Below are 56,101 nucleotides of genomic sequence, written 5' to 3'. Positions count from 1 at the left end.
AGGCCCATCTGACCGACTGCGCGCCCTGCGCCGACGAGGCCGTCCGGCTGCGCGACGCCGTCGCGCTGCTCCACCCCGAGGACAGCCTCGACCTCGACCCGGGGCTGCGCGCCCGGGTACTGGCCGGGGCGCTCAGCCGCAGACCCGCGCGGATACCGGTCCCCGACTGGGCCGCTCCCTACGACGCGGAGGCGTCCCGGCTCGACGCGCTGCTGCGCGACATCGGCGAGGCGGAATGGCGGGCCCCGGTACGGCTCGAGTGGTTCGACGGACGCTCCGCGGCCACCCGCGAGGTGACGGTGGCGGATGTCATCGGCCATCTCACCGCGGTGGACACGGTCGTAGCGGGCGCGCTCGGCCTGGCGGACCCGCTGCGCGGGGCGTCGCCCGAGGAGCGGACGGAGGCCCGGTGGGCGGCGGACGCGGCCGATCGGACGCCCGCGTCGGTCCGGGCCGCGTGGCGCGACCAGGAGCAGGCGCTGATACGGACGGTGTCCTTCGCGGGCGGCGCCGCCGCGGAGCTGCCCGTGGAGTACGGGCCGTTCGCGCTGCCGCTGCGCGACGCCTTCCTGGACCGGGCCTTCGAGTGCTGGACGCACGCCGGGGACATCGCAGAGGCGGTCGACTACCCCTACGCGCCGCCGTCGCCGACCCACCTCAACGGCATGATCGACCTGGCGGCCCGGCTGCTGCCCGGCGCGATAGCCGCCCGGCGCCGCGCCGGCCTCGCACCGCCGGCGCGCACCCTGGTGGCCGCGGGGGCACCGGGTCGTGCGCTCCATCTGGAGATCGAGGGGCGGGGTGGCGGACACTGGTACATCGCCCTGGACTCCCCCGGGGCGACCGGGACACCCGAGGGGGAGGTGGCACATGTGGCGCTGGACGGGGTCGAGTTCTGCCGGCTGGCCGCGGGCCATGTCCCGCCGGAGGAAGCGGCGGTGGGCTCGCTCGGCGACGCGGAAGCCGTGCGCGACGTCCTGTACGCGACGGCATCGCTGTCACGGCTGTGACACGCCACTGACCCGCTCCTGAACCCTCCCCCGGCTCGAAGCCGGGGGAGGGTTCAGGGACGGAGTCACGCGAAGACGACCGTGCGGGTGCCGTTCAGCAGGACGCGGTGCTCGCTGTGCCACTTCACGGCACGGGCCAGCGCCTGGCACTCGACGTCGCGGCCGACGGCGACGAGCTGCTCCGGGGTGACCTGGTGGCCCACCCGCTCGACCTCCTGCTCGATGATCGGGCCCTCGTCGAGGTCGGCCGTCACATAGTGCGCGGTGGCACCGATCAGCTTCACACCGCGCGCGTGCGCCTGGTGGTACGGCTTCGCGCCCTTGAAGCTCGGCAGGAAGGAGTGGTGGATGTTGATGATCCGGCCGGACAGCGCCTTGCAGAGGTCGTCGGAGAGGACCTGCATATAGCGGGCGAGGACGACCAGCTCGACGTTCTCCGCCTGGACGAGCTCCAGCAGCCGCGCCTCGGCCTCCGCCTTGTTCTCCCTCGTCACCGGAATGTGGTGGAAGGGGATGCCGTAGGAGCCGACGAGCTCGGCGAAGTCCGTGTGGTTGGAGACCACCGCGGCGATCTCCACCGGGAGCGCGCCGATCCGGGAGCGGAAGAGCAGGTCGTTGAGGCAGTGCCCGAACTTGGACACCATCAGGACGATGCGCATCTTCTCGTCGGCCCGGTGGATCTGCCAGTCCATCTGGAAGGAGTCCCCGACCGCCGCGAAGCTGGCCCGCAGCTTCTCCAGCGTCACCGGCGCCTCGGCGCCGAAGTGGACGCGCATGAAGAACAGGCCCGTGTCGCGGTCACCGAACTGCTGGCTGTCCTCGATGTTGCAGCCGGTCATGAAGAGATAGCTGGACACCGCGTGGACGATGCCCTGCTTGTCCGGGCAGGAGAGGGTGAGGACGTACTGCTGGGGCTGTTCGGTGGTCATAGCCCAATAGCGTCGCACACCCGGGACCCTGTCAGTACCTCGTCGCGAGCTCCAGCACCGCCAGCGGGGGCGGCGGGGCGTCCGGGTCGTGGCCGTCGCCCAGCGCCATCCGCACATGCGCCTCACGGGCGGCGCGGACGGCCTCCGGCCAGCCGTGGTGCTCCAGATACGCGGACACCGGTGCGTCCGCCCCGACCTGGTGCATGATCCGCAGCACACGCAGTACGGCGACGTCGACGAGCGCGGCCTCTCCCGAGTCCCGGAAGACCGTGCCGACGTATTTCTCGGCCGACCAGTTGTCCAGCCAGGTGTCCTCGACCAGGCGGTAGACGGCGTCGGTCAGATCCCCGTACCCCTCCCGGCCCGCCACCCAGCACTCCTGCTGGAAGACCGGGTCCGAGAGCATGTGCAGCGCCGAGCGCACGTTCGCTCGCCAGCGCCACCACGGCATGTCATTGAGCGGCATACCGCCCATGGTGGTCGAGCGGCGGCCGCGACGGGAAGACTTCTCTGAACCCTGCACAACAATCGATCGTACGTTCCCGTGTGCCGGGCCGGGGCCCGGCCCCGGCTTTCACGGCACCCCGGCGCTCACCGAGCCCGACGATCACAGAGCCCCGGCACTCACAGCTGGGTCCAGTCGTGCGGCGTCAGGCCGTACTGCCGCGCGATCGGGTTCCACAGGTCGGCCGCCTTCTTCTTCGCGGCCGTCGCGTCGGCGCTGGCCCGGTCGCCGTCGACGCTGTCGCGCGTCGGCCGGGCGTGGTCCTTCACACAGCCCTTCTTGTCCTTGGCCTGGCGGGCCCAGGCCGCGTAGTGGCTGTCCGCCGACGCGGACGACTGCCACGCCTTCGTCAGCTGGGCGGTCAGGGCGGCGCTGTTGGACAGCTTGTCCGTGGGCGTCTGCCCCAGCCGGCCGACGAGGGCGTTGCGGTCGCTCGCGGCGGCGGTGAGATCGGCGGCGGACTTGTCGAGGTCCTTGCAGTTCCGGGTGGCGTCCACGGCCTTGATGACCGCGTCCCGGCTGTTGTTGCTGTCCTTCAGCAGCGCGTCCAGCGCCTTGGCCTGCGCCAACGCCGGGTCGTCGGTCTTGGCCGACGGCGAGGGCGTGGCACTGGGGGTGTCCGCGGGCTTGGGCGGGGCGGAGGCGGAGGGGGCGGTCGTCGCGGGGCTCGCGGCGGCGGCGTTCTGCCGGTCGCCGTCGTCGTCCCCGCCGCTGAGCAGCGCGCCCGCGCCGAGTCCGGCGACGGCACAGCCCGCGACGACGGCCGCGACCACCACGGCCGGGGACTTCTTGCGGCCCCCCGGGCGCGGAGCGTCATGGCCGCGGCCCGGCGCCGCCGGGGCACCGGGCATGCCGGGCCCGCCGGGCATCCCCGGACCGCCCCGGTGACCCTGCGGGTTCGCGGGACCCTGCGGGCTGGGATGGCCCTGCGGGCCCGGGGGGTAGCCGTACCCGCCGCCGGCGCCGTGGGACGCCTGCGGCTGCCCGGGAAACGGCCCGGGCACCTGTCCGGGAACGGGAAAGGGCGCGGGCACGGACCCGCCCGGCGGTACGGGCGGCAACTGCTGCGTGGGCGTGGCGGAGCGGAACAGCGTGTCGAACTCGGCGGGCGGCGGCCGCTCCCCGGGCCGGGCCATCACCGAGAAGGGGGTGGCGGGCGTGGGCGTGGAGGTGGTGGGCGCGGCGGGCGGCGGGACGGACGGGGAGCCCGTGGCGGGTGAGGACGCGGCTCCCGGTATTCCCGGTGCCCCCTGCGCTCCGGGCGCGGCTGCCGGCATCGCCCCGGCCGGAGGGACGGGCGGCATGAGGGTGGTCGCCGCCTCGGCGTTCGCCGCGTGCGCGGGGGCGGACTCGTCGTCGCGCTCGTTGACGACGGGCGGGAGGTACTGCGTCGCGGCGGCGGAGTCCGCGCCGGGGACGGGCGGCAGGTACTGCGTGGCCGCCTCGGCGGCCATGGGGCCCGCGTTGCCCGTGACGGGCGGGAGGTACTGGGTGGCGGCCTCGGCACCGGGCCCGGTCATGGGCGGCAGGAAGGCCGTGGCCTCCGCGTCTCCGTGGGCGCCAAAGGCGGCAGGGGCCGCGTGAGCGCCATGACCACCATGACCACCATGACCGCCGTGGCCGCCGTGGCCGCCGTTGCGGTCGTGGCCGCCGTGGCCGTCGAAAGCCGGTGGGTTGCCCGGGTGCGGCGGCAGCAACTGCGTGGCCTCCGCGGCGGATTCGGGTCCGGAGTGTCCAGGACCCGTGCCGGGTATACCGGATATCTCGCGTATCCCCGGTATCTCCGGTATCGCGGGTGCACCGGCCCCGCCGCCCGGCGGCGGGTTCTCCGGCGGGAGAGGGGCACCGGCCGTGGGCCAGGACGTGCCCCAATCGGGGGCAGGCCGAACTGGCGGCGCGGGCGGGGCCGCAGGGCGCTGCGGCTCGTTTCCCTGTCCGCTCTGCGTCACCGGGACTCCTCAGGCTGTAACGGGACTTACGGGACCGGCGGCTCACGCTACCGGGTCCCGCGGCCGGTCGGCCCATGTGCCGCCCGTTCGCCCCGAAACGCCCCCTTGCGCGGGGCAGGAGGGGAGCCCCAGCCCCCCAGCCCCCAGCCCCCCTAGTCTCCCCAGCCCCCCGGTCCCGCGCTGACGCGCGGAACCGGGGTCCGCGGGCGAAGCCCCCGACTACGCCGCCTGCATCTCCATTCGTGCGCCGAACTCCCGTACCACCGGCTCGTCCCGGTACGGCTCCAGCCGCTGCTGGAAGTCGTCCAGGTACTCCGCGCCCCGGTTGGACCTCAGCGAGCCCAGCAGTTCCAGGGCCCGGCTGCCGGTGGCGACCGCCTCCTCCACCTCCCTCTGCTGCACGTGCGCCGTGGCCAGGAGCAGCAGGTCGATCGCCCGCCGGCGGACCCGGCCCGGCGGGTGCGCGGCGAGCGCCTCCTCGGCGTGGCGCCGCGCCGGTTCGGCCTGGCCCAGGTCACGGTGGCAGTGGGCCAGCTCGTCCGAGAGATACGCCTGGTCGAAGTGGCGGATCCACGGCGGCTCGTCCCCCGTTTCCCGGCCGCTGTCGGCGGCTTCGAGCCGGGAGACGGCCCGGCTCGCGACGACCTGGCAGGAGCGCGCGTCGCCGAGCAGCGCGTGGCCGCGCGCCTCGGCGGCGTAGAACATCGCCTCGGCACGGGGCGGTACGTGCCCCCGCGCCCCCTCCTGCGCGGCCTTCGCCAGCTGCGCGATCTCCCGTGGGTTGCCGAGCGACGCGGCGAGGTGGCTCATGCTGGCGGCCAGCACGTATCCCCCGTAGCCCCGGTCGCCGGCCGCCTGGGCGAGCCGCAGCGCCTGGATGTAGTAGCGCTGGGCGAGCCCGGGCTGGCCCGTGTCGACGGCCATGTAGCCGGCGAGCTCCGTCAGCCGGGCCACGGCCGCGAAGAGCTCGCGCCCGACCGCCTCCCGGTAGGAGCCGGCGAGCAGGCCGGAGACGACGCTGTTGAGGTAGTGGACCACCACCGGGCGGACGTGCCCGCTGCCGTAGCGGTGGTCGAGCTCGACGAGGGCCTCCGTGGTGGCCCGGACGGCCTCGACGTCGGCGATGCCGACCCGCGCCCCCGCACTCCGGGCGACCTGCGCGTCGGCGGCGGTGATCAGCCAGTCGCGGCTGGGCTCGACGAGCGCGGAGGACGCCACCGAGGTGCCGCTGAGGAAGTCGCGCCGGCCGACGTCGCTGCGCCACAGCTCGCAGACCTGCTCGATCGCGCCGAGCACGGTCGGGGAGAACTGGAGCCCGACGCCGGAGGCCAGGTTCTTGCCGTTGGCCATGCCGATCTCGTCGATCGTCACCGTGCGGCCCAGCTTGCGGCCGAGGGCCTCGGCGATGACGGCGGGGGCCCGTCCGCGCGGCTGCTGGCCGCGCAGCCAGCGGGCTACGGACGTCTTGTCGTAACGCAGGTCCAGTCCGTGCTCGGCGCCGCACATGTTGACCCGGCGCGCCAACCCGGCGTTGGAGCAGCCGGCTTCCTGGATGAGCGCCTGCAACCGTTCGTTCGGCTGCCGCGCCACAAGTGGCCTCGCGGCCATGCTTTACCCCCTGAGACTGCTGATACCGCTATGCGTTCGCGATGAGTTCCGCCGGATGCGGAACAGCCGGTTCGGCCGTGAACGCTCTCACCCGTGATCTTTGCCCCCTGGATATCCGGAGAATGCAGGACTTGCCGGTATTCGCGCCAATCGCGGTGATCCACGCCTGTAGCCACCGTCTCGGTGGCCTTCGCCGTCAACCGCCGGACAGGTGGCTACCCCTTCGCGGCGGCGAACCTTCGCCTGCGCCCCCGTACATGCATCCGTGCGCCCCGTGTGCTGTTACCGGCAGTTGCAACTAGCCTGTGCCGCTGCCGTAACCCCTGATGTCAAGGGGAGTTGTGTTGAACGTGGAAGAGACCATCGGAGTAGGAGCCCCGCACATTCCCCAACAGCGCGGCGAGCGCGTGCTCGACGCCGCCGTGAGATACGCGGAGGACCGGCACTGGGACGTTTTTCCGGGCACCTGGCTGGAGGCCGTCGGGGGGCGGGAGCGCTGCTCGTGCGGGGAGTACGAGTGCCCCGCGCCCGGCGCCCACCCGGCCCGGCCCGACTGGGCCTCCCAGGCCACGGGGAGCGCGTCCACGGCCCGCCGGATGTGGACCAAGCAGCCCCGCGCCTCGATCCTGCTGCCCACGGGCCGCACCTTCGACGCGCTCGAGGTCTCCGAGTCCGCGGGCTTCCTGGCGCTGGCCCGCATGGAGCGGATGGAGATCCAGCTGGGCCCGGTCACCTGCACGCCCTTCCGCCGGATGCTCTTCTTCGTCCTGCCCGGCGGCTCCGTGAAGGTCGCCGACCACGCCCGCAGGCTCGGCTGGTCCCCCGCCACGCTGGATCTGGTCGCCCATGGCGAGGGCGGCTACGTCGTCGCGCCCCCCACCCGGATCGGCAACCGGGGCCGGGTCCAGTGGGCCCGGCAGCCCACGCCCGCCAACCGCTGGCTGCCGGACGCGGAGGAGCTGGTCAGCGCCCTGGCCTACGCCTGCGGCCGGGGCACCGCCCCGGCGAGCTGCCGCTGACGGGTGGGCCGCGGCTGACCCACCGGCAGCCCGCGAACTCCTGACAAACCTCATGCCCCGGCCCCTCGACGCGCCTCTAGGCTGGTTCCGGGGGCAGGGCGGTGCCCGTCCCCGGAACAGCACTCGGGGATTTGAGGAACAGCACGTGGGACGGGAAGCGACAACGGAGACCGGCAGGACCGGCATACCGGCGGTCCGCGTCGAAGGACTGTGGAAGCGGTTCGGCGAGCAGGTGGCGGTCGCCGGGATCGATCTGGAGATACCCGCGGGCCGGTTCGTGGGCCTGGTCGGCCCCAACGGCGCCGGGAAGACCACCACCCTCTCCATGGTCACCGGGCTGCTGCGCCCGGACTCCGGCCGGGTGGAGATCGGCGGCGCCGACGTCTGGCAGGACCCGGCCGCCGTCAAGGCCCGCATCGGAGTGCTGCCCGAGGGGCTGAGGATGTTCGAGCGCCTCTCGGGGCGTGAACTCCTCGCCTACACCGGACGGCTGCGCGGCCTGCCCGGTGACGAGGTCGACAAGCGCGCCGCCCAGCTCCTGGACGTCCTCGACCTCGCGGGCGCGCAGAACAAGCTCGTCGTCGACTACTCCACCGGTATGCGCAAGAAGATCGGCCTGGCCGCCGCGCTGCTGCACAACCCCGAAGTCCTCTTCCTCGACGAGCCGTTCGAGGGCGTCGACCCGGTCTCCGCCCAGACGATCCGCAAGGTCCTGGAGCGCTACACCGCCTCGGGCGCCACCGTCGTCTTCTCCAGCCATGTGATGGAACTGGTGGAGTCGCTGTGCTCCTGGGTCGCCGTCCTGGCCGGCGGCCGCATCCGCGCCCAGGGCGCCCTCGCGGACGTCCGCGGCGACGCGCCGACCCTCCAGGACGCGTTCCTGGAGCTCGTCGGCGTGCGCGGGCACTCGGACGGCGACGACCTCGACTGGCTCGGCGGCGGCGCCCGATGAGCACGGCCACCGCCTCCTCCGTCCCCGCCGCCGACGCCACCGCCTCCTCCCCCGCCACGATCAAGGCCTCCACGGCCGTCTTCGTCCGGCTGAAGCTGTCGCTGCTGCGCAACGGACTGCGGCAGTCCGCCGGCCGCAAGGCCGTCTGGATCACCTCCCTCGTCATCGTCTCGCTCTACGCCGCGCTCCAGCTCCTCGGCTTCATCGCGCTGCGCGGCCACGCCCACGTCGGCGCCCTGACCGTGTGCACGGCGGCCCTGCTGGCGTTCGGCTGGGCGGTGATGCCGCTGTTCTTCCCCGGCGGCGACGAGACCATGGACCCCAGCCGGCTGGTGATGCTGCCGCTGCGTCCCACCCCGATGCTGGCGGGCCTGCTGGCCGCGGCCCTGGTGGGCATCGGCCCGGTGTTCACCGTGCTGGTGCTGATCGGAGCGGTGATCGCCAGTGCCCACGGCGCCGCCGCCTTCGCCGTCGGCGTCCTGGCCGTCCCGCTGGCCCTGCTGGTCTGCCTGGCCCTGGCCCGGGCCGTGGCCACGGCCAACGTCCGGCTGCTGACCAGCCGCAAGGGCCGTGACCTGGCCCTGCTGAGCGGTCTGTTCATCGCCGTGGGCGGACAGCTCCTCAACCTCGGCATGCAGAAGCTCAACGGCGCCGGCATGGGCCGGCTGGAGTCCGTGGCCGACGTCCTGCGCTGGATCCCGCCGGGCTCCGCGCTGGACGCCGTCCGGGCCACGAGCGACGGCGCGTACGGACGGGCCGCCACCGGGCTGGCCCTGACCGTCGTCGCGCTCGTCGCGGTGCTGTGGTGGTGGCAGCGCGGCCTGACGAAGGTCATGACCGCGGGCGACGCCTCCACCCTCGGCGCGGCCTCCGTCGCGGGGCCCGAGAAGGCCCGCGCCGACGGCTCCGGCCTCGCCCGGCTGCTGCCCGCCGGACGCACGGGAACCGTCATGCACCGCTCGCTGCGGTACATCTGGCGCGACCCCAAGACCAAGGCCTCCTGGGTCTCCGGGCTCGCGGTGGGCGCGCTGGTGCCGATCGTCAACGCGGCGCAGGGCATGTCCAGCATCTGGTTCGCCATGTTCGCGCCGACCATGCTCGGCCTCCAGATGTACAACCAGTTCGGCCAGGACGGCCCGGCGTTCTGGATGGTGCTCCAGACCATCGGCTCCCGCCGCGACGCCTACGCCGAACTGCGCGCCCGCGCCCTGTCCTTCTCGCTGATCGCCGTCCCGTACGTGGCCCTCGTGGTCACCGGCACGACGTACTTCACCGGCCGGTGGCAGGACTGGGCCGAGGTCCTGGGCATGTCCTTCGCCCTCCTGGGCGCCCTCTTCGCCACCGGCGCCCTGGCCTCCGTCCTGGCCCCGTACTCGATCCCCCAGGACAGCGGCTTCAAGAACGTCGCCCCCGGCCAGGGCGCCCTCGCCTGGTTCGGCATGCTGGGCGCCCTGATCGGCGCCGTCCTGTGCGCCCCGCTGGGCGCGCTGACGATCGGCCTGCACATCGCGGACGCGCACGGCTGGCTGTGGATCGTGCTGCCGCTGGGAGCGGGCTACGGCGTCCTGACGACCTGGGCGGGGCTGCGCCTGGCGGCACCGCGCATGCTGGAACGCCTGCCGGAGATCCTCACGGCGGTGAGCAAGGGGTAGCCGAGAGGGGTTCCGAACGCCGGAGGGGCTGGACGCGCGTCCAGCCCCTCCGGCGTTTCCAGGACCCGGGGCTCAGCCCTTGATGTCCGCGTAGCCGGGGATCTCGCGGGGGTCGCGGGGGCCCGGGCCCACATAGCGGGCCGACGGTCGTACGAGACGCCCCGTGCGCTTCTGCTCCAGGATGTGCGCGCTCCAGCCCGCCGTGCGGGCGCAGGTGAACATCGAGGTGAACATGTGCGCGGGGACCTCCGCGAAGTCCAGCACGATCGCCGCCCAGAACTCGACGTTCGTGGCCAGCACCCGGTCCGGGCGGCGGTTGTGGAGCTCCTCCAGGGCCGCCTTCTCCAGGGCCTCGGCGACCTCGAAGCGCGGGGCCGCCAGCTCCTTCGCCGTACGGCGAAGGACGCGGGCGCGGGGGTCCTCGGCGCGGTAGACGCGGTGGCCGAAGCCCATGAGGCGCTCGCCCTTGTCGAGGGCGCCCTTGACGTAGGAGACGGCGTCGCCGGTGCGCTCGATCTCCTCGATCATGCCGAGGACACGCGAGGGCGCGCCGCCGTGCAGCGGCCCGGACATGGCGCCGACCGCGCCCGACAGGGCCGCCGCGACGTCCGCGCCCGTGGAGGCGATGACGCGGGCGGTGAAGGTGGAGGCGTTCATGCCGTGCTCGGCGGCGGAGGTCCAGTAGGCGTCGACGGCCTTGACGTGCCTGGGGTCGGGCTCGCCCCGCCAGCGCTTCATAAAGCGCTCGACGACCGTCTCCGCCTTGTCGATCTCCCGCTGCGGCACCATCGGCAGTCCCTGGCCGCGGGCCGACTGGGCGACGTACGACAGGGCCATCACGGCGGCCCGGGCGAGGTTGTCACGGGCGGTGGCCTCGTCGATGTCGAGAAGGGGTTTCAGGCCCCAGACGGGCGCGAGCATCGCCAGCGCGGACTGCACGTCGACGCGGATGTCGCCCGAGTGGACGGGGATGGGGAACGGCTCGGCCGGCGGAAGCCCGGGGTTGAAGGCGCCGTCGACCAGCAGCCCCCAGACGTTGCCGAAGGAGACGTTGCCCACCAAGTCCTCGATGTCGACGCCTCGGTAGCGGAGGGAACCGCCTTCCTTGTCGGGTTCGGCGATCTCCGTTTCGAACGCGACGACTCCTTCGAGTCCGGGGACGAAGTCGGACATCAGGCGGCTCCTCATGATGTGTGCGACAAGCGGCTGCCGACCGGCGGACCGTCCGGGGTCTCCGGAGGCCGGCCATGGGTCGGACGAGGTCAAAGGGGTTGGGCTTGCGTCTGTTGCTTTCCGGTGGGGGTGGTGCTTCCGGTGGGGTGGTCCCTCCGGTGGGGGGTGCTGCGCTCCGGTAGGAGGGCCGGCGCGGTTACGCGGCAGCGTGCGCGGCTCGCGGTCCGTTCCGGTCTACCCGGTCATGCCCCGTGCGGATGTACTTCACCCCGGACATCACCCGGCCTCCGCAGAAGTACGGTGCCGGGACCGGGGCCGGACACGATAGCCGGTGCTGCCGGGAAGCCACAGCTGTCCACCGGTGATTTTGGGGGGTTCAGGGCTTGCGGGGAAGGTGATGTCCGGCACACCGAAGTTTCCGCTGGTGACAGGGTTATGGGACGGGAATCCGGGCAGGAGCGACGGTCCACCCGTGGCGTCGGCCGCCCCGTGCTGCAAGATGTGCACGTGTCCCACGCCGACGACTTCACCTCCGACACATCCGACGACGCCTACGACAACGACAGCGATGACGGGCTCGAGTACGGACTCGCGTTCGATCTCCAGCACGACCTGACCGCCATGCGGGCGCACTACCGCTCCGCGGGCCTGTCCGAGACGGAGCTGACGGCCGATCCCTACGAGCAGTTCGCGCACTGGTTCACCGAGGCCGCCGCGAGCGAGCTCCACGAGCCCAACGCCATGGTCGTGTCCACGGCGGACGCCGCCGGACGGCCCAGTTCCAGGACCGTGCTGCTCAAGGCGTACGACCGGCGGGGGTTCGTCTTCTACACCAACTACAACTCCCGCAAGGCCAGGGAGATCGCGGCGAACCCGCGGGTCTCGCTGCTGTTCCCCTGGTATCCGCTGGCCCGTCAAGTCGTCGTCACCGGTACGGCCGAACGGGTGTCGCCCGAGGAGACCGCCGCTTACTTCCGCGCGCGCCCCTACGGTTCGCAGATCGGCGCCTGGGCGAGCGAGCAGTCGACGGTGGTCGCCTCCCGCGCCGAACTCGACGCGGCGTACGAGCGAATGGCCGCCCGCCATCCGGAGGGCGAGCCGGTGCCGGTGCCGCCGCACTGGGGCGGCTTCCGGGTGACGGCGGAGACGGTGGAATTCTGGCAGGGCCGGGAGAACAGGCTCCACGACCGGCTCCGGTACCTCCGCACCGAGGGGAACGGCTGGCAAGTGGAACGCCTCTGCCCATAGGCCTCTGCCCATAGGCCTCTGCCCGTAACAACAGCACGAGAACAACAGCACGAGAACAACAGCCACGGGCGGAAACGCAGACGGCCCGTGGGCTGCTACCGCCCTCCGCCTGATGGCGGAGCGACGACGGTGCCGAGCGGACGACTCGGCGGCCCACGGACCGGGTGACTGCTTGGGATTGGCCGGCACAGCCGGCGCTGCGTAGTAACGCGACGACGGGCGCTAGCCCGCAGTCACCTCACGCGTCCGGAAAGAAATCATGTCCCGAACCACCTCCCTTCTCGTGTGCCCCACAGCCTAGGAACGGCCGCTCGCCCCCGGCAACCGAATTTCCTTGGGCATCGATTTCGGCGAAGACGGTGTGGGGTGCGCCGGGGTCGAGTTGAATGCCGGTCGTGCAGGACTTGCAGGGCACGCGGACACGTCCAGCGGGGGGTATCTCGTGACGGCTCCACACCAGCCCGGCCCCATCGGCCACCGGGCGGCCCCGGAGAGCGAGGACCACGACCTCCTGGCGGCGCTTCTCGACGGCATGGACGCGGCACTGTGCGCGTTCGACGCCGACGGTCACGTCACCCACTGGAACCGCGAGGCCGAGCGGATACTCGGCTGGACGCCCGACGAGGCCGTGGGCCGACGGGGCCTGGGCGGCTGGGCCGCCCGCGAGGCGGACGCCGAGGAGGTCACCGGGCGGCTGCTGGGCGTGATGAAGTCGGCGACCCGCCAGGTGGACGAGTTCGCGCTGCTCACCAAGGACGGCCGGCGGGTGCTCGTCCGCGTCCAGTCCTCCGCCGTGCCCGGCCCGGACGGCAGCCCGGCGGGCGTGTACTGCGCGTTCAGCGAGGTGCACACCCAGATCGACCTGGAACGGTCCGTCGCGCTGAGCGAGGCGCTGTTCGGCGACGCGTCCTGGGGCGTGGTGCTGGTCGACGCCGACCTCCGCCCGGCGCTGGCCAACGCCCATGCCGCCCGCGCCCTGCGGACGAGCCGTACGGCCCTGCTGGGCCGCCCCCTGGGCGAACTGCTCGACCAGGGCGTGGAGGAAGTGGAGGGCGCCCTCCAGCACGTCCTGGCGGCCGGCGCGCCGCCCGCGCCCACCGAGCTGTGGGTGACCGTCCGCGACCACGGCGGCGGCCCCTCGCCCGTACCCGAACGGCGCTGCTGGCGCAGCGGTTTCCTGCGGCTGGCCACCCCGCTGGCCGAGGAACCCGTCCCCCTGGGCGTGGCCTGGCTGTTCCTGGACGTCACCAAGGCCCGGATGGCCGAGCAGGAGAGCGCCCGGCTGCGCTTCCGGGGCAGCCAGCTGCACCGGGCGGGACGGGCGGTCGCGGAGTGCGAGGACCCCATGGAGGCCGCGGCCCTCTACATGGACTTCGCGCTCGCGGGCTTCGCCGACCACGCCCTGATCGATCTGCTGCCCGAGCCCCGGCCCGTCCCGGAGGGCCCGTTCCGCCTGATCCGCGCGGCGGCGACGCCCGCCTGGGCGCCGGGCCAGGGCCCGCCGACCTCGCCCGGCGGCGTCCCGGTGCCGTACCTCGACGGGCATCCGGCGCTCCAGGCCGTCGAGCGCTGCGGCTCGGTACGGGCGGCGGCGGACCGTTCGGAGGACTGGGCCACCGCCCGCAAATGGCCCGAGGGCACCCGCCACGCCCTGTCCACGGCCCTGCGCAGCCGGGGCCGGACGGTGGGCGTGGTCACCTTCCTGCGGGGCGGCTCACGCCGCGCCTTCGACCGCGCGGACGCGATCTACGCGGAGGACATCGCCTCCCGGGTGGCGGCGTCGATCGACCTGGCGATGGCGACGGCCGGGTGACGAAGACGGGGTGACGAAAGCGGGGTGACGAAGGCCGGAAGGGCCGGGGCGGGACGGGCCCTTCCGGGAGCGGGTCAGCGGTTGTCGCCCAGTTCCTGGTGCATCTGGGGCTGGTCGTCCTGGTCGTGGGTGAGTGCGTAGCGCTGGATCTCGTTGTACGCCTTGGAGGCGATGCCGACGATCTCCTTGTAGGGGTTGACGCCGGTGACCTTCTCGGCGCCGCCGCCCAGGAGGCCGCCGCCGATGCCGCTGACCAGGCCGTGTCCGGCGGCGAGCGGCTGGGCGGCGAGGTCGAGGACGCTCTTGGGCAGTCCGGCCATGTCGGCGTACTTGTCGGTGAGCGCGTGGCGGACCATCGCGACGAACGCGTCGTGGACCGGCCCGGGGTAGAACTTCTTGTAGAAGTCGAGGGCCTGCTTGGTCATGAAGACGCCGTCGTCGGTCTTCTTCCACTCGTTGTCGCGCACCTGCTTCCACAGGCGTGTGGTCTCGTCGGCGTCCTTGGACACCAGCCACTTCTCCGGGGTGCCGAGGTAGTGGTTGACGTAGTACCAGGCGCGCATGAATCCGTTGGCGTCGTCCTTGGAGACGTCGATGCCGAGGTTCTTCATGGCTTCGAGGATCTGCACGCTGAACACGCAGATGGCGCCGGTGGTGTATTTCTGCGGGACGGGCTCGCCCCACTTGTCGTAGTCCCAGACGCCGCTCTTCTTGTGGAGCTGGCGTACCGAGGCGTGGACCAGGCGGACCTTGGTGACGTTCGCGGCGAGGGTCCCGTCGCGGGTGGCGTTGTCGTTGCCCATGTCGAGGAACAGCCGTGAGGACTGCGACAGGCGCCGGCCGGGGCCGTCGACGCCGCCGAGGCGGCCGGTGGAGCGCAGGGTGAACGCCCCGGTCGGGGACAGGTAGGTGCCGATCAGGCCGACGGTGCCCTGCAGCATGGACGCCGTGCCGTGGTGGTGGCGGAAGAAGCCCTCCACCGCGGTGGAGTCCGCGTCCGTCCAGTCCGGCGGCGGCGCCTCGGCCTGCTTCAGGAAGTCCGCCAGCCGCGGCGGCAGGTCCGAGTAGTCCTGACCGGGCCTGAGGGTGCCGATGGTGCGGAAGAGGGCGTTGATCCCGTCCACTTCCTTGTTGTCGATCAGGTCGGACACCAGCTGGTCGGCCGGCGGATCACCGGCCTTGTTGGCGAGCTCCAGCTCCTGCTCCACGTTCCGGGTCGTCAGGGGCACAGGGATTGCCTTCTTCCGTTCGAGGGGGCGTCCACTGGTCGCGTGGCGGCGTCCGCGCCGCCGGCGTGGTGCTCGGACAGAGCGGACCGGCGAACAGGAGCATGCTTCCCGGCCCTGCCGACACCACGGGGAGGAAGCGAGAGGAATCGTTTCTTCCTCACCCGAACGGGAGCCCCCGCCCGTCCGGGGCCTATCCGGGGCGACGACTCAGCGCCGGAAGAAGATGACGACTCAGTGCCGGAAGAAGATCCGGTCCCCGTACTCCTCCAGCACCCGCCCGTTCCACTCGTGCCCGCCGTCGACGTTGCCCGAGCGCAGCATCGGCGGGTCGATGCCGCGCGCGGCGAGTTCCCCGGCCGCCGCGGCCATCACGGCCTGCATCACGGCGCTCGCCACGACCGTCGACGCGGGCCCGAAGGGCGCGGCGATGCCCTCGGCGGTCAGTTCCGCGTCCCCGACCGTGATCTTGGTGTCGACGACGACGTCGCAGTGGTCCTTCAGAAACGTTCCGGACGCATGGCGGGAACGGGTCTCCTCGGCATAGGCCACGGACGTGACGCCGATGACCTTGAGACCGATGGCGCGGGCGTTCATGGCCATCTCGACGGGCAGCGAATTGCGCCCGGAGAGGGAGATGACGACGAGGACGTCGCCGGGCCGCGCGGGGCTGGTGTCCAGGACGGCCCCGGCCAGCCCGTCCACGCGCTCCAGCGCGCTGCCCAGCGTGGCGGGCATGACGTCGATGCCGACCACGCCCGGCACGGCCAGCAGGTTCACCAGGGCGAGCCCGCCCGCGCGGTAGACGACGTCCTGGGCGGGGAGCGAGGAGTGCCCGGCGCCGAAGACGAAGACCCGGCCGCCGGCCGCCACGGTGTCGGCGATCATGGCCCCGGCGTCCGCGACGGGCCCCGCCTCCTCGTCGCGCACCCGCCGCAGCAGGCCGATCGCGGCGTCGAAGAACTGCCCGGCCGGCTTGCTCTCGCTCATCGCTGCGGGGCTCCTTGGCGCTCGACTTGGCCGGACTCGGCCCGACATATCCGCTCGGTTCGTGCCCGGGGCGTACTCTCGTGGCGCGGATCACGTTGCGTGCTGGACCGGGGCGCTGTCAATACGGACGGGGCGGGCGGGGGCGTGGGCGGCCCCGTTGTCGGTCCCATGCGTCAGAATTGAGTCCAGGGCCAGCGCACGACTTATCGAGGGGCACGGCATGTCCGGACTGATCGACACCACGGAGATGTACCTCCGCACCATTCTCGAGCTGGAAGAGGAAGGTGTGGTCCCCATGCGCGCCCGCATCGCCGAGCGGCTCGATCAGAGCGGCCCGACGGTCAGCCAGACCGTGGCCCGTATGGAGCGCGACGGACTGGTCACGGTCGCGGGCGACCGGCACCTGGAGCTCACGGAGGAGGGCCGGCAGCTGGCCACCCGCGTGATGCGCAAGCACCGGCTGGCCGAGTGCCTGCTGGTCGACGTGATCGGCCTGGAGTGGGAGCAGGTGCACGCCGAGGCCTGCCGCTGGGAGCACGTGATGAGCGAGGCCGTCGAGCGGCGGGTGCTGGAGCTGCTGCGCCACCCCACGGAGTCGCCGTACGGCAACCCGATCCCGGGCCTGGAGGAGCTGGGCGAGAAGGCCGAGGCCGACCCGTTCCTCAATGACGGCATGGTCAGCCTGATGGATCTGGAGCCGGGCACCGACGGCAAGACCGTCGTCGTGCGCCGCATCGGCGAGCCGATCCAGACGGACGCCCAGCTGATGTACACGCTGCGCCGGGCCGGTGTGCAGCCGGGCGCGGTGGTCAGTGTGACGGAGTCGCCCGGTGGAGTGATGGTGGGCAGCAGTGGCGAGGCCGCCGAGCTGGCCGCGGACATCGCCGCGCATGTCTTCGTCGCCAAGCGCTGACCTGCCTCGACGCCGGGCTCGGACCGGCCGCGCCGGGTACGTATACCGCCTTACGTAAAGCTGCCGAGCCGCGGCGGAATCGGCGCGCCCGGGGCCGAGCCGTGCCAGGCTGGCGCTGAGTGCCGAAACGCATATGCGCGCGCAGCCGACCGGGGGGAGGGGCTGGGATGAGGCCGGCGGACCGGCGCCGACACGAAAACGGGCACGGAGACGGGCACGGAGACGGCCGCGAAGACGGGCGCGGCAACGGCCACGGAAACGGAAAAGGGCCCCGGCGCCCTCACGAGCGGCCGGGGCCCCACCTCCCCGTTCTCCCCCACGGCGCCCCGGAGCCCCGAGCTCCCAGGGTGCGCCGCGCGGACCTTCTTCCCCGAACGGTCCGCGCCCAGATCGATTCCTCCCCTGGGCGCAGACGGTCAATCCTGCCGTCCGGTCACTCGAACGAGGGGTGTTGCGCGCGACAACGGTTCATTCGAATGGAAGTTCCATAGGGTGGAGCTGCTCGGGGGAGACGAGGGGGTGCCAGGGCTCATGGTGCGGCGTATCGAGGTGACGGGGAGCGGCGGGGTGCGGCTCGCCGCCTGGGAGTTCGCCGATCCGCCGAAGGCCGGCGGCCGCGGACGGTACGACGGCGGCCCGGTGCCGGGCCCCGGTTCCCGGGCGGGCGGGGTGCTCCTCCTCCATGGCCTCCTGGGCCGCGCCGCGCACTGGGCGCAGACGGCCCGCTGGCTCTCCACGCGCTATCGCACGATCGCCCTCGACCAGCGCGGCCACGGCCGCAGCGACAAGCCCGTCAGCGGCCCCTATGCCCGGGAGGCATATGTCGCCGACGCGGAGGCCGCCGTCGAGCAGCTCGGCCTCGCGCCCGTCACCCTGATCGGTCACGCCATGGGCGCCCTCACGGCCTGGCAGCTCGCCGCCCGCCGTCCCGATCTCGTCCGCGCCCTGGTCATCTGCGACATGCGTGCCTCGGCCCTCGGCGCGGCCACCCAGCGCGAGTGGATCCAGTGGCTGGGCTCCTGGCCGGTGCCGTTCGCCACCCTCGCGGATGTGCGGAAGTGGTTCGGCGAGGACGATCCGACGCTGGAGCGGCCCGCCCCCAGCCGCGGGGATTTCTACGCGGAGGTGATGGCCGAGCGCGCCGACGGCTGGCGGCCGCTGTTCTTCCGCCGCCAGATGCTCCAGGCCCGCGAGGGCTACGCCCATGACGCGCACTGGGAGGAGCTGGCCCTGGTCGAGTGCCCGACGCTGGTCGTCCGCGGGCTGGACGGCGCGCTGGGCCGCGCCGAGGCCCAGGAGATGGTCCGCGTGCTGCCGCGCGGCCGCTACGCCGAGGTGCCGGACGCCGGTCATCTGATCCACTACGACCAGCCGGACGGCTGGCGGCGCGTGGCCGAGCCCTTTCTGGAGGCGGCCGTTCCGGCGTAGGAGCGGGATCGCTCCCATTAATTCAACAGCCGTTGACATACCCGGGCGGGCGGGTGTGCACTGGTAGTACGAGCCGAGCCCCGGCCGTGCCACAGCGATTCACCGGGAGCCGTCATGACCTCCGCACGCGTCCCATCCGCCTCGTCCGGGTTCACCGCGGACGTCCTGGTCGTAGGGGCCGGTCCGACCGGCCTCCTCCTCGCCGGCGATCTCGCCGCCGCGGGAGTGCGGGTCGTGGTGCTGGAGAAGCGCGCCGAGGAATCCAACCTCACCCGCGCCTTCGCCATCCACGCGCGCACCCTGGAGGTGCTCGACGCCCGCGCGCTCGCCGAGCCGCTGATCGCGACCGGCACGTTCCTGCCCGGAGTGCGGCTCCCCGGCGGCACCCGCGTGGAGATGACCTCCCTCGACAGCCGCTTCCCCGGCATCCTGATCACCCCTCAGTACGAACTGGAAGGGCTGCTGGAGAAGCGCGCGCTCGCGGCCGGCGCCGACATCCGGCGCGGCGCGCGGGTCACCGGGCTGCGGCAGGACGCGGAGGGCGTCGACGTGGACGTCGCGCCCGCCGAGGAGGGCGGGGAGCCCGTCACCTTCCGGGGCCGCTACGCCGTCGGCGCGGACGGGGTGCACAGCGCCGTCCGCGAGGCGATCGGCATGCCCTTCCCGGGGGAGGCCGTCGTGCGTTCGGTCATGCTCGCCGACGTACGGCTGGACGCCGCGCCGGACGAGGTGCCCGCCTTCAAGAGCACGACCGAGTGCTTCGCGCTCGTCGTCCCCTTCGGCGACGGCTGGTACCGCGTCATCGCCTGGGACCGGCACACGGATCTGCCCTCCAGCGCCCCCGTCGACTTCGAGAACCTCAAGGCCGTCACCCGGGCCGCCTTCGGCAAGGACTTCGGCATGCGCGACCCCCGCTGGACCTCGCGCTTCCACAGCGACGAACGCCAGGTGCCGCGCTACCGGGACGGCCGTGTCTTCCTCGCGGGCGACGCCGCGCACGTCCACTCCCCCGCCGGCGGCCTGGGCCTCAACGCGGGCGTCCAGGACGCCGCCAACCTCGGCTGGAAGCTCGCCGCCGTCCTCGCCGGCCGGGGCGGCGAACGCCTCCTCGACAGCTACCACGAGGAGCGGCACCCGGTCGGCGCGATGGTGCTGCGCATCAGCGGCGCCCTCATCCGCGCGGTCCTGGCGTCCACACCGCTCACCAGGGGCGTGCGGGGTGCGGTGGGCACCGTGGCACGGGTCGCGCCGTTCGCGGTGCGGCGTGCGGCGCTGTACGTCTCCGGCATCGGCATCCACTACCCGGCCCCGCCCGGCTCCCACCCGCTGACCGGCCACCGGGCCCCGGACCTGCCGCTGGCTGAGCTGGACGGCCGCCCGTCGCGGCTGTACGAGGCACTGCGGGCGGGGACGTACGTACGGGTGGTGCCGCGCGGGGTGGAGGCGAAGGACGAGCCGGCGGTCCTGACGGTGACCCGCGCGGACGCCTCGCACACGACCCTGCTCGTCCGCCCGGACGGGTACGTGGAGTCCGCGTCGGAGGGGTGAGCCCGGGGGCGCGCGCCGCATGAGCGAAGCGCGGCATGAGCGAAGCGCGCGCGCCCTCTCATCTCCCCCCACCTGCACAGTTGACACATCAACCACACAAAACATAGCTTCACGGTTGACACGTCAACCCATCGGAAGGGGACACCCGTGAACCGCACCCACCGCCGCATCACCCTCGGCCTCGGCATCGGGGCGGCCGCCGCGCTGTCCACCGCGCAGCTGGCACTCACCCCGGTCGCGGCCCAGGCGGACGCCCCGGCGGACGCGGGCCGCGCGCCCGCCCGCGCCGCCGCGACGCACACCGCCACCGCACCGGACTTCGCCGGCAAGACCCTGCGGATCTCCTACGACAACGGCTACAAGTTCGAGCTGCGCTTCGAGGGCGCGGACACCGCCCACTGGAAGGTGCTCGCCGGCCAGGACCCGGCCGAGGGCACGGTGAAGGTCGAGCACCACGAGCAGTCCCCGGGCGTCCACCGGCTGAAGTGGACCGAGGCCGACGGCACGACCGTCGAGCAGGTGCAGAACTGGAACACGGACACGGTGACGGCCCTCATCGAGTTCGAGCAGGACGGCACCAAGCAGCGCCTGGACCTCAAGGGCACCTTCGACGTCGTGTGCTGAAGGGCCCGTGCGCCCGCCCCCGCGCCCCGGTCCGGCCAGGACCGGCCAGGACCGTCCTCCACCGCCGCCCGGCCGACTCACTAAGGTTGGCCGACGTGGACGAACCGAGGTGGCTGGACCGGGACGAGGCTCGCGCCTGGCGCGGCTATGTCGCCATGAGCGAGATGCTGGAGGCGCGGCTGAGCCAAGACCTGCGCAAGGTGGGCCTGTCGACCGCCGACTACACCGTGCTCGTCCTTCTCTCCGAGGCCCCCGGCCACCGGATGGGACTGAGCGAACTCGGCACCGAGGCCCAGTGGTCCAAGAGCCGGGTCTCCCACCAGATCCGCCGCATGCAGGAGCGCGGCCTGGTGGTACGGGCGGAGGACCCGGACGACCCCCGTCGCGCCCACGCCGTCCTCACCGACGCAGGCGCGGACTCACTGCGGGCCGCCGCCCCCGTGCACGTGAGCGGCGTCCGCCGCTATCTGCTGGACCACCTCACACCGCAGCAGCAGGCCAACATGGCCGACATCGCCCTCAGCGTCCTGCCCCACCTGAGCCCGGCCCCGCTGCCCCCGGAGTTGCGGGCCTGATCATGACGCGAAGTACAGGGTCGGGCCACGGGGGCGGCCGTGAACCGGGCCCGGGATTCCTCAGGGCCTGGTCTCATCGGCCGTCGGCACCCCCGCGTTCGCCTGTATCACCCCGAACGCCGCCCCGAAGGGGTCGCGGAACATCGCCACCCGGCCCACGCCCGGTACGTCGATGGGCGGGATGAGCGTCCCGGCCCCGCGCTCCGCGGCCGTCGTCGCCACGCCGTCGCAGTCGCGGGTCGCGAAATACGGGTGCCATTCGGAGCGTGAGCCCGCTGCCACGTTTTCCGGGAGCAGCTGCATGATGGCGCCGTGCTGGGCCTCCCGGCCTGAGGGAGAGGAGGGGGAGACGGAGGGGCAGATGATGGCGAGGACGTGGGTGCCGACCTCGATCTCCCAGCCGGTGTCCCAGGGGAAGACGGCACCGTAGAAGGCCTTGGAGGCGGTCGCGTCCGTGGTGTACAGCTCGGTCCAGCACAGCGCGCCGGCGGTGTTGATCGCGTCCAGGGAGTCGACCTCGCCCGGCTGCCAGACGGCGAAGCGGGCGCCGGTCGGATCGGTGAACCCGGCCGCCCGGCCGGCCATCAGGACGTCGTGGGCCGGGAAGCGGACCGTACCGCCCGCCTGTTCCACGGCCTTGGCCGTGGCGTCGGCGTCCGCGGTGCGGAAGTAGATCTGCCACTCCCCCGCCGCCCCGGGCTCCGCCGACGGGCCGCAGCTCGCCACGATCCTCCCGGCCAGCCGGAACAGCCCGAACCCCCGTTCCTCCGGGCCCACGGGCTCGTACGTCCAGCCGAAAGCGGCCTCGTAGAAGGCGGCGGACGCGGCGGTGTCCGGGGTCGTGAGACCGAGCCAGTTGGGCCCGCCCGGTACATGCGTCGCTGTGAGCATGACGTACTCCTCGTCCTCAGTTCGTCCTCGGTCAGGAGATCCGGCTATCCGGCGACTCCCACAGCATGCCCACGTGGAGCACTCCACGCGCCCGGTTCGGTCCGCTCAGCCCACTCAGTCCGCTCAGTCCGTTCCGGCCGCTCAGTCCGCCGTCGGCCAGTCCCAGCCCAGCTGGAGGAACATGCCGAGGCGGTCGCTCACCGCGCGTATCTCGGAGATCAGGCCGTCCCTCAGCGTGAAGATCCAGATCTGCTCCACCTCGAACGAGCGGTGCGTCGGCTCCGGCATCCGGGGGTGCCGGCCCGTGTGCGTACCGCTGACGATCAGCCGGGCCACCACCGTATTGCCCTCGGCGACGAGCTGTTGGGGAGCCATCCTGCCCGCGCCGAAGGCCTCCAGCTGCCGCCGGAAGCCGTCGAAGGCCGCACCCGGCTCGTCCGGCTCGCCGTAAATGATCTTGTTGTGATCGATGACGTCGGCCGCCATATAGCGCGGGAAGTCGGCGATCCGCCGCTCGTTCACTGCCTGGAAGAAGCCCATCACGACCTCGCGGTTGCCCCGTTCCACACCCATCCCCGTTCACCCATTCTTACGTCGTAAGAGTTCGTCGCCGACCACTCTGCCCTTACGATGTAAGAAAGTCAACGCCGAGCGAAGGCCGATCCATGACGAGCAAGCGCACCCGAGGCGAACGAGCGGGCCTGACCAGGGAAATCGTCCTGGACGCCGCCCTGGGGCTCATCGACCGCGAGGGGCGCGCGGCGCTGACGATGCGCCGGCTGGGCGCCGAGCTCGGTGTCGAGGCCATGACCCTCTACCACCACGTGCCCAACAAGGACGCCCTGCTGGACGGCCTCGTGGAGCGGGTGTTCGCGGAGGCGCTGCCCCTCCCCGAGGGTCCCGGGGACCCCGAGGACCGGGAGGACCCCGAGGACCGGGAGGTGACGGACTGGCGCGCGTTCCTGCGCGCCTACGCCGGCTCCCTGCGCGCGGCCCTGCTCCGCCACCCCGGCGTCCTCCCCCTGGTCACCGGCCGCCCCGCCGTCACCCCGGCGACACTCGACGCCGTCGAGCGCGGGCTGCGCACCCTGACCTCGGCGGGCTTCGCCCTGGGCCCGGCCGTCGACACCCTCAACGCCCTCTCCCTCTTCGTCGTGGGCCACACCGCCGCCGAGGCCGACGCCCACTCCGCGCAGCCTTCCCCCAAGGCCGACACCCCCGCCCCCGGCACCAGCGCCTGGCTCGCCGAACTCGACTGCGAGCGCTACCCGCTGGTCGTCGAAGCGGCCGGCACCGGAGCGGGCACCGACGACGCCGAACGGTTCGGCTTCGCCGTCGACGCGATGCTCACCGGTTTCGGCGCGGCCGCCGGGCTCGCCCGCTGAGCGCTCCGACGGGAGTCCGGTACGTCATCTGCTGGCGCGTCGTGGCCGCGTAGGCCCTGCCGCGCCGGTCCGGGCCGTGCACGATGGCAGGCTTGGGACATGCGTCCCCTCCGCCCAGCCGCCGCCGTTCCAGCCGCCGCCGTTCCAGTCGCCGCCGTTCTGGGAATCGCCGCATCGGCCCTGCTCCTCCCGCCGGGCGCCACGCCCGCGCGCGCCGACGAGGGCGGCCCCGGCACGCCCTCCGGCTTCACCATCGAGGACCCCCGCATCAAGGAGTCCAGCGGTCTGGCCGCCAGCCGCGCCCACCCCGGCGTCTACTGGACGCACAACGACAGCGGCGACGGCCCGTACGCCTACGCCGTGGACAGCCGCACCGGGCGCACGGTCGCCAGGGTCACGCTCGAGGGCGTCGACGCCCGGGACGTCGAGGCGATCTCCATCGGCCCCGACGGGAACGTCTACCTCGGCGACATCGGCGACAACCTCGGCGGCACCTGGCCCGACGTCCGTCTCTACCGCTTCCCCGAGCCCAAGGAGCTCACGGGCGACATCACCGTCGCCCCCACCACGTACACCGTCCGCTACGAGGACGGGCCGCGCGACGCCGAGTCCCTGATGGTCCACCCCCGCACCGGCCGGGTCTACATCGTCAGCAAGAAGCAGTCGGGGAAGGGGGCCCTCTACGAGGCCCCGGAGCGGCTCTCCGCGTCCGGCGTGAACACCTTCCGTCGCGTCGCCGACATCGACGTGTGGGCCACGGACGGGGCGTTCTCCCCGGACGGCACCCGGCTCGTCGTCCGCGGCTACTTCGACGCCCGCGTCTACCGCTGGGAGAACGGCCGTCCGGTGAAGGAGCTCGGCCGTCCCGTCGTGCCCCTGCAACGCCAGGGCGAGTCGGTGGCGTTCACGCCCGACGGCCGGACGCTGATGTACGGCTCGGAAGGCGACCGCAGCAAGGTCGTCCCGATCGAGCTCGGCGACGAGCTCCTGCCGGACAGCGCCGCGAAGGAAAAGCGGAACGACAAGAACAAGGGAGGCACGGGGCAGGCCGCCGACGCGGGCCCGGACGGCGACAGCCGCACCCTCACCATCGGGGCCGGAGCCGTCGCCGTCGTCGCCCTGGCGCTGAGCCTCCGGTGGTTGTTCCGGCGGCGTAGCGCATAAGCGGCCGGGGGGTGCCCCCCCGGCCGCAAATGATCGTCAGCCCAGCCGCTCGATCACATAGTCCACGCACGCCGTCAGCGCCTCGACGTCCGCCGGGTCGATCGCCGGGAACATCGCCACCCGCAGCTGGTTGCGGCCCAGCTTGCGGTACGGCTCGGTGTCCACGATGCCGTTGGCCCGCAGGGCCTTGGCGACGGCCGCCGCGTCCACGTCGTCCGTGAAGTCGATCGTGCCGATGACCGCCGACCGCTTCGCCGGGTCCGCGACGAACGGGGACGCGTACTTGGACGCCTCCGCCCAGCCGTACAGCGTCCGCGCCGACGTCGCCGTACGTCGCACCGCCCAGTCCAAACCACCCTGGCCGTTGAGCCACTCCAGCTGCTGGTTCAGCAGGAACAGGGTGGACAGGGCCGGAGTGTTGTACGTCTGGTTCTTCAGGGAGTTGTCGATCGCCGTCGGCAGCGAGAAGAACTCCGGGACGTGCCGCCCGGACGCGTGGATCCGCGCCGCCCGCTCCAGGGCCGCCGGGGAGAAGACCGCCAGCCACAGGCCGCCGTCGGCGGCGAAGGACTTCTGCGGGGCGAAGTAGTAGACGTCGCTCTGGGCGATGTCCACGGGCAGGCCGCCCGCGCCGGACGTGGCGTCCACCAGCACCAGCGCGCCCTCGTCGGCGCCCGCGACGCGCTTGACGGGCGCGGCGACACCGGTGGAGGTCTCGTTGTGGGTGAGGGCGTAGACGTCGACGCCCGCCTCCGCCTCCGGCTCCGGGTGGGTGCCGGGCTCGGAGGAGATCACCGTCGGCTCCGCCAGCCAGGGCGCCAGCTTCGCGGCCTTGGCGAACTTCGACGAGAACTCGCCGAAGGACAGGTGCTGCGACTTCGACTCGATCAGACCGTGGGTGGCGATGTCCCAGAACGCGGTGGAGCCGCCGTTGCCGAGGATCACCTCGTAGCCCTCGGGGAGGGAGAAGAGCTCCCGGATGCCGTCGCGCACGCTGCCGACGAGGTTCTTCACCGGGGCCTGGCGGTGGGACGTGCCGAGGAGGGAGGTGCCGGTGGCGGCCAGGGCGTCGAGCGCCTCCGTCCGCACCTTGGACGGGCCCGCGCCGAAACGACCGTCGGCGGGCTTGATGTCAGCGGGAATCTGGATATCAGCCACGGCCGCAGCCTAGTGCGTGCCCTCTGCCTGCGGAAACGTCTCGTCCACCCGATGAGACGATTCCGCCGGTAACCTCCCCGCTCCATGGGAAGGGTGACCGTATGGGCGATCACAGAAGCCACGGCAGACCCGCGAACAAGCTCCACACCTCCCTCCGCGCATCCGTGCGCGGAGACGTCGACTTCTCCGCCTCCGCCCGCGCCCTCACCACCATGGACGCCTCCAACTACCGCCGCGTGCCGCTGGGCACCGTCGCGCCCCGGGACGCCGACGACGTCGCCGCCGCGCTCGCCGTCTGCCGCGAGCACGGGGTGCCGGTGGTGGCACGCGGCGGCGGGACGTCGATCGCCGGGCAGGCGACCGGCGAGGGCGTGGTCCTCGACTTCACCCGGCACATGACCGGGGTCGTACGGATCGACCCCGAGGCGCGCACCGCCGTCGTCCGGCCCGGTGTCGTCCTCGACACGCTCCGGGCAGCGGCCGGCGCGTACGGGCTGACCTTCGGCCCGGACCCGTCGACGCACGGCCGGTGCACCCTCGGCGGGATGATCGGCAACAACGCCTGCGGCGCCCACTCGGTGGCCTGGGGCACCACGGCCGACAACGTCCTCGCGCTGGACGTGCTGACCTACGGCGGCGAACGCGCCCGGATCGACAGAGCCGGCGGCAACGGGCTCGACGGGCTCCCCGCCCGCCTCGCGAGGGGCGTACGCGCCCTCGTGGACGGCCACTTGGCCCTCCTCCGCACCGGCTTCCCCGCCCCCTCCCTCCCCCGCCGCATCTCCGGTTACGCCCTCGACGCCCTGCTGCCCGAACGCGGCACGGACCTCGTCCGGGCCTTCACCGGCACCGAGGGCACCCTCGGGCTGATCACCGAGGCGACCGTCCGGCTCGTCGACGCCCCCGCCGCCCGCGCGCTGGTGGTGCTCGGCTACCCCGACGAGGGCGCGGCCGCCGACGCGGCGCCCACCCTGCTGCCGTACGCGCCCCTGACGGTCGAGGGCATGGCGGCCGACCTGGTCCCGGGCCCGGCGGACCGGGACGCGTTGCCGAAGGGCGCGGCCTGGCTCTTCGTCGAGGTCGGCGGCGCCACACCCGGCGAGGCGGCGGCCCGGGCGGAGGAGCTCCGCCGCGCGGCCGCCGACGGCGCGAGCGGGCACGCCGTGCTGACCGACCCGGCCGCCCAACGGGCCCTGTGGCGCGTGCGCGAGGACGCGGCCGGCACCGCGACCCGGCTGCCCGACGGCGGCGAGGCCTGGCCGGGCTGGGAGGACTGCGCCGTTCCGCCGCAGCGGCTCGGCTCGTACCTGCGGGAGTTCCGGGCGCTGCTGGGCCGCCACGGGCTGCGCGGGGCGCCCTTCGGGCACTTCGGCGAGGGCTGTGTGCACGTCCGCCTCGACGTCGACCTGCTGACCCCGGCGGGAGTGCGCCGCTACCGCGACTTCTCCCACGACATGGCCGACCTGGTCGTCGCGCACGGCGGCTCGCTCTCGGGCGAGCACGGCGACGGCCAGGCCCGGGCCGAGCTGCTCCCCCGGATGTACGGGACGGAGGCCGTCCGCCTCTTCGAGCGCTTCAAGGACCTGTGGGACCCGGCGGGCGGCCTCAACCCCGGCATGGTCGTCCGCCCCTACCCCCTGGACCGGAACCTCCGCTTCGAGGTGCTGCCCAAGGGGCCGGTCCCCGTGGAGTTCGGCTACCGGGAGGACGGCGGGGACTTCACGGCGGCGGTACGGCGGTGCGTCGGGGTGGCCAAGTGCCGGGAAACGACGGTCGGGACGGGCGGTACGGGCGTGATGTGCCCCTCCTACCGCGTCACCCGTGACGAGCGGCACTCCACCCGGGGCCGGGCCCGGCTGCTGCACGAGATGCTGGCGGGCGAGGCGGGCGGGCTCGTCACCGACGGCTGGCGCTCGGAGGAGGTGCGCGAGGCCCTCGACCTGTGCCTGGGCTGCAAGGGATGCCGCAGCGACTGCCCGGTGGGCGTGGACATGGCCACGTACAAGGCCGAGTTCCTCCACCACCACTACGCGGGCCGGCGGCGGCCCGCGGCCCATTACGTGATGGGCCGGCTGCCGCTCTGGCTCCACGCGGCCGCCGCCCTACGGGCCGCGCCCCTGCTCAACGGCCTGGCGCGGGTACGGCCGCTGGCGGCGGCCGCCAAACGGCTGGGCGGCATCGCCCCGGAGCGCGACATCCCACCGCTGGCGGCCGAACCGTTCCTCCGCTGGTGGCGGGAGCGGGAGCGTCGCGACAGCGCTGATCCCAAGGGACACACCCCGCCCGACGCCGCGAACCGCGTGATCCTTTTCCCCGACACCTTCACCGACCACCTCTCCCCCGGCGTGGGCCGCGCCGCCGTCGCCGTACTGGAGGACGCCGGGCTCCACGTGACCGTCCCGGCCAGGCCCGTTTGCTGCGGCCTGACCTGGCTGAGCACCGGCCAGCTCGACCGCGCCCGCGCCGTCATGCGCCGGACGCTCGACGCCCTGGACGCCCCCGCCCCCCTCCTCGTCCTCGAACCGAGCTGCGCCGCCGCCCTCCGCACCGACCTCCCGGAGCTGCTTCCGGACGATCCGCGCGCCGCGCGTCTCGCCGCGTCCGTACGGACCTTCGCGCAGGTCCTGGAGGAGCGCGCCCCGCACTGGGAGCCGCCCCGCGTCGGCCGGCCCGTCGCCGGGCAGACGCACTGCCATCAGCACGCCGTGCTCGGCGACGCGGCGGAGCGTCGGCTACGGCAACGCGCCGCGCTCACCGGCGACTTGACGGGCGGATGCTGTGGCCTCGCCGGCGACTTCGGCTTCACGCGCGGCCACTACGACGTGTCCGTCGCCTGCGCCGAGGAACAGCTGCTCCCCGCCCTGCGCCGGGCGCCCGACGGGGCGTACGTCCTCGCGGACGGGTTTTCCTGCCGTACACAGATTCGTCAACTCGCCGACACCGAAAGCCTCCACCTGGCGGAGGTACTGGCCCGCCACCTCCCCTCCTCGCCCTCCTCACCCGGCCGAAAATGATGCAAGCGCGCTTGCTTGTTTCCGGGCCCGCTGTCACCCTCCGGTGCCATGCCCGAACCCGCTTCCGCCCCGGTGCTGCGTGTCGGCAACGCCTCCGGCTTCTACGGCGACCGTTTCGACGCCCTGCGCGAGATGCTCACCGGGGGCCCTCTGGACGTCCTGACCGGCGACTACCTCTCCGAGCTGACCATGCTGATCCTCGGCAGGGACCGGATGAAGGACCCCGGCGCCGGCTACGCGCGCACTTTCCTCGGCCAGTTGGAGGAGGGCCTGGGGCTGGCCGCCGACCACGGGGTCAAGCTCGTCGCCAACGCGGGCGGCCTCAACCCCGTGGGGCTCGCCGAGCGGATCGCGGAGCTCGCCGACCGCGTCGGCGTGCCGGCGCGGGTCGGCTACGTCACCGGTGACGACCTGCTGGCCGAACGCGCTGAACGCACCGAACGCGCGGACGGGCCTCCCAAGGGCCTCGCGGACGGGCTCCCCGAAGACCTCTCGGACGCGCCCTGGGTCAAGGGCGCCCTCACCGCCAACGCCTACCTCGGCGGCGCGGGCATCGCCGAGTGCCTGCGGGCGGGCGCGGACATCGTCGTGACCGGCCGGGTGACGGACGCGGCGCTGGTCACCGGCCCGGCGATGGCCCACTTCGGCTGGACCGCCGACGACCTGGACCCGCTCGCGGGCGCGGTCGTCGCCGGGCACATATTGGAGTGCGGAACGCAGGCGACGGGCGGCAACTACTCCTTCTTCCAGGACGCCCTCGGCGGGCACGGCGGTGAGCACGGCCTCCTCCGTCCCGGCTTCCCGCTGGCCGAGATCCACGCCGACGGCTCCGCCGTGATCACCAAGCACCCGGGCACGGGCGGCGCGGTGACCGTCGGCACGGTCACCGCGCAGCTGCTGTACGAGACGGCGGGCGCCCGTTACCCCGGCCCCGATGTGACCGCCCGGCTGGACACCGTCCGGCTCACCGCCGACGGCCCGGACCGGGTGCGCGTCGACGGGGTGCGCGGCGAGTACCCGCCGCCCACGCTGAAGGTGGGCGTGACCAGGGCCGGGGGCCACCGCTACGAGGTCACCTTCGTGCTGACCGGCCTGGACGTCGAGGCCAAGGCCCGGCTCGTCCGCGCCCAGCTCGACGGCGTCCTCGCCGCCCGCCACCCCGCCGAGGTCCGCTGGACCCTCGCCCGTACGGACCGGCCCGACGCGCCCGTCCAGGAGGAGGCGAGCGCACTGCTGCGGCTGGTGGTGCGCGACCGCGACCCCGAGGTGGGCCACGCCGTCCGGGCGGCGTGCGTGGAGCTGGCCCTGGCCAGCTACCCCGGCTTCCACATCGCCGCGCCGCCCGGCAAGGGCACGCCGTACGGGGTCTTCGAGGCGGCGTACGTGGCCCCGGAGGCGGTCCGGCACGTGGCGGGGCTGCCGGACGGCACCCGGGTGCCGGTCCTGCCGCCGCCGGTACGGACCGGGGGCCGGGGCGCGGCCGTGGGCCGGCCGGCGGTGCTGCTGCCGGACCCGCTGCCCGCCGGGCCCACGCGCCGGGCGCCCCTGGGGCTGATCGCGGGGGCTCGTAGCGGCGACAAGGGAGGCAGCGCGAACATCGGTGTGTGGGCGCGTGGCGAGGGGGCGTGGCGCTGGCTCGCGCACGAGCTGACCGTGCCGCGGTTGCGACAACTGCTGCCGGAGACGGCCGGGTTCGTCGTGGAGCGGCACGTCCTGCCCAACCTCCGGGCGCTGAACTTCGTCGTGCACGGACTGCTGGGCGAGGGCGTCGCCTCCCAGGCCCGCTTCGACCCGCAGGCGAAGGCGGTGGGCGAGTGGCTGCGCTCCCGGCACGTGGACCTTCCGGAGGCGCTGCTGCGGGAGTTACGGCAGACGCGGGGGCTGGAAGAGGCAGGGGAGGACGTCCTGTGACCGTCCTGCCCTCCGCCCTCGACCCCGCCTCCCCCGGCCACGCCGCCAACCGCGCCGCCATGCTGGCCAGGCTCGCCGAGGTCGAGGCCGAGCACGCCAAGGCCGTCGCGGGCGGCGGGGAGAAGTACACCGTCCGGCACCGCGCCCGCGGCAAGCTCCTCGCCCGCGAGCGCGTCGAGCTGCTGCTCGACCCCGACACCCCGTTCCTGGAGCTGTCACCGCTGGCGGGCTGGGGCAGCGACCACACCGTCGGCGCGTCGATCGTCACGGGCATCGGCACGGTCGAGGGCGTGGAGTGCCTGATCACCGCCAACGACCCGACCGTGCGCGGCGGGGCCAGCAACCCCTGGACGCTGAAGAAGGCGCTGCGGGCCAACGAGATCGCCCGCGCCAACCGGTTACCGGTCGTGTCGCTGGTGGAGTCGGGCGGCGCGGACCTCACCGGCCAGAAGGAGATCTTCATCCCGGGCGGCGCGCTCTTCCGCGACCTGACCCGGCTGTCGGCCGCCGGGATCCCCACGATCGCCGTCGTCTTCGGCAATTCGACGGCGGGCGGGGCGTACGTCCCCGGGATGTCCGACCACGTGATCATGGTGAAGGAGCAGGCCAAGGTCTTCCTGGGCGGCCCCCCGCTGGTGCGGATGGCCACGGGCGAGGAGAGCGACGACGAGTCGCTGGGCGGCGCCGCGATGCACGCCCGGACGTCGGGGCTCGCGGACCACTTCGCCGCGGACGAGCGGGACGCGCTGCGCCAGGCGCGCCGGATCGTCGCCCGCCTCAACTGGCGCAAGGCCCACCCCGACCCGCCGCCCTCCTCCGTCGGATCACCGGCCTCCGCCGCACCGCCGCTGTACGACGAGGAGGAGCTGCTGGGCGTCGTACCGGACGACCTCAAGGTCCCGTTCGATCCGCGCGAGGTCATCGCGCGGATCGTGGACGGCTCGGACTTCGACGAGTTCAAACCGCTCTACGGGCCGAGCCTGGTGACCGGCTGGGCCCGGCTGCACGGCTATCCCGTCGGCGTCCTCGCCAACGCCCAAGGCGTGCTCTTCAGCGCGGAGTCGCAGAAGGCCGCGCAGTTCATCCAGCTCGCCAACCAGCGCGACATCCCGCTGGTCTTCCTCCACAACACCACGGGCTACATGGTCGGCCGCGCCTACGAGCAGGGCGGCATCATCAAGCACGGCGCGATGATGATCAACGCGGTGTCCAACTCCCGGGTCCCGCACCTGTCCGTCCTCATCGGCGCCTCCTACGGCGCCGGGCACTACGGGATGTGCGGCCGGGCCTACGACCCGCGCTTCCTCTTCGCCTGGCCGAGCGCGAAGTCCGCCGTCATGGGGCCGCAGCAGCTCGCGGGCGTCCTGTCGATCGTCGCCCGCGCGTCGGCGGCGGCGAAGGGGACGCCGTACGACGAGGACGCGGACGCGGCGCTGCGCGCGATGGTGGAGGAGCGGATCGAGGCGGAGTCGCTGCCGCTGTTCCTCTCCGGGCGGCTGTACGACGACGGCGTCATCGACCCGCGCGACACGCGGACCGTGCTGGGCATCTGTCTGTCGGCCGCGCACGGCGCCCCGGTGGAGGGCGCACGGGGCGGCTTCGGCGTCTTCCGGATGTGAGGTCCGAGTGATCGAGTCAATCCTGGTGGCCAACCGCGGCGAGATCGCCTGCCGCATCTTCCGTACGTGCCGGGAGGCGGGCATCGCCACGGTCGCCGTCCACGCGGACCCGGACGCCGGCGCCCTCCACGTGCGCTCGGCCGACACGGCCGTCCGCCTGCCGGGCACCACGGCAGCGGAGACGTACCTCCGGGGCGACCTCGTCGTGAGGGCAGCGCTGGCGGGCGGCGCGGACGCCGTGCATCCGGGGTACGGCTTCCTCTCCGAGAACGCAGGCTTCGCGCGGGCCGTCACGGACGCGGGCCTGGTGTGGATCGGCCCTCCGGCGGAGGCCATCGAGGCCATGGCCTCCAAGACCCGCGCCAAACAGATCATGGCGGCCGCCGGGGTGCCGCTCCTCGCCCCGCTGGACCCGGCGGCGCTGACGGCGGACGACCTCCCGGTGCTGGTCAAGGCGGCGGCGGGCGGCGGCGGACGCGGGATGCGGGTGGTGCGGGAGCTGGCCGTGCTGGAGGAGGAGTTGAGGTCGGCGCGGGCGGAGGCGGCCGCCGCGTTCGGCGACGGCGAGGTCTTCGTCGAACCGTACGTGGAGGGGGCGCGCCATGTGGAGGTACAGATCCTCGCCGACGCGCACGGCACCGTATGGACGCTGGGCACGCGCGACTGCTCCCTCCAGCGCCGCCACCAGAAGGTCGTCGAGGAGGCCCCGGCGCCGGGCCTGCCGGACGCGGTGCGCGCCGCCCTGACCTCGGCCGCCGGGGCGGCGGCGCGGGCGATCGGGTACGTGGGCGCGGGGACGGTGGAGTTCCTGCTGCCGAAGGGTGGAGGGGGGCCGTACTTCCTGGAGATGAACACGCGGCTGCAGGTCGAGCATCCGGTGACGGAGGCGGTGTACGGGGTGGACCTGGTGGCGCTGCAGATCAGGGTGGCGGAGGGGGAGGCGCTGGGGGGCGCTCCTGAGCCGCATGGCCACGCGGTGGAGGCGCGCTTGACGGTGGAAGGGGGTGCACTCCAGCCCGTCCGGCGTTTGAGGACCGGGGGTTCGGGGGCGGAGCCCCCGAAAGAAACGGGAAGGGGCGGGATCGGGGACTCTCTCCGCCTGGACACCGGCTACGCGGAAGGGGACACCGTACCGCCCTACTACGACCCCCTCCTGGCGAAGGTCATCGCATGGGCGCCGACAAGGCCGGAGGCGATCCGCAAGCTCGCCCACGCCCTCGAACACGCCGCCGTCCACGGCCCGCACACCAACCGCGACCTGCTCGTACGCGCCCTCCGGCACCCGGAGTTCCTGGCGGGCGCGCCGGACACCGGCTTCCTGGAGCGCGACCTCGCCGCGCTCACCCGCCCCCGCGACGCCCGGCTCGCCGCCCTGGCGGCGGCCCTCGCCGGGCCCCACGCGCCCGGCGCCTGGCGGAACGTCCCGTCCCAGCCGCAGGTCAAGCGCTACCGTTCCGAGCCCGACGGCGCGGAGTACGAGATCCGCTACCGCCGCACCCGCGACGGCCTCGTCCCCGAGGACCCCGAGGACTTCCCGGGCGTGCGCGTCGTGTCGGCGGCCCCCGGCCGCGTCGCCCTGGAGACGGACGGCGTCACCCACACCTTCGAGGTGACCGCGTACGCCGACGCCAGGGTCCACGTGGACACGTACACCCTCACCGCCCTCCCCCGCTTCCCGGCCCCCGCCGCCCGGGCGGCCGAACCCGGTTCGCTGCTCGCTCCCATGCCCGGCACGGTCGTGCGTGTGGCGGACGGAATCACGGTCGGCGAGCCCGTGAAAGCGGGGCAACCGCTGTTGTGGCTGGAGGCGATGAAGATGGAGCACCGCGTGACCGCCCCCGTCGACGGCACGCTCACCGCGCTGCACGCGACGCCGGGCAGGCAGGTGGAGACGGGCGAAACGCTGGCTGTCGTCACAGAGACGGAGGAGACATCATGAGCACGCTCATCGAAACTCCCGAACAGCGCGCCCTCCGCACCGCCGTGGCGGCCCTCGGCGCCCGCTACGGCCGCGCGTACTTCGCCGCGTCCGTACGCGACGGCAAACACGCCGACGAGCTGTGGGCGGAGGCCGGCAAGCTCGGCTATCTCGGGGTCAGCCTCCCGGAGGAGTACGGCGGCGGGGGCGGCGGGATCACCGAACTCGCCGTCGTACTGGAGGAACTGGGCGCCGCGGGCTGCCCGCTGCTCCTGCTGGTCGTCTCCCCCGCCATCTGCGGCACCGTGATCTCCCGCTTCGGGACGGACGCGCAGAAGCGCGCCTGGCTGCCGGGGCTCGCGGCCGGGACGACGAGGATGGCGTTCGGGATCACCGAGCCGGACGCCGGCTCCAACTCCCACCGGCTGACCACCACCGCCCGCCGCGACAGGGGCGACTGGGTCCTCACCGGCCGGAAGGTCTTCATCTCGGGCGTGGACGTCGCCGACGCGACCCTGATCGTCGGGCGCACGGAGGACGCGCGGACCGGCCGACTCAAACCCTGCCTGTTCATCGTCGGCCGCGACGCGCCCGGCTTCACCCGTCGCCCGATCCCCATGGACATCGCCTCCCCGGAGAAGCAGTTCGAGCTCGTCCTCGACGAGGTCCGGCTGCCGGCGGACGCACTCGTCGGCGACGAGGACGCGGGCCTGCTCCAGCTCTTCGCCGGGCTCAACCCGGAGCGCGTCATGACGGCGGCGTTCGCGATCGGGATGGGCCGGTACGCGATCGCGCGGGCCGTCGAGTACGCCCGCGACCGCCGGGTGTGGGACGAACCGATCGGCGCCCACCAGGCCATCGCCCACCCGCTCGCACGGTCGCACATCGAGATCGAGCTGGCGCGGCTGATGATGTACAAGGCGGCGCACCTCTACGACGCCGGGGACGACGAAGGCGCGGGCGAGGCCGCCAACATGGCGAAGTACGCGGCCGCCGAGGCGGCGGTCCGGGCCGTCGACCAGGCGGTGCACACCCTCGGCGGCAACGGCCTCAGCGTGGAGTTCGGGCTGGCCTCGTTGATCACGGCGGCGCGGGTGGCACGCGTGGCGCCGGTGAGCCGCGAGATGATCCTCAACTACGTCTCGCACCGGACGCTGGGCCTGCCCAAGTCCTACTGAACAGGAGCGATTCGATGCTGGTCCACAGCACGTACGAGCGGGGCGTCGCCACCGAGCAGGACCCGGCATGGGCACGCTGACGAGCCGCACCACCGCCCCCAACGGCCGCAACATCCGCAACGTCCCCAAGCAGGACCGCAGCCGGGCCACCCGTCGCGCCCTGCTGGAGGCCGCCGTCGCGTGCCTGGCGGAGCACGGCTGGGCGGGCTCGACGGTCGCGGTCGTCGCCGAACGCGCGGGGGTGTCGCGGGGCGCGGCCCAGCACCACTTCCCCACCCGCGAGGACCTGTTCACGGCGGCGGTGGAGCACGTGGCGGAGGAGCGCTCGGCGGCGCTGCGGGAGCCGGCCCTGCGGGAGCTGCTGTCCACCACCCGCCCGGTCGTGGGCCCGGCCCGTACGCACGTCGTGGTCGAGGGCATCGTGGGCCTCTGCACCGGCCCGCTCTTCCGTGCCGCCCTCCAGCTGTGGGTGGCGGCGGCGAACGAGGAGCCGCTGCGGGGCAGGGTGGTGGACCTGGAGACACGGATAGGGCGGGAGGTACACCGGATGGCCGTGGAGCTGCTCGGCGCGGACGAGAGCGTCCCCGGCGTACGGGAGACGGTCCAGGGCTTCCTCGACATGGCGCGCGGCCTCGGCCTGGCCAACCTCCTGACGGACGACAGCGCCCGCCGCGAGCGCGTGGTGGCCCACTGGGCGGCCCTCCTCGACGACATCCTCGGCCCACGCGGGAGCGGCCCGGGCGGACACGGCCCACGCGGGAGCGGCCCACGCAGGAGCGGATGAATCCCACCAGTGCGTTTCGACCACGGCCGAACGCTGAGGCGCGCCCCGTACCCCCTGTGGACACTGGCTGCCGTGCCCGTCGCAGAAGCGGCGGGTGTGAGACCGGGATCCACAAGGGGGAATCTCGTATGGCACTTCACGAGACCAACAAGCGCAAGCTGTTCCGTCGCGCCGCGGCCGTGGCCGCCGCGACCGCCACGGCGGCCGTGATGGCGGTGGGCACGGCCGAGGCCAAGCCCGCGGACGGCCCGTGGGCCGGCTGCCCGTGGGGCGCGGTCTGCGTCTACCCGCAGGACCAGAACCCGGCCGTCAGCCCGTCGCTCGTCTTCGAGAGCTACGGCGCCCACAACCTGAGCAACCAGTACGGGAACCACTGGGTCCTCAACAACCAGTACGGCGGAGCCTACGCACGCGCCTGCACCGGCTACAACGGCGGCGGCTCGTGCACGGACATCGCCCTGGAGAACGGCCTCTACCTCAACCTGACGCCGATCAACTCGATCGTGCTGGTGCGCCCGTGAGGCGACCGCAGCGCCTCGGAGCCCCTCCGTGCGCGAGAACCGGCGGGGTGCGGGGCCGCCGCGTCTGACAGCCGGGGCCGCGTCGTGGACGCGGCCCCGGCGTGACGTACGTGCGGGCGGACGTGCGGGCGGGCGGGCGTGCGGGCGTGCGGACGTGCGGACGTGCGGGCGGGCGGGCGTGCGGACGAACGGGCTAATGGACGACCCCGCTCCCGTCCACGGTGAACTTCCCGCTCGACGCCCCGTTGAAGGTGCCGTTGGTGATCCACTCGGCGAGCGCCGAGGTGACGGTGCCGTGCGGCCCCGCCCACGGCGTACCGGGCTTCTGGCCGTAGGCCACCGACGGGCTCGGGGGGTTGCAGCGGTCGCCGGAGCAGCCCTCCCACATGAACACGTGGCTCGCGCAGGTGACCTGGACCAGCACCTTGTTCTGCGTCGATGCCGGGAGCGCGTTGTAGATGGCAGTGGAGTTCGCCACCGGCGCGGTGCCGTCGCCGAGGCCGTGGAGGATCAGGGTCGGCACCTTCACCTGCCCCGCGACCGTGGCGTTCCACCCGTACGTGGAGAACGTGGGCGAGCGGTTGAGACCGGCGGGGTGCTGGGGGTCGTCGCCGCCCCACTTCCGCCCGATGCCCTCCCCCTGCATGAGTTCCTTCCAGATCTCGTCCTGGCTGCCCGGCGCGATACGGCCGGTGCAGGTCTGCTCGTCCGTGCCCGGGCCGTTCGCGAGCGGCATGGCCGTCATCGTCTTGCGGTCGCCGAGCGTCAGGGGGAAGGAGACGAACCCTCCCGCCGGTGTCGTCTCCTCCGTCGGCAGGCCGAAGAGCGACGCCATGAAGACGGCGCGGTCGACCTTCCCGATCCAGTTCGCGCTGTCGGGCAGGAGCGGGTTGGGGTTGGCGGCGTAGAGCGTCCGCCCGACGCGGGGGCCGCCGAGCGAGTACCCCAGGAGGGTCACCTTGCCGTTCGTCGGGTTGGCCTTCGCGATGGCGTCGTCGATGACCTGGCGGATGTCGCGCACCCAGGTGTCGACGGTCGCGAAGCGGACGTCGCTGGAGTGGGCGAACATCTTGCCGTCGAGGGGGTTGGTGGCGAGCTTCGTCCGCTGCTGGTCGAGCGGGAAGATCTGGGCGTTGTGGGTGCGGTCGCAGCCCGTCGGGAAGGCGCAGGTGGTGCCGCCGGCGTTGAAGGCCGGGCGGCTCGCGTTGTGGGGGTCGTCCAGGCCGTGCGGGAAGCGCGTGGACTCGCCGTAGCCGAGCATGTCGGGCGCGAAGGTGTCGACGCCCGCCCGGGCGAGCCCTTCTTGCACGCTGAGCTTGTTGTTGTTCTGGTCCTTGCCCTTCAGGTCGAAGACCGGCCGCCCCGGGACCGAGCGGCCGTGGATCAGCACGGCGGCCCTGGCGGGCGTCTGCGAACACTTCCCGTGCTCGTACACCGGTGCCACACGGTGGACGCGCAGCTGCGCCTTCTGCCCGTTGAACTGCGGGTCCGGCATCATCCCGTTCGGCACGGTGAAGTCCAGCGTGTAGTCGCTGGTGACGGTGTCGGTGGGCTTCTCGTCGCAGGGCGCCTGCTCGATCCGGATGGCGTCGACGGCCAGCAGTCCGCCCACGCCGAAGGCGCCCACGGCGAGGCAGGTCCCCACGGCGATCCACCACTTGTGCCGGACCGGCCTGCTCCGCCACCACCGGCCCGGCGACCGCCCGCGCTGATTCCCCTGACTGCCGTCGTCCACCGCGCCTCCTGACCGGACTCCGAATTCACGACTTGTACGGCGCATCCTTCGCCGGGCGCGCGGGACGTGCCACAGGGGCGCGTCCGAATGGACCGACGGCCGAATGGACCGGCGGATGAATTGGCTGGCGCGATCGACCCTAGAGCCACTAGGTTCACCCCCAGGAGCCCTAGGAACGAGGAGGCGCCCGAGTGGTGCGCGCAGGAATCACCGCCGCCAAGCTGACGGCGGCGGCCGCGACGATGGCGGACGAGCACGGCCTGGAGAAGGTCTCGGTCTCGGCGCTCGCCCGCCACTTCGGGGTCAAGGACGCCAGCCTGTACTCGCACGTCAAGAACCTGCGGGAGTTGCGCGTACGGATCGCGATGCTCGGCGCCGAGGAGATGACCGACCGCATCGCGACGGCGGTGGCGGGCCGCGCCGGCAAGGACGCGATGGTCGCCTTCGCGAACGCGTACCGCGACTACGCGCTGGCCCACCCCGGCCGCTACGCGGCCACGCAGATGCGGTTCGCGCCGGAGGAGATCGAGGAGCTCGGGGACTCCCCCGGCTTCCGCCGCAGCGTAGAGCTGACGTACGGCATGCTGCGCGCGTACGGCCTCGCCGAGCCGGACCTGACGGACGCGGGACGGCTGCTGCGCAGCACGTTCCACGGCTACATCCACCTCGAACTGAGCGGCGGCTTCAACCACTCCCGCCCCGTGCGGGAGTCGTGGTCGCGCTCGCTCGACGCCCTCCACCTGCTCCTTACGACCTGGCCGACCCATGAGGAGGGGGACAAATGATGGACAAGCCCGTGACCGGCACGCTCGACGTATCCGGCGCCACCCTGCACTACGAGGTGCGGGGCAGCGGCCCGCTGCTTCTGCTGATACCGGGCGGCGCGGGGGACGCCGGCATGTACGCGGGCATGGCCGCCGCCCTGACCGCCGCCGGCCACGCCGTGGCCTCCTTCGACCCGCGCGCCCTGTCGCGCAGCCGCCTCCACGGCCCCCTCGGCGACCAGCGGGTCGCGGAGTGGAGCGAGGACGCGCGGCTGCTGATCGACCACCTGTCGCCGGACGAGCCGGTGTCGGTGATGGGTTGCAGCTCGGGCGCCATCGTCGCCCTGGACCTGCTGGCCCGCCACCCCGACCGCGTACGCCGCCTGATCGCGCACGAGCCGCCGCTGCTCGATCTGCTGGAGGACCCTGCCCCGTACCGCGAACTGTTCTCGGACGTGCGCGACGCCTTCCGGGCGGAGGGCGTGGGCGCGGCGATGGCACGCTTCGCCGAGGGGGTGGGGGAACAGCGCCCGGACGGCGAACCCGAACGGGACGCGACGGAACTCCCTCCGGCGATCCAGGAGATGGCGCCCCGTATGCACGCCAACATGCCCGTCTTCCTGGAGCACATGCTGGTCCCGTTCACCTCGACGACCCCGGACGTCGCGGCGCTGCGGAACGCTGCCGCGAAGCTCGTTCCGGCGGCGGGACGCCTGTCGCGTGACCAGGTGCCGTTCTACGGGCCGGCCGCCCGGCTGGCGGCGCTGACCGGCTGTCCGCTGGAGGAGTTCCCGGGCGGGCATTTGGGCGCGGTCGAGCGTCCGGGGGAGTTCGCGGAGCGGGTGCTGGGGGTACTGGGCGGGGCGGCATAAGCATGGCATAGGCATGGTCCTGCCGGGCCGAAACCGAACCTTGCGGGGGTGCTGAGGCGGGCGTGACGATGGCGGCATGACGCAGCCGGGCGAGGACGCGGACAGCAGACACAGCGGTCACGACGGAAACGGCGAGCACAGCGGAAACGGCGGGCGCGGTACGGCGAGGCGTACGGTGCTCGGCGCGGCCACGGTCGGTGCGACGGCCCTAGGGCTGCCGTCGGCGGCGGCAACGCCATCGACAGCGGCCGACCCCACATTCCCCCACCACCGTCCCACCCAACAGCACCCTTCGCCCGCACTCCGCGCGCTACTGCGGGAGATCGACCCGCGCCATGTCGAGGCGACCGTCCGTAAACTGGTCTCCTTCGGCACCCGGCACACCCTGTCCGCCCAGGACGATCCCGTACGCGGCATCGGCGCGGCCCGCGACTGGCTCCTCGCCGAGCTGCGCCGCTGCGCACAGGCCTCCGGCGGCCGGATGACCGTGGAGCTGCGGTCGTACGTGCAGCAGCCGGCGCCCCGTGTCCCGGTGGCGACCAGGATCACCAATGTCGTCGCCACGCTCCGGGGTTCGGTCACCCCGGACCGGATCTATGTGGTCTCGGGGCACTACGACTCGCGGAACAGCGACCCCATGAACGCGACCGGCGACGCGCCCGGCGCCGACGACGACGCCTCCGGGGTGGCCGTCGTCCTGGAGCTGGCCCGGGTCTTCGCGACCCGGCGGCCGGCCGCGACCGTGGTGTTCATGGCGGTGGCGGGCGAGGAGCAGGGGCTGTACGGCGCCGCGCACATGGCGCGGACGTACCGAGGCCAACAATCCGACGTCCAGGGCATGTTCACCAACGACATCGTGGGCAGCCCGACCGCCGAGGACGGTTCGCGCGACCCGTACACGATCCGGCTGTTCGCCGAGGGGGTGCCGACCTCGGAGACGCCGGAGCAGGCCGAGGTGCGGCGCTCGGTGGGCGGCGAGAACGACTCGCCGTCGCGCCAGCTGGCCCGGTTCGTCCGGGACACCGCCGAGAACGACGCGACGGGGATGCGGGTGCGGGTGGTCCACCGCCGAGACCGCTATCTGCGCAGCGGCGACCACATCCCGTTCCTCCAGCAGGGCTATCCGGCGGCCCGGTTCACCGAGCCGGCCGAGAACTACGCGCACCAGCACCAGGACGTGCGGATGGTGGACGGCAAGCAGTACGGGGACCTGCCCGAGTTCTGCGACTTCGCCTTCATCGCCCGGGTGGCCCGGGTGAACGCGGCCGCCCTGTGGTCGCTCGCCCAGGCCCCCGGCACCCCGCGCGGCGCGAAGATCCGCACCGCCGCCCTCGGCAACTCCACCGAGCTGGTCTGGGACCGCGGCCCGGAGCCGGACCTCGCCGGGTACGAGGTGGTGTGGCGGGAGACCACCGAACCGGAGTGGACCCACGTCATCCCGGCCGGGAACACGACCCGGCACACCGTCGCCTTGTCCAAGGACAACGTCTTCTTCGGCATCCGCGCGCTCAACCGTTCCGGCCTCCGCAGCCCGGTCGCTTTCTGCGCGCCGCAGCCGTAAGGCCCGAGCGACTGCGGGCGGCGCCGGGCGGGGCGGCTCAGGCCAGCTCGGCGAGGTCGTGCACGGTGGCGATGCCTGGCGATCGGACGACCCAGATGCCGCCGCCCTTGTCCTCCGAGCGGCTCTTGAGGTCGTCGACGTCCACGGTCGCGGGCCACCGCGTCCCGTTCTCCGACCAGCGCACGCCGGCCAGGTCGACGCCCGTCAGGTCGGCCTCGCGCAGGTCGGATGCCGTGAAGTCGTCCAGGAATGCCCGCACGGTGGCGCTGCCGAGCGGGGGCGGTTCCGTATCGAGGACGAAGCCGATGGTACGACCGACCTCGTTGGCACGAACTTCGACCACGACTCGCCGGAAGGCGTGATCACCGCTCAGGCCTCGGGCGACGAGATCACCAAGAGGGGCGAAATCGCCGCCTCGAGCTAGGCCGAGGGTGTAGTCGATGCCTTGAGCAAGATCGCGGGCGAGCTCCTCGGCCGCTCCAAGGACACGCACGAGTCCACGAATGCGGTCGCGCGCGCGACTACGGGCGAGGCGGGAGCAGTCGCGGACCTGAGCGATGACGCTCGTATGCGTCCGAGCCACGGAACGGGCGAAATCACGGTCACGAGTGAAGCTCTGGACGAGTTCATGAGCGTAAGCGGCACCGACCGAGGGGGAAGTACGACGGTCCTTCACTTGCTGAATCCTCCGGTCGAGGGCACGGGCTTGAGCACGGCCGAGTTCGTGCTCGAAGCCCAGGTCTCGTGTGGCATCGCGACCGACATCACGAGCGAGTTCAAGAACGACGACATGCATGGCCTCAAGTGCGAAGGCAAGGAAGAGAAGGGCTTCCTCATAGTTCCGTTCGGCATCTGACCAACCGAGCAGATCTCGTACACGAGTGAAATCGGCGCCTACTTTGTAAGCTTGAAAGTAAGTGCGGTTGAGGGCCTGGTAGGCCACTGCGACATGGGGATCGGCACGCAAGGCCAGCCGCGTCACCGGGTCGACCTGCCACGCCGGAGGCGGGGCGGAGACGACGCTCTCCGGCCCACCGGACGCCAGGTCCTGCGGCACGGCGGGCACGATCGCCGCCAGCCCACCCTCCACGTCGAGAGCATCGCCCAACGCGTCCACCGCCGCGTCGTGCCGCGACTGAAGCAGCGCCTCGCGCAGCCCCGCCTCGACGTCGAGCACGCCGTCCAGCCCGTCCGCCAGCTCGCGCTGGTGCCGGTCGAGCCACTGGTCGACGGGATCGGGACCGGGCCGACGGGCGCTCACCGCTCCCCCTCCCTCGCGGCGAGGTAAGAGGCGGCAGCCCGACGCGCCTTGGCGAGGTTGCCGCGTACCGTCTCGGCCGGCAGCCCGAGGAGATCGGCGATGTCGCCCGGGGTGTAGCCGGCCAGCGTCCAGGCCAGGATCTGCCGCTGCCGGGGCGGCAGGCTCGCGAGCATCGGGCGGGCGTCGTACCGGGCCTCCCACTCCGCGATGGCGTCGGGACGGGCCAGCAGCGACGTGGGCTCGGGGACCGCGCCGACCAAGTCCTCCTCCACGGACGCGAACGTACGGACCAGCGCCCGCGAGGCCACCGTGTGCGCCCATGCGCGCGGGTCGCGGAGCTCGGGCCAGCTCTGGTACGCCTTCGTCATCGTGTCCTGCGCGATGTCCGCCGCGACGGGCAGCGACGCTCCCTGGTTGATCAGGAATCCCACGAGCGGGCGGACGGTGCGGCGGTAGAAGGCGGAGAACTCCTCGTCCACTTCCTGCCGCGCCCGGCGGCTCTCCTCCAGCGAGCCGCTCCGCGCGCCGGGGACGACCGCCGGTTGCTCCGTACCGTCCGACGAAGCCTGATCGTTCAAGCTCCTTCACCCCTCCCGTGCGACGGCGTGCAAGTGATCGTCACCCGCAGCCGATTCCCGTCGCCGTCCTGCTCGTCGACCTCCACTCGTCCCCCGGCGGCCACCGACTCGACGACGCCGAGCAGATGCCGGCGCCAGCGCAGACGTAACCACAGTCCCGTGACAGCGCATACCTCCGCAACAACAAGCGAGACAATGGAGATAACTGCTGTGGCAGTGTCCACGGTTAGGGCCTCCTCGTCCGGCGACACGGCCTCGGCGGAGGCCCGTCACGAGTAGGAGCCCGAGCGACCCTTGATCGTGAACCCGGCGCTCAGATCAGCCCCAGCCGCCCGAACCCGGGCCGGTCGTGTTCGATCCACCACTCGTACGCGGCCTCGACCTCGTCCCACAGGCTGCGGGGGCCGGACTGGTGGACGGTGAACTCCGCCCCGTCGTCTCTGTCGTCGCGATGAATCACGCACGCCCAGGACCGGTCCGACAGGCTGTAGAGCCAGACGGGCCGCCTGCCCTCACCCGCCGCCCGGTCGGCGAAGTACGTGCAGTCGGGCACGCGCAGGCCGAGAACGAAGCGGTTCACGTCGTATGTGCCGGCGAAAACCTCCCGGTGGGTGCGGGATGTCGTTGAGATCCGCGCTGTCTCACGGCTCTCCTCGGTGACGTACGCGTCGTACGAGGCGTGTGCGAGCCGCTGGGAGCGCAAGCGCATGAACGTCACGGGCCGGGTGAACGTCCCCTGGGCACTCAGCCCGTCCTCGGCGACCACGAGCCGGGCCGTGGCCTCGGTGGAGGAGAAGTGGGTGCCCCAGGGGACGAGAACGACGCCGCCCGGCCGCGTCTGCTCCACCCACGCGAACGGCAACGTCCGCACACCGCACGTGACGACGATCCGGTCGTACGGCGCCCCCGGCCCGTACCCGGCCGATCCGTCACCGTGTACGACCTCGACCGCGAGCCCGAGCCGCGCGAGGCGGCTCCGCGCCGCCTCCACCGCGCCCTGGTCCACGTCCACGGACACCACGCACCCGGCGCCGAGCCGGTGGGCAAGGAGCCCGGCGTTTTGCAGACGATTGCAGAGGATCACCCAAGAAGGTCACGTAGAAGTTCGTGCAACTCGCTGGAGCACACCGGACCGACAGAGCATGCTCGTTCACGCTCGCATCATTCAGCGACGCAGGAGGCGAATGATGGCTCTGCACAAGCTCGGCCAGGACCCCGAGAGCCCGGACGGCAAGTCGCCGACCGTCTACTACGACGATCAGACGGGCAACTACGTGCTCCAGGGTTGGCGAGTCCTCGATGCCGAGCGGCTGACCCAGATGGACATCCCCGACCACGAGACCGTGATCGAGTTTCCCCGGCGGATGATGCCGTTCTTCCCGGAGGTGAACGGTGGCGGACCCGACGCTTGAAGACCTCCTGCGCCGGAGTCAACGTTCCGCCGTCCACCTGGAGATGCGCGACGGCTACATGAGAGACGATCCGATGTTCCTGGCGTGGCAGAAGGGGCATAGGGACGACCCTGCCGACCGGGACTCGTGGTGGCGGCCATGGCTCACGCTCATCGAGCAGATCACGGCCCGTGGTGTGCAGGTGCGCCGGGCCCGCGTCGTCAGCGCGCCGGTCTCCGACTACGTGCAGTTCGAGTACGACGTGACGTTCACCAACATCGCGGCGGGCGAAAAGGTCCGCTGGCTGCCGCGCCGGCGCGCCACCGACCTCGCACTGCCGGGGAACGACTTCTGGCTGGTGGACGATTCCATGGTGGTGATCAACCACTTCGACGGCGACGGCCGGTTCACGGGGGACGAATTCATAGCGGAACCGGAGCTGGCGAAGCTCTGCTCCTCGGCGTTCGAAGCCGTGTGGGCACGGGCCGTGCCCCATGAGGAGTTCCGACCGGCCTGATCCTCATGCCCTCGTCCTCGTCATCAAGCGTTCAGCAGGCACGATGCGCCCTCGGCCGGCGTCTGCGCGAGATCCGGAAGGATTCCGGTATGACCGCGCGGGCTCTGGCCGCGCTGGCAGGCTGGCACGCGTCGAAGTGCTCCCGCATCGAGAACGGCCGCACCGCCCCTTCCGACAGCGACATCAGGTCCTGGACGCTGCACTGCGGCGCCCAGGACCAGACCGCCGACCTGATCGCCACCGCCCGCAACATCGACGGCATGCACGTGGAGTGGAGGCGCATCGAGCGGGCGGGGCTGAAACGCGCGCAGGAGAACGCCCTGCCACTGTTCGAACGCACCCAGCGCTTCCGCATCTACCAGTCGTGGGTGATCCCCGGCCTGTTCCAGACAGCCGCCTACACCACGGCAGTACTGAACACGGTCGTGAATCTGCGGCAGACCCCTGACGACGTCGCGCAGGCGGTAGCCGTACGCATGGCACGGCAACGCGTTGTGCGGTCGGGCAACCACCGTTTCGCCGTCCTCGTGGAGGAGTGGGTACTGCGCACCGTGATCGGGGACAGGGGCATCATGGCCGAGCAGCTGAAGCAGCTGCTCACGGCCGCCTCCCTGCCGTCCGTCAGCCTGGGCATCATCCCCATGGGCCACCCACGTGGCTTCGGCTGGCCGACGGAGTCGTTCACCATGTACGACGACCGGCAGGTCAACGTCGAGTTGGTGTCCGCCCACTTGACCATCACGCAACCCCGCGAAATCCACGACTACACCGTGACGTTCAACGAGCTTTCCGCTGTCACCCGGTACGGGGCCGACGCGCGATCCCTGATCACGGCGGCCATCGGCTCCCTCGGGTGACACGACTGGCGCGCTACCGCTTCGCGACGAAGGATCCCATGCCGGGGGTCGTGACGATCAGGCCCTCGGCGCGGAGGGCGGCGGTCACCTTGCGGACCGTCACACGGGCGACGCCGAATTCCTGTTGAAGCTGCGCTTCGGAGATCAAGTGGTGCGTCGCGTACTCGCCCGTGGCGATCCGCTGCCGGAGGACTTCCACGATCTGGACCCACTTGGGCTGCGTCGGGTCGAATTCCATCACCCTAAAGACTGTATGTATTCGCACACGGTCGAACATAGCGGCCTACGAGCGTGACGGGCTATAGACAACCCCATACCGTCTGCCTAGCCTGGCCGCACAAAGCACCCCCGCGACCGCTCCAACGGTCCGGGGGCATGGCCACCAGCCCGAGGAGCTGATGACATGCGCGACCTTATCTCCCGCCTGCTCCGCCGGAACAGGGCTCGCGGCACTGTTCGTACGGCGCCCGAACCCGTCCCCAACCCACCCGTCATCTCCCTCCCCCACACCAGCGGCATCCGCTACAGCTACAGCTCCCCTCCGACCTGCATCTGTCCCGGAACGTTCGTCTACGACACCCACCGCGACCGCGTCGGCCAGGTCATGGGCCACGAAGGCCCCCGCCTTCAACTGCGGCCGCCCGCCGGTGGGTGCGAGTGGGAGGCGGAACCCACAGCAGTACGGCCGCCCACCGACAACGAGCGGCTCAGCGCCAAGCTCGCCGTGGTGAATTCGCGGGGACGGTGGGGCAAGTGAGCGTGCCGGACGTCGCACTTGGCACCCTCGCCGTGGACACTTTCAGCAGCGCCGTCGGCGTGGTGACCGAGTTCGCGAACGGGTTGGTCCGGATGCAGCACCCCAATGGGGTCAGCTGGCGGGCCTACGCCAGCAATCTCCGGGCACCCGACACGGCGGAGAGAGCGCAGTTCGAGGCCGCGGAGCGGGCCTGGTCACCGGTTGTCGTACCGGCGTCCGCGCCGCAGACGAAGGGAACATAGAACGCCATGAGAGTGTCGAGCCGCACCCGGAACCGCGACTGCGAGCACGACTGGGTCCAGTGGAGCGGCGCGTCACGCTGTCGCAAGTGCGGGACGACTCAGCAGTAGTCGTTCGTGAAGGGGTGCCATGACGTCGCGCGCCGAATGGCATGACCTGCCCCGTCCCCTACGGGCGGCCGTCGAAGAGCGCACCGGGCCGATCGCGACGGCCCGGGCGCTCACCGGCGGGCTCAACTGCGCCATGGCCGCCGCGCTGACGGCAGCGGACGGCACGGCCACGTTCGTCAAAGGCACGCCCTTGACGAACAGCGCCGCCCGCACAGGCCAGCGCTGGGAAGCGCTCGTCAATCCCTACACCCGCGCCGTCGGGCCCCGGCTGCTGTGGCGCGTCACGGTCGGTGGCTGGGAGCTGCTCGGGTTCGAGTTCGTCGACGGCGCGCGGCACGCGGATCTGTCGGCCGGGGCGGTGGATCTCCGCCTGGTGGCCGAGGCGCTCGGGGACGTTCACGGGCTACGGCCGCCGCCCCCGCACCTCCGCGTGCCGTCGTTCGCCGGCCGCTGGGCCGGGTTCCTGGAGACCGGCGAACTGCCGCTCCTCCACGGCCGTACGCTCCTCCACACGGACACCCACCCCCACAACCTCCTCGTCACCGCCGACCGCGCGCACCTCGTCGACTGGGCGATGCCCGCCCTCGGCCCGGCATGGGTGGACGTCGCCAACACCGCCGTACGGCTCATGGAGGCCGACTGCCCGCCCCGCGACGCCCTCGCCTGGGCAGCCGGGTTCACCGCGTGCTGGCGGACGGCGAGCGCGGCCGCCCTCCGCGCCTTCGTCGCCGCCAACTGCCGTGCCTGGACCTCCCGCGTCGGGCCCGTCGGCGCCCGGCCCAGCAATGACCGGTTCGCCGCGCTGCTCGGCCTCCTCTAGGGCACAAGCGCGCGAGAAGCGACCAAAGTTACGTATGGCTACTCCTGATTACGTGGGGTAGTCATCCCTCGTATTGCCGCACTCGCACCCCCCGATGGGAGCAGCATGGGATTCCACCCCCGACAGCGCGCCGCGTCACGCCTCCTCGCCGGGCTCGCCCTCTGCGGATCGTTCCTGATCGGCACACTGCCGGGTGCCACACCCGCAGCAGCAACAGCCGGGGCGGCGCGGGCCGGGCACGCCGATCGGGTGCGCGAGCGGGCCGACTTCCTCATGGCGAGGACCTACCGTGAGTTCCCCGCCTACGCACGCCGGCACGAAAAGCCCTTCGACTGGGACACCGACGGCTGTTCACCCCCCACCCCTCGCTCATGGGCGAAGGTCTTCAATGACGCATGCGTCATTCACGACTTCGGCTACCACAACTACGGCGGACGAGGCCTGCGCCTGGACCCCACCGAAGCCCGGCGCAAGAGCATCGACGACCGCTTCCTCGAGGAGATGCTCCGGATCTGCCACGACCGGCCGGACGCGCTCACGAACTGCCCCGGCACGGCACGGATGATGCACCAGGCCGTGCGGCAGTACGGAGGCCCGGCGTTCTACGGCGAGTAGGGCCGCAGGTCCTTCTCCCGCAGATCCTTCCCCCGCAGGTCCTTCTCCCGCAGGTCCTTCTCCCGCAGGTCCTTCTCCCGCAGCGTGAACGACTTCGGCGGCGCCCCGCCCGGCTGCGGCTTGCCCTCCTTGTGACCCACGACCCGGTAACCCTCCGCCTCGTAGTAGGCGTTCAGTCGCGCGTTGCCGGCCAGGCAGTCCAGGCGCACACAGGTCCGTCCCACCTCCGCCACCCGGCGTTCCGCCGCCGTCAGCAGCAGCCGTCCCGTCCCCGGCGCGGCGGCGTCCCGGTCCACCATGAGCCGGTGCACGTATCCGGCCACCGGCGGCTGCGGGCCCCAGGCGGCCTCGTCCTCCCACCACAGCTCCCAGCCACCGACAGCACGCCCACCCACCTCCGCGAGCCAGACCTCGCCGTCGCCATCCGCCATGACCCGGCGGAAATGGTCCTCGTCCAGCTCCCCCGGCCGCCACTGCCCGGTGATGCCACGGGCCAGCATCCAGCGTGCCGCGTCGTCGCGGAGGCGGACGAGGGCGGACAGATCGGCCTCGCCGGCCGGACGGACGCACAGATCACGGACGCACAGATCACCCATCCGGGGATCCTCGCACACCCGTCCGACACCACAGACGGGGCAAGGTAACGGAACGGAGCGGAGGTTGCCGTTCCGGCAGCATCATCTTTCGGCCAGAGCTATACCGTTGGTGTGACGGTTCCCAGGGATGTGGATGAAACGCGCGGCGAGCTGCGCGACGTTCTCGACCGGTCCGAGGCGTGGCTGCGCGACGCGGCCGGTCTCCCCGAGGTCCCGGCGGAGTGGCCGGAGGAGTTACGGGCGGGCGCGGCGACCGTCAGGCGGTTGCGGACGCGCGCGGCCTCGGCCCTGATCAACGTGGCGCTCCTCGGCGCCTTCTCGTCCGGCAAGAGCTTCCTGCTGAGCGGTCTGCAGGGCGGTCTGGAACTGTTCGAGGTGCAGACCGCCGGCGGCGAGACGGCGGACAAGTTCGTGGGGCTGCTCCCGTCCTCGCCCGTGCCGACCACGGCCTGCCCCGCGACCGTCGTACCGGTCGACGGGACCGTCGTACCGGTCGAGGGCGGCCAGTCCACGGTCGACGCGTCCAGGAGCGGCTATCTGCGGGTGCGTTTCACGGACTCGGCCGACGGCGAGTGGGAGGACGTCGGGAACTCCCCGGCCCCCTCCGTGGTCGCGGCGTACGCCATGCAGGACGCGGACGTCACCAACCGGCTCAGGGCGCACTGGGGCCGCGAGGTGGCCGAGGTCGAGGTGCTGCTGGCGGACACCAGGCTGCCGGCGAAGTTCTACGACCTGCCGGGCTACGGCTCCCCGAACCCCGTCCACGATCTGATCGTGCGGACCGCGATGGCCGACGCGGACTGCTTCATGTACGTCGCCCACGCCAGCCGGACGCTCTCCGAACGGGACCTGGAACTCATCCGCTTCCTCTACGACCACTACCTGCTCTCCGGCAAACGGGTCGTGTGGGTGGTCACCGCGATCGACTCGGCGTCGAACCTGGATCTCCACGACGTCCCCGAGTGGAAGGCGACCATCGACCGCAACACCAGATACCTGAAGGAGAACTTCACCCTCCCCGACGGCCGCCCGGACCTGGACTTCATCGGCGAGGGGTTCCTGCCCGTCTCCCCGGCCCTGGAGGCACGCGCGGCGAAGCTGGAGGCCGAGGAGGCCGAGGCGCCCGCACGGCGGTACCGCGCGGAGAGCCGGATGGACACCCTGCGCCAGGCGATCGAGGACCTGATCAGAACGGGGACCGGCACCCGGCACATCGCCGCCGTGGCGGCCGAGGCGCGGGTCCTGCTCGTGCCCCGGCTGCGGGTGGTCGACGAACGGCTGCGGGCCGAGCGGCTGGAGATCGACGGGCTGAAGGAGCTGCTGGACGAGCACCAGCGGCGGCTGGAGCTGCTGGACCGGGCGCTGCCGGAGCTGCGCGAGCAGCTGGAGCGGAAGCTCCGGACCCGGGTCGAGCGCGCCGTGCGGCCGTTCGGCCGGCTGGCCGCCCATCTCCACGGCGCGCTGGACGCGACCATCCGGCGGACCGACGTGAGCAAGCCGGCCAGGGCGCACCAGGTCCAGGTGTCGAAGGCCCAGGCGCTGCGGACGTGGATGGAGGCCCCGGCCGGCCCGGCGACGCTGTGGACCGAGCAGTTCCAGGCGTTCAAACAGGACGTGTCGCAGGCCGTCGAGCACTTCTTCGGCGACAAGGACCTCGCGGGGCGGCTGCCCGACTCCGTCTTCGACGTGAACGACCTCTCCCTGCCCCAGCGGGCACAACGCCCCTTCACCGCGCAGGACATCGTCCAGCGCGCGGCGGCGCTGGTCAGCCTCGCGGCGCCCGTCGCCGCGGGCGGGACCTATTTCTACGGTCTGGCGGCGGCCGGCACCGTCTTCCCTCCCGCCGGGGTCGTCGCGGGTGTGGCCGGGATGGTCTTCATGGGGATCGAGTACCGCAAGAGGAAGCTCAACTCGCTCCAGGTCCTCCAGGGTGAGTGGATCAGTTCCATCGACGCCGAAGTCCAGGCGGTCAAGGAGCAGTTCGCGCTGTTCACCGCCGTCCAGGGCACCGACGTCATCGATCACCTCAGCGACAATCTGGCCCAGTACCGGGAGCAGCTGGAGAACACGCGCGACTTCGCGCGGCAGCGCATCGCCAACCCCGAGAACCGGGTCCGGCAGGACCTGATCGACCGGCTCACCCCCGTCCACGAGGAGGGCCGGGCCCTTGTGGAGGCCCTGCGGCGGCTGGAGAAGCACTGATCCGGTCCACCGCCGGCCACCGCCGATCGAGTGACGCTCTTGCCCGCACCCGTCCCCAGGGCGTTGGCTTAGGGGCCATGGAGTACACGCAGCTCGGACGTACGGGACTGAAGGTCGGCCGGATCGTGCTCGGGACGATGAACTTCGGGCCCCACACCGACGAGGACGACAGCCACTCGATCATGGACGCGGCGCTCGACGCCGGCGTCAACTTCTTCGACACCGCCAATGTCTACGGCTGGGGTGAGAACAAGGGCCGCACCGAGGAGATCATCGGCAGCTGGTTCGCCCGGGGCAACGGACGTCGCGACAAGGTCGTCATCGCCACCAAGGTGTTCGGCGGGATGAACGCCGACGGGGAGCCGTGGCCCAACGAGGACCGGCTCTCCGCGCTGAACATCCGCCGCGCCGTCGACGCCAGCCTCCGGCGGCTGCGGACGGACCACATCGACCTCTACCAGTTCCACCACGTCGACCGGCGCACGCCCTGGGACGAGATCTGGCAGGCCATGGACGTCCTCGTCCAGCAGGGCAAGATCCTCTACGTGGGCTCGTCCAACCACGCCGGCTGGCACATCGCCCAGGCCAACGAGACCGCGCGGCGCCGCGGCTCGCTGGGCCTGGTCAGCGAGCAGTGCCTCTACAACCTCGCCGAGCGGCGCGCCGAGATGGAGGTCGTCCCGGCGGCGCGGGCGTACGGGCTCGGGGTGATCCCCTGGTCGCCGCTGCACGGCGGGCTGCTCGGCGGCGTCCTCCGCAAGGAACGGGAGGGCGGCGGCGCCCGTTCCGCCTCCGGCCGTTCGGCGGACGCGCTCGCGAACAGCAGCATCCGCGCCCAGATCCAGGCGTACGAGGACGTGGTCGAAAAGCACGGCCTGGCACCCGGCGAGGTGGCGCTGGCGTGGCTGCTGACCCGGCCCGGGGTCACCGGGCCGATCGTGGGGCCGCGTACGGCGGAGCAGCTGGAGTCCGCGCTGCGGGCGGTGGAGTTGAAGCTTCCGGAGGAGCTGCTCACTTCGCTGGACGAGATCTTCCCGGGGCCGGGGCCGTCGCCGGAGGCTTTCGCCTGGTGAGTCGCCTGGTCATTCGCTGGTGAGCGGAGATCAGTCCGGCGGCCCGCCGCCCATCATCCTGAGCATCGCCTTCCCGCCCGTCCTCGCGAAACGCACCACCAGCACCGCCGCCAGGGCCAGGAAGGCGATGTTCAGGTATGTCGTGTAGTTCCAGCTCATCCCCTCCATCGGCACCTTCGCGGCCGACTGGTCCGGGATCAGTCCCAGTCCGCCGAAGACGGACTCGACGACGTATCCCGCGATCACCATCGCGACGTAGAAGGTGCCGAGGAGGAACAGCGTGACCCGGCCGCCGTAGTACTTCCGGTAGATGGCGAGGATCGGCAGGATCAGCAGGTCGGCGAAGACGAACGCCACCACGCCCCCGAAGCTGATGCCGCCCTTCCACAGCACGACCGCCAGCGGCACGTTCCCGATCGAGCACACGAACGACACCAGCGCCACCAGCGGCCCCACCAGCGGTCCCCACAGCTTCACGGCCAGCGGATGGCCCTCGAAGAAGAAAGCGCGCCAGAAGGAGTCCGGCACCCACGCGGCGATCGCCCCCGCGATGAACAGGCCCAGCACGAGATCGCGCAGGATCGCCGCCCATTCCATGACGAAGACGTGGGACGTCGCGGTGAACCCCGCGCGCGACAGCAGCCGCCGGGCGAACGAGCCCTCGCCGCCCACGGACATGTCCATCGCCGCGTGGCCCTCCATCGCGCCCGCCACACCCCGCTCGGCCTGCTCCCTCGCCCGGCGCAGCAGCGGCTCGCTCAGCAGCAGCCGGAAGAGCACCGCCAGCACCGCGATCATCACGGGCCCGCCCAGGAACTCCGCCACCGTGAACTGCCACCCCATGAGCAGGGCCAGGATCACCCCCAGCTCCACGACCAGATTGGTGGAGGCGATCTCGAAGGCCATCGCGGCCGTGAAGTGCGCGCCCTTGACGAACAGCGAGCGCGCCAGCGCCACGGCGGCGTACGAGCAGGAGGACGAGGCCACGCCCAGGCCGGCGGCGACGGCGAGCGTCCGGGGCCGGTCGTCGCCCAGCAGGGCGACGACGGCTTCCTTGCGGACCACGGCCTGGACGACGGCGGAGAGCGCGAACCCCAGGATCAGCGCCCAGGTGATCTCCCAGGTCATGGACCCGGTGACGGCCAGGGCGCGCAGGACGGCGTGGATCACTCCCTCAGCATGGCCGAGCGGCACCCGGCTCCGGGACGGACACCACGGGCCCGTTCAACTGAAGCAATTCTTCCTACAGTCGTTCCGCGGCTGGCTATCGTGTGCGCCATGGTGAACCAGACAGCGGTTCGACGGCGGCGCCGGCCCCTCGGTGCGGCCTCGGTCCCGGCGATCTCGGCGGTCTCCGCGCTCGCGACGGTCGTGCTGGCGGGTTGTTCGGGCTCCTCCTCCGACGAGGGCAAGGAGGTCCGGTTCGGGGAGACGGCGAGCGTCACCGGCTACAAGGACGCCAAGCTCGACGTGACCGTCGAACGCCTTGAGCAGGGCGGCAGCGGCGATCTGAGCGTCCTCAAGGACGCGTCGAAGTACGCCGGCAGGACGCCCTACTACCTCCGCTACAAGCTCACCAAGACGGAGGCCGTGCAGTCGGGCGGCGCCTCCACGTACTTCTCGGTGACCGACGGGAACAAGAAGCGGCTGACCAAGCTGACGATCCTCGGCGCCCTGGACACCACCGGCGATCCGAAGAACCCGCTGAAGTACCGGGGCTTCGAGAAGTGCGAGACCTCGAGCTCGACCGACTTCGAGAAGGCCGCGCCGGGACAGAGCGTGACGGGCTGCGCCGTCTATGTGGCGGACGCGGGTGCCGGGGCGCCGACCAGTGTCACCTGGGAGCAGGGCAGCAAGACGCTCGCCACCTGGAAGTGACGGCGGCTACTTCACAGCCGACACCACGGCGACGACGACGAGCAGTACGGCGAGAGCACCGGTCATGATCCGGTTCCTGGTCTTCGGGTCCACCCCACGAGCGTAACCGGACCGGCCGTGAGCACGGCCCCCAGCCCGGCCCGGCGGCCTCAGCCGCCCAGCTCCCACGCCGCGATCGTCTCGTAGCGGGGCCGCTCGCCCGGGACGCCCCCGCCGGGGAGCCGGCTGCGGACGAGCTCCAGGCGCTCGGCCCGCCACTCCCGGCCCCGGAAGCCGACCAGGGCCGCGACGTAGGGGCGGAGGTTCACCCGGCCGCCGCCGGAGCGGGCGAGGGTGAGGTGGGGGTGGAAGGAGTGCGTCCCGTCCACGACGACGCCCGCCCGGCGGGCCCCGGCCGCGACGGAACGGGCGAGTCCGCGCAGGGCCTCCACCTCGCCCTCGGCCCCCACCCACAGCACCCGGTCCCCGAACCGGCCCCCGCCCGCCAGCCGCAGCGCGTGCGCCGGGTGCCGGTGCGCGGCGCGCCCCAGGCGCTCGGTGAGCTCCGGGAGCAGCGCCTCGTCGACCTCGCCGAGGAAGGCGAGGGTGAAGTGCCAGCCGGGCCGCTCGGCCCAGCGCAGCCGCTCCGCGCCCGGCAGGGCGCGCAAGTCGTGGACGGCGGAGGCGAGTTCGGCGAGGGCCGGCTCCGGGGGATTCACCGCGACGAACAGGCGCATACGGCCAGTGTCCCGCACAGGGAGATCAACACGGGGTAACCGGGGGCGACGCCCCCGGCCCCCGGCCCCGGCCCCTTCCGCCCCGAAGCGATCACACCGCCGCGGTCACCGCTTCTCTCTCCCCCCGGGACGGCTGCCGCGGTACGAACGCCACCACCGGGTGCCCCCGGCGGAAGCCGACCCGCATCCGCATGCCGCCGGCGCGCACGAGCACCAGTCCGACGGCCGTCGCCGCCAGCGTCGAGACGACGCCGCCGGCCAGGAAGCCCACCCGGGGCCCGTACACGTCCGTGACCCAGCCGACGAGCGGCGCGCCCACGGGCGTACCGCCCATGAAGACCATCATGAACAGGCTCATCACCCGGCCCCGCATCGCGGGGTCGGAGGCCAGCTGGATACCGGAGTTGGCGGTGACGTTGATGGTCAGACCGCACATGCCGATCGGTACGAGCAGCAGGGCGAAGACCCAGAAGGAGGGCGCCAGCGCGGCGGTGAGCTCCAGCAGGCCGAAGGCCAGGGCCGCGCCGACGAGCAGCCGCATCCCGGAGCTGCCGCGGCGCGCGGCGAGCAGGGCGCCCACCAGGGAGCCCGCCGCCATCAGCGTGTTGAGCAGCCCGTACGTACTGGCGTCGGCGTGGAAGACGTCGTTGACGAACGCCGTGAGCCAGATGGGGAAGTTGAAGCCGAAGGTGCCGATGAAGCCGACCAGCACGATCGGCCAGATGAGCTCCGGGCGTTCGGCGACGTACCGCAGCCCCTCCTTGAGCTGGCCCTTGCCGCGCGGGACGCGGTCGACCTTGTGGAGCTCGGAGGCGCGCATCAGCAGCAGCGCGGCGATGGGCGCGGCGAAGGA

General features: G+C 72.4%; 52 protein-coding genes (2 of these 52 cut by a window edge). 33 read left to right on the top strand and 19 right to left on the bottom strand.

The window, feature by feature from the left end; translation table 11 throughout:
- On the top strand, positions 1-1,010 hold the 3' portion of the coding sequence (locus tag ACFYZR_RS04805) for a maleylpyruvate isomerase N-terminal domain-containing protein (RefSeq protein ID WP_391905039.1). The gene continues 196 nt to the left of window position 1, outside the view; 1,010 of the gene's 1,206 nt are visible here — the last part of the coding sequence; its start codon lies beyond the left edge, outside the window; its stop codon occupies positions 1,008-1,010.
- 65 nt (positions 1,011-1,075) lie between these two features.
- Here the strand turns inward: ACFYZR_RS04805 and purU are convergent, their stop codons facing one another.
- From purU to ACFYZR_RS04785, 4 genes are all read right to left on the bottom strand, one after another.
- On the bottom strand, positions 1,076-1,939 hold the full coding sequence (purU, locus tag ACFYZR_RS04800; protein ID WP_391905036.1) for a formyltetrahydrofolate deformylase: 864 nt from the start codon (positions 1,937-1,939) through the stop codon (positions 1,076-1,078).
- Between the two features lie 31 nt (positions 1,940-1,970).
- Positions 1,971-2,414: a hypothetical protein gene (locus ACFYZR_RS04795; protein WP_391906005.1), complete on the bottom strand. Its 444-nt coding sequence runs from the start codon at positions 2,412-2,414 to the stop codon at positions 1,971-1,973.
- A 149-nt stretch (positions 2,415-2,563) separates the two neighbouring features.
- The gene (locus tag ACFYZR_RS04790) at positions 2,564-3,964 is read right to left on the bottom strand and encodes a hypothetical protein (RefSeq protein WP_391905034.1); all 1,401 of its coding nucleotides are present in this window, start codon (positions 3,962-3,964) and stop codon (positions 2,564-2,566) included.
- 648 nt (positions 3,965-4,612) lie between these two features.
- The gene (locus tag ACFYZR_RS04785) at positions 4,613-6,001 is read right to left on the bottom strand and encodes a transcriptional regulator (protein ID WP_391905030.1); all 1,389 of its coding nucleotides are present in this window, start codon (positions 5,999-6,001) and stop codon (positions 4,613-4,615) included.
- 350 nt (positions 6,002-6,351) lie between these two features.
- Between ACFYZR_RS04785 and ACFYZR_RS04780 the strand changes: the two genes are divergently transcribed.
- The 3 genes from ACFYZR_RS04780 to ACFYZR_RS04770 all read left to right on the top strand — a co-directional run bounded on the left by ACFYZR_RS04780 (position 6,352) and on the right by ACFYZR_RS04770 (position 9,624).
- Positions 6,352-7,020, top strand: coding sequence for a bifunctional DNA primase/polymerase (locus ACFYZR_RS04780; protein ID WP_391905028.1), 669 nt, complete (start codon positions 6,352-6,354; stop codon positions 7,018-7,020).
- 145 nt (positions 7,021-7,165) lie between these two features.
- Positions 7,166-7,972, top strand: coding sequence for an ABC transporter ATP-binding protein (locus ACFYZR_RS04775; RefSeq protein WP_391905025.1), 807 nt, complete (start codon positions 7,166-7,168; stop codon positions 7,970-7,972).
- Positions 7,969-9,624 carry a transporter gene (locus ACFYZR_RS04770; RefSeq protein WP_391905022.1) on the top strand — a complete coding sequence of 552 codons (1,656 nt, stop codon included), beginning with the start codon at positions 7,969-7,971 and terminating at the stop codon, positions 9,622-9,624. Before ACFYZR_RS04775 ends, ACFYZR_RS04770 begins: the two co-directional genes overlap by 4 nt.
- A 72-nt stretch (positions 9,625-9,696) precedes the next feature.
- On the opposite strand, the gene ACFYZR_RS04765 is transcribed toward ACFYZR_RS04770, so the two are convergent.
- Positions 9,697-10,797, bottom strand: a complete 1,101-nt coding sequence (locus ACFYZR_RS04765) for a citrate synthase 2 (RefSeq protein WP_391905019.1) — start codon at positions 10,795-10,797, stop codon at positions 9,697-9,699.
- Positions 10,798-11,304: 507 nt separating this feature from the next.
- Between ACFYZR_RS04765 and pdxH the strand changes: the two genes are divergently transcribed.
- Positions 11,305-12,045 (top strand): pyridoxamine 5'-phosphate oxidase, encoded by a 741-nt coding sequence (gene pdxH, locus ACFYZR_RS04760; protein WP_391905016.1) that lies wholly within the window; start codon positions 11,305-11,307, stop codon positions 12,043-12,045.
- 442 nt (positions 12,046-12,487) lie between these two features.
- Positions 12,488-13,858, top strand: a complete 1,371-nt coding sequence (locus ACFYZR_RS04755) for a PAS domain-containing protein (protein ID WP_391905014.1) — start codon at positions 12,488-12,490, stop codon at positions 13,856-13,858.
- A gap of 74 nt (positions 13,859-13,932) precedes the next feature.
- On the opposite strand, the gene ACFYZR_RS04750 is transcribed toward ACFYZR_RS04755, so the two are convergent.
- On the bottom strand, positions 13,933-15,087 hold the full coding sequence (locus tag ACFYZR_RS04750; protein ID WP_391905011.1) for an oxygenase MpaB family protein: 1,155 nt from the start codon (positions 15,085-15,087) through the stop codon (positions 13,933-13,935).
- 231 nt (positions 15,088-15,318) lie between these two features.
- On the bottom strand, positions 15,319-16,074 hold the full coding sequence (locus ACFYZR_RS04745; RefSeq protein ID WP_391905008.1) for an SIS domain-containing protein: 756 nt from the start codon (positions 16,072-16,074) through the stop codon (positions 15,319-15,321).
- A 220-nt stretch (positions 16,075-16,294) separates the two neighbouring features.
- On the opposite strand from ACFYZR_RS04745, the gene ACFYZR_RS04740 reads away from it, so the two are divergent.
- From ACFYZR_RS04740 to ACFYZR_RS04720, 5 genes are all read left to right on the top strand, one after another.
- A complete protein-coding gene (locus ACFYZR_RS04740; protein WP_126915571.1) occupies positions 16,295-16,987 on the top strand; it encodes a metal-dependent transcriptional regulator in 693 nt (230 codons plus the stop codon).
- Between the two features lie 531 nt (positions 16,988-17,518).
- Positions 17,519-18,415 (top strand): alpha/beta fold hydrolase, encoded by an 897-nt coding sequence (locus ACFYZR_RS04735; RefSeq protein ID WP_391905005.1) that lies wholly within the window; start codon positions 17,519-17,521, stop codon positions 18,413-18,415.
- Positions 18,416-18,529: 114 nt separating this feature from the next.
- Positions 18,530-19,963 (top strand): FAD-dependent monooxygenase, encoded by a 1,434-nt coding sequence (locus ACFYZR_RS04730; RefSeq protein WP_391905002.1) that lies wholly within the window; start codon positions 18,530-18,532, stop codon positions 19,961-19,963.
- A 147-nt stretch (positions 19,964-20,110) separates the two neighbouring features.
- Positions 20,111-20,587: a MoaF N-terminal domain-containing protein gene (locus ACFYZR_RS04725; protein WP_391904999.1), complete on the top strand. Its 477-nt coding sequence runs from the start codon at positions 20,111-20,113 to the stop codon at positions 20,585-20,587.
- Between the two features lie 95 nt (positions 20,588-20,682).
- The gene (locus ACFYZR_RS04720; protein WP_391904997.1) at positions 20,683-21,162 is read left to right on the top strand and encodes a MarR family winged helix-turn-helix transcriptional regulator; all 480 of its coding nucleotides are present in this window, start codon (positions 20,683-20,685) and stop codon (positions 21,160-21,162) included.
- A gap of 60 nt (positions 21,163-21,222) precedes the next feature.
- Here the strand turns inward: ACFYZR_RS04720 and ACFYZR_RS04715 are convergent, their stop codons facing one another.
- Complete coding sequence (locus tag ACFYZR_RS04715; protein WP_391904994.1) at positions 21,223-22,053, bottom strand: VOC family protein; 831 nt, start codon at positions 22,051-22,053, stop codon at positions 21,223-21,225.
- A gap of 141 nt (positions 22,054-22,194) precedes the next feature.
- Positions 22,195-22,626, bottom strand: a complete 432-nt coding sequence (locus ACFYZR_RS04710) for an ester cyclase (protein ID WP_391904993.1) — start codon at positions 22,624-22,626, stop codon at positions 22,195-22,197.
- A gap of 92 nt (positions 22,627-22,718) precedes the next feature.
- Here ACFYZR_RS04710 and ACFYZR_RS04705 point away from each other — a divergent pair, with 92 nt between their 5' ends.
- Together ACFYZR_RS04705 and ACFYZR_RS04700 are read left to right on the top strand one after the other, a co-directional pair.
- Positions 22,719-23,438 carry a TetR/AcrR family transcriptional regulator C-terminal domain-containing protein gene (locus ACFYZR_RS04705; RefSeq protein WP_391904990.1) on the top strand — a complete coding sequence of 240 codons (720 nt, stop codon included), beginning with the start codon at positions 22,719-22,721 and terminating at the stop codon, positions 23,436-23,438.
- A gap of 99 nt (positions 23,439-23,537) precedes the next feature.
- On the top strand, positions 23,538-24,602 hold the full coding sequence (locus ACFYZR_RS04700; RefSeq protein ID WP_391904987.1) for a hypothetical protein: 1,065 nt from the start codon (positions 23,538-23,540) through the stop codon (positions 24,600-24,602).
- Positions 24,603-24,638: 36 nt separating this feature from the next.
- Here the strand turns inward: ACFYZR_RS04700 and serC are convergent, their stop codons facing one another.
- The gene (serC, locus tag ACFYZR_RS04695) at positions 24,639-25,760 is read right to left on the bottom strand and encodes a phosphoserine transaminase (protein WP_391904985.1); all 1,122 of its coding nucleotides are present in this window, start codon (positions 25,758-25,760) and stop codon (positions 24,639-24,641) included.
- Positions 25,761-25,861: 101 nt separating this feature from the next.
- On the opposite strand from serC, the gene ACFYZR_RS04690 reads away from it, so the two are divergent.
- From ACFYZR_RS04690 to ACFYZR_RS04660, 7 genes are all read left to right on the top strand, one after another.
- Positions 25,862-28,774, top strand: coding sequence for an FAD-binding and (Fe-S)-binding domain-containing protein (locus tag ACFYZR_RS04690; RefSeq protein ID WP_391904982.1), 2,913 nt, complete (start codon positions 25,862-25,864; stop codon positions 28,772-28,774).
- A gap of 48 nt (positions 28,775-28,822) precedes the next feature.
- Positions 28,823-30,685 carry an acyclic terpene utilization AtuA family protein gene (locus tag ACFYZR_RS04685; protein ID WP_391904980.1) on the top strand — a complete coding sequence of 621 codons (1,863 nt, stop codon included), beginning with the start codon at positions 28,823-28,825 and terminating at the stop codon, positions 30,683-30,685.
- Positions 30,682-32,304 carry an acyl-CoA carboxylase subunit beta gene (locus ACFYZR_RS04680; RefSeq protein ID WP_391904978.1) on the top strand — a complete coding sequence of 541 codons (1,623 nt, stop codon included), beginning with the start codon at positions 30,682-30,684 and terminating at the stop codon, positions 32,302-32,304. Before ACFYZR_RS04685 ends, ACFYZR_RS04680 begins: the two co-directional genes overlap by 4 nt.
- Before the next feature lie 7 nt (positions 32,305-32,311).
- Positions 32,312-34,243, top strand: a complete 1,932-nt coding sequence (locus tag ACFYZR_RS04675) for a biotin carboxylase N-terminal domain-containing protein (protein ID WP_391904975.1) — start codon at positions 32,312-32,314, stop codon at positions 34,241-34,243.
- Positions 34,240-35,400 carry an acyl-CoA dehydrogenase family protein gene (locus ACFYZR_RS04670; RefSeq protein ID WP_391904973.1) on the top strand — a complete coding sequence of 387 codons (1,161 nt, stop codon included), beginning with the start codon at positions 34,240-34,242 and terminating at the stop codon, positions 35,398-35,400. The genes ACFYZR_RS04675 and ACFYZR_RS04670 overlap by 4 nt, the downstream gene beginning before the upstream one ends.
- Before the next feature lie 67 nt (positions 35,401-35,467).
- Complete coding sequence (locus ACFYZR_RS04665) at positions 35,468-36,184, top strand: TetR/AcrR family transcriptional regulator (RefSeq protein WP_391904970.1); 717 nt, start codon at positions 35,468-35,470, stop codon at positions 36,182-36,184.
- Positions 36,185-36,312: 128 nt separating this feature from the next.
- Complete coding sequence (locus ACFYZR_RS04660) at positions 36,313-36,705, top strand: hypothetical protein (protein WP_391904967.1); 393 nt, start codon at positions 36,313-36,315, stop codon at positions 36,703-36,705.
- 193 nt (positions 36,706-36,898) lie between these two features.
- Here ACFYZR_RS04660 and ACFYZR_RS04655 read toward each other — a convergent pair whose 3' ends face one another.
- A complete protein-coding gene (locus ACFYZR_RS04655; RefSeq protein ID WP_391904965.1) occupies positions 36,899-38,440 on the bottom strand; it encodes an alpha/beta fold hydrolase in 1,542 nt (513 codons plus the stop codon).
- 191 nt (positions 38,441-38,631) lie between these two features.
- Between ACFYZR_RS04655 and ACFYZR_RS04650 the strand changes: the two genes are divergently transcribed.
- The 3 genes from ACFYZR_RS04650 (at position 38,632) to ACFYZR_RS04640 (ending at position 41,637) form a co-directional block, all read left to right on the top strand.
- The gene (locus tag ACFYZR_RS04650; RefSeq protein ID WP_391904962.1) at positions 38,632-39,225 is read left to right on the top strand and encodes a TetR-like C-terminal domain-containing protein; all 594 of its coding nucleotides are present in this window, start codon (positions 38,632-38,634) and stop codon (positions 39,223-39,225) included.
- Entirely contained in the window at positions 39,222-40,076 is an 855-nt protein-coding gene (locus ACFYZR_RS04645; protein WP_391904960.1) for an alpha/beta fold hydrolase, read from the top strand. Before ACFYZR_RS04650 ends, ACFYZR_RS04645 begins: the two co-directional genes overlap by 4 nt.
- 76 nt (positions 40,077-40,152) lie before the next feature.
- Positions 40,153-41,637, top strand: a complete 1,485-nt coding sequence (locus tag ACFYZR_RS04640) for a M20/M25/M40 family metallo-hydrolase (RefSeq protein WP_391904958.1) — start codon at positions 40,153-40,155, stop codon at positions 41,635-41,637.
- Positions 41,638-41,674: 37 nt separating this feature from the next.
- Here the strand turns inward: ACFYZR_RS04640 and ACFYZR_RS04635 are convergent, their stop codons facing one another.
- The 3 genes from ACFYZR_RS04635 to ACFYZR_RS04625 all read right to left on the bottom strand — a co-directional run bounded on the left by ACFYZR_RS04635 (position 41,675) and on the right by ACFYZR_RS04625 (position 44,560).
- Entirely contained in the window at positions 41,675-42,898 is a 1,224-nt protein-coding gene (locus ACFYZR_RS04635) for a hypothetical protein (RefSeq protein WP_391904956.1), read from the bottom strand.
- Positions 42,895-43,476, bottom strand: a complete 582-nt coding sequence (locus ACFYZR_RS04630) for an RNA polymerase sigma factor (RefSeq protein WP_391904953.1) — start codon at positions 43,474-43,476, stop codon at positions 42,895-42,897. Before ACFYZR_RS04630 ends, ACFYZR_RS04635 begins: the two co-directional genes overlap by 4 nt.
- Positions 43,477-43,789: 313 nt before the next feature.
- On the bottom strand, positions 43,790-44,560 hold the full coding sequence (locus ACFYZR_RS04625) for a hypothetical protein (RefSeq protein WP_391904951.1): 771 nt from the start codon (positions 44,558-44,560) through the stop codon (positions 43,790-43,792).
- 103 nt (positions 44,561-44,663) lie between these two features.
- Between ACFYZR_RS04625 and ACFYZR_RS04620 the strand changes: the two genes are divergently transcribed.
- From ACFYZR_RS04620 to ACFYZR_RS04610, 3 genes are read left to right on the top strand one after another with little or no spacing between them, the layout of a single operon-like run.
- Entirely contained in the window at positions 44,664-44,888 is a 225-nt protein-coding gene (locus tag ACFYZR_RS04620; RefSeq protein ID WP_391906002.1) for a hypothetical protein, read from the top strand.
- Between the two features lie 43 nt (positions 44,889-44,931).
- Complete coding sequence (locus ACFYZR_RS04615) at positions 44,932-45,384, top strand: DUF6879 family protein (RefSeq protein ID WP_391906000.1); 453 nt, start codon at positions 44,932-44,934, stop codon at positions 45,382-45,384.
- 5 nt (positions 45,385-45,389) lie between these two features.
- The gene (locus tag ACFYZR_RS04610) at positions 45,390-46,241 is read left to right on the top strand and encodes a helix-turn-helix domain-containing protein (protein ID WP_391904947.1); all 852 of its coding nucleotides are present in this window, start codon (positions 45,390-45,392) and stop codon (positions 46,239-46,241) included.
- Between the two features lie 13 nt (positions 46,242-46,254).
- Here the strand turns inward: ACFYZR_RS04610 and ACFYZR_RS04605 are convergent, their stop codons facing one another.
- Positions 46,255-46,479 carry a GntR family transcriptional regulator gene (locus tag ACFYZR_RS04605; protein WP_391905998.1) on the bottom strand — a complete coding sequence of 75 codons (225 nt, stop codon included), beginning with the start codon at positions 46,477-46,479 and terminating at the stop codon, positions 46,255-46,257.
- 165 nt (positions 46,480-46,644) lie between these two features.
- Here ACFYZR_RS04605 and ACFYZR_RS04600 point away from each other — a divergent pair, with 165 nt between their 5' ends.
- From ACFYZR_RS04600 to ACFYZR_RS04585, 4 genes are all read left to right on the top strand, one after another.
- Positions 46,645-46,998 (top strand): hypothetical protein, encoded by a 354-nt coding sequence (locus tag ACFYZR_RS04600; protein WP_391904944.1) that lies wholly within the window; start codon positions 46,645-46,647, stop codon positions 46,996-46,998.
- Positions 46,995-47,240 (top strand): hypothetical protein, encoded by a 246-nt coding sequence (locus ACFYZR_RS04595; protein WP_391904942.1) that lies wholly within the window; start codon positions 46,995-46,997, stop codon positions 47,238-47,240. Before ACFYZR_RS04600 ends, ACFYZR_RS04595 begins: the two co-directional genes overlap by 4 nt.
- Before the next feature lie 127 nt (positions 47,241-47,367).
- A complete protein-coding gene (locus ACFYZR_RS04590; protein ID WP_391904939.1) occupies positions 47,368-48,168 on the top strand; it encodes a phosphotransferase in 801 nt (266 codons plus the stop codon).
- 105 nt (positions 48,169-48,273) lie between these two features.
- A complete protein-coding gene (locus ACFYZR_RS04585; RefSeq protein WP_391904937.1) occupies positions 48,274-48,783 on the top strand; it encodes a phospholipase A2 in 510 nt (169 codons plus the stop codon).
- Here ACFYZR_RS04585 and ACFYZR_RS04580 read toward each other — a convergent pair.
- Positions 48,771-49,379 (bottom strand): GNAT family N-acetyltransferase, encoded by a 609-nt coding sequence (locus ACFYZR_RS04580; RefSeq protein WP_391904934.1) that lies wholly within the window; start codon positions 49,377-49,379, stop codon positions 48,771-48,773. The genes ACFYZR_RS04585 and ACFYZR_RS04580 overlap by 13 nt on opposite strands.
- Before the next feature lie 111 nt (positions 49,380-49,490).
- On the opposite strand from ACFYZR_RS04580, the gene ACFYZR_RS04575 reads away from it, so the two are divergent.
- Together ACFYZR_RS04575 and ACFYZR_RS04570 are read left to right on the top strand one after the other, a co-directional pair.
- Entirely contained in the window at positions 49,491-51,581 is a 2,091-nt protein-coding gene (locus ACFYZR_RS04575) for a hypothetical protein (RefSeq protein WP_391904931.1), read from the top strand.
- Between the two features lie 77 nt (positions 51,582-51,658).
- Positions 51,659-52,654 carry an aldo/keto reductase gene (locus tag ACFYZR_RS04570; RefSeq protein ID WP_391904928.1) on the top strand — a complete coding sequence of 332 codons (996 nt, stop codon included), beginning with the start codon at positions 51,659-51,661 and terminating at the stop codon, positions 52,652-52,654.
- Positions 52,655-52,684: 30 nt separating this feature from the next.
- On the opposite strand, the gene ACFYZR_RS04565 is transcribed toward ACFYZR_RS04570, so the two are convergent.
- A complete protein-coding gene (locus tag ACFYZR_RS04565; protein WP_391905995.1) occupies positions 52,685-53,821 on the bottom strand; it encodes a permease in 1,137 nt (378 codons plus the stop codon).
- Positions 53,822-53,932: 111 nt separating this feature from the next.
- On the opposite strand from ACFYZR_RS04565, the gene ACFYZR_RS04560 reads away from it, so the two are divergent.
- Positions 53,933-54,532: a hypothetical protein gene (locus ACFYZR_RS04560; protein ID WP_391904925.1), complete on the top strand. Its 600-nt coding sequence runs from the start codon at positions 53,933-53,935 to the stop codon at positions 54,530-54,532.
- A gap of 149 nt (positions 54,533-54,681) precedes the next feature.
- On the opposite strand, the gene thpR is transcribed toward ACFYZR_RS04560, so the two are convergent.
- Both thpR and ACFYZR_RS04550 read right to left on the bottom strand, forming a co-directional pair.
- Entirely contained in the window at positions 54,682-55,248 is a 567-nt protein-coding gene (gene thpR, locus ACFYZR_RS04555; protein ID WP_391904922.1) for an RNA 2',3'-cyclic phosphodiesterase, read from the bottom strand.
- A 91-nt stretch (positions 55,249-55,339) separates the two neighbouring features.
- Positions 55,340-56,101 carry the 3' portion of an MFS transporter gene (locus tag ACFYZR_RS04550; protein WP_391904919.1) on the bottom strand. The gene runs 639 nt beyond the window's last position, so 762 of the gene's 1,401 nt are visible here — the last part of the coding sequence; its start codon lies off the right edge, out of view — the gene reads right to left on this strand; it ends in the stop codon at positions 55,340-55,342.

Origin of the sequence: Streptomyces sp. NPDC001678, from assembly GCF_042892945.1 — a bacterium.
GTDB lineage: Bacteria > Actinomycetota > Actinomycetes > Streptomycetales > Streptomycetaceae > Streptomyces.
This window is presented reverse-complemented; position numbering and strand designations above follow the sequence as displayed.

Excerpts from the sequence above, each read along its gene's own strand:
- ACFYZR_RS04560 (WP_391904925.1), top strand. The coding sequence starts at position 53,933 with ATGGTGAACCAGACAGCGGTTCGACGGCGGCGCCGGCCCCTCGGTGCG.
- ACFYZR_RS04700 (WP_391904987.1), top strand. The coding sequence starts at position 23,538 with ATGCGTCCCCTCCGCCCAGCCGCCGCCGTTCCAGCCGCCGCCGTTCCA.
- ACFYZR_RS04705 (WP_391904990.1), top strand. The coding sequence starts at position 22,719 with ATGACGAGCAAGCGCACCCGAGGCGAACGAGCGGGCCTGACCAGGGAA.
- ACFYZR_RS04730 (WP_391905002.1), top strand. The coding sequence starts at position 18,530 with ATGACCTCCGCACGCGTCCCATCCGCCTCGTCCGGGTTCACCGCGGAC.
- ACFYZR_RS04690 (WP_391904982.1), top strand. The coding sequence starts at position 25,862 with ATGGGCGATCACAGAAGCCACGGCAGACCCGCGAACAAGCTCCACACC.
- ACFYZR_RS04585 (WP_391904937.1), top strand. The coding sequence starts at position 48,274 with ATGGGATTCCACCCCCGACAGCGCGCCGCGTCACGCCTCCTCGCCGGG.
- ACFYZR_RS04740 (WP_126915571.1), top strand. The coding sequence starts at position 16,295 with ATGTCCGGACTGATCGACACCACGGAGATGTACCTCCGCACCATTCTC.
- ACFYZR_RS04660 (WP_391904967.1), top strand. The coding sequence starts at position 36,313 with ATGGCACTTCACGAGACCAACAAGCGCAAGCTGTTCCGTCGCGCCGCG.
- purU (WP_391905036.1), bottom strand. The coding sequence starts at position 1,939 with ATGACCACCGAACAGCCCCAGCAGTACGTCCTCACCCTCTCCTGCCCG.
- ACFYZR_RS04590 (WP_391904939.1), top strand. The coding sequence starts at position 47,368 with ATGACGTCGCGCGCCGAATGGCATGACCTGCCCCGTCCCCTACGGGCG.
- ACFYZR_RS04715 (WP_391904994.1), bottom strand. The coding sequence starts at position 22,053 with ATGCTCACAGCGACGCATGTACCGGGCGGGCCCAACTGGCTCGGTCTC.
- ACFYZR_RS04580 (WP_391904934.1), bottom strand. The coding sequence starts at position 49,379 with ATGGGTGATCTGTGCGTCCGTGATCTGTGCGTCCGTCCGGCCGGCGAG.
- ACFYZR_RS04785 (WP_391905030.1), bottom strand. The coding sequence starts at position 6,001 with ATGGCCGCGAGGCCACTTGTGGCGCGGCAGCCGAACGAACGGTTGCAG.
- ACFYZR_RS04770 (WP_391905022.1), top strand. The coding sequence starts at position 7,969 with ATGAGCACGGCCACCGCCTCCTCCGTCCCCGCCGCCGACGCCACCGCC.
- ACFYZR_RS04670 (WP_391904973.1), top strand. The coding sequence starts at position 34,240 with ATGAGCACGCTCATCGAAACTCCCGAACAGCGCGCCCTCCGCACCGCC.
- ACFYZR_RS04765 (WP_391905019.1), bottom strand. The coding sequence starts at position 10,797 with ATGTCCGACTTCGTCCCCGGACTCGAAGGAGTCGTCGCGTTCGAAACG.
- ACFYZR_RS04790 (WP_391905034.1), bottom strand. The coding sequence starts at position 3,964 with ATGACCGGGCCCGGTGCCGAGGCCGCCACCCAGTACCTCCCGCCCGTC.
- ACFYZR_RS04745 (WP_391905008.1), bottom strand. The coding sequence starts at position 16,074 with ATGAGCGAGAGCAAGCCGGCCGGGCAGTTCTTCGACGCCGCGATCGGC.
- ACFYZR_RS04640 (WP_391904958.1), top strand. The coding sequence starts at position 40,153 with ATGACGCAGCCGGGCGAGGACGCGGACAGCAGACACAGCGGTCACGAC.
- ACFYZR_RS04605 (WP_391905998.1), bottom strand. The coding sequence starts at position 46,479 with ATGGAATTCGACCCGACGCAGCCCAAGTGGGTCCAGATCGTGGAAGTC.
- ACFYZR_RS04610 (WP_391904947.1), top strand. The coding sequence starts at position 45,390 with ATGCCCTCGTCCTCGTCATCAAGCGTTCAGCAGGCACGATGCGCCCTC.
- ACFYZR_RS04600 (WP_391904944.1), top strand. The coding sequence starts at position 46,645 with ATGCGCGACCTTATCTCCCGCCTGCTCCGCCGGAACAGGGCTCGCGGC.
- ACFYZR_RS04795 (WP_391906005.1), bottom strand. The coding sequence starts at position 2,414 with ATGGGCGGTATGCCGCTCAATGACATGCCGTGGTGGCGCTGGCGAGCG.
- ACFYZR_RS04665 (WP_391904970.1), top strand. The coding sequence starts at position 35,468 with ATGGGCACGCTGACGAGCCGCACCACCGCCCCCAACGGCCGCAACATC.
- thpR (WP_391904922.1), bottom strand. The coding sequence starts at position 55,248 with ATGCGCCTGTTCGTCGCGGTGAATCCCCCGGAGCCGGCCCTCGCCGAA.
- ACFYZR_RS04710 (WP_391904993.1), bottom strand. The coding sequence starts at position 22,626 with ATGGGTGTGGAACGGGGCAACCGCGAGGTCGTGATGGGCTTCTTCCAG.
- ACFYZR_RS04735 (WP_391905005.1), top strand. The coding sequence starts at position 17,519 with ATGGTGCGGCGTATCGAGGTGACGGGGAGCGGCGGGGTGCGGCTCGCC.
- ACFYZR_RS04645 (WP_391904960.1), top strand. The coding sequence starts at position 39,222 with ATGATGGACAAGCCCGTGACCGGCACGCTCGACGTATCCGGCGCCACC.
- ACFYZR_RS04570 (WP_391904928.1), top strand. The coding sequence starts at position 51,659 with ATGGAGTACACGCAGCTCGGACGTACGGGACTGAAGGTCGGCCGGATC.
- ACFYZR_RS04685 (WP_391904980.1), top strand. The coding sequence starts at position 28,823 with ATGCCCGAACCCGCTTCCGCCCCGGTGCTGCGTGTCGGCAACGCCTCC.
- ACFYZR_RS04620 (WP_391906002.1), top strand. The coding sequence starts at position 44,664 with ATGGCTCTGCACAAGCTCGGCCAGGACCCCGAGAGCCCGGACGGCAAG.
- ACFYZR_RS04615 (WP_391906000.1), top strand. The coding sequence starts at position 44,932 with ATGCGCGACGGCTACATGAGAGACGATCCGATGTTCCTGGCGTGGCAG.